This is a genomic window from Achromobacter dolens (genome assembly GCF_902859745.1).
In the GTDB taxonomy this organism is placed as follows: Bacteria; Pseudomonadota; Gammaproteobacteria; order Burkholderiales; family Burkholderiaceae_B; genus Achromobacter; species Achromobacter dolens.
In genome coordinates, this window is the sequence record NZ_CADIJW010000022.1 from 1 (window position 1) to 54917 (window position 54917).

Annotated in this window: 56 protein-coding genes (1 of these 56 running past the window's edge); 31 read left to right on the forward strand and 25 right to left on the reverse strand. The window is 67.4% G+C overall.

From position 1 onward, the window contains the following. Positions 1–1379, reverse strand: a 1379-nt coding sequence (argH, locus tag HV783_RS16350; protein WP_175189488.1) for an argininosuccinate lyase, incomplete at its 3' end; no start/stop codon positions are given. A gap of 129 nt (positions 1380–1508) precedes the next feature. Here argH and HV783_RS16355 point away from each other — a divergent pair. Beyond that, entirely contained in the window at positions 1509–2408 is a 900-nt protein-coding gene (locus HV783_RS16355) for a LysR substrate-binding domain-containing protein (protein WP_175166876.1), read from the forward strand. Between the two features lie 20 nt (positions 2409–2428). On the opposite strand, the gene HV783_RS16360 is transcribed toward HV783_RS16355, so the two are convergent. Then, the gene (locus HV783_RS16360) at positions 2429–3646 is read right to left on the reverse strand and encodes an MFS transporter (RefSeq protein WP_254603913.1); all 1218 of its coding nucleotides are present in this window, start codon (positions 3644–3646) and stop codon (positions 2429–2431) included. Between the two features lie 120 nt (positions 3647–3766). On the opposite strand from HV783_RS16360, the gene HV783_RS16365 reads away from it, so the two are divergent. Next, complete coding sequence (locus HV783_RS16365; RefSeq protein ID WP_054502345.1) at positions 3767–4711, forward strand: LysR family transcriptional regulator; 945 nt, start codon at positions 3767–3769, stop codon at positions 4709–4711. A gap of 26 nt (positions 4712–4737) precedes the next feature. Here the strand turns inward: HV783_RS16365 and HV783_RS16370 are convergent, their stop codons facing one another. The 3 genes from HV783_RS16370 to HV783_RS16380 form a co-directional block, all read right to left on the reverse strand. Then, positions 4738–5148, reverse strand: a complete 411-nt coding sequence (locus HV783_RS16370; RefSeq protein ID WP_054502344.1) for a MerR family DNA-binding protein — start codon at positions 5146–5148, stop codon at positions 4738–4740. 110 nt (positions 5149–5258) lie between these two features. After that, positions 5259–6020: a cobalt ABC transporter substrate-binding protein gene (locus HV783_RS16375; protein ID WP_054502343.1), complete on the reverse strand. Its 762-nt coding sequence runs from the start codon at positions 6018–6020 to the stop codon at positions 5259–5261. 413 nt (positions 6021–6433) lie between these two features. Then, positions 6434–7027: a TetR/AcrR family transcriptional regulator C-terminal domain-containing protein gene (locus HV783_RS16380; RefSeq protein WP_054502342.1), complete on the reverse strand. Its 594-nt coding sequence runs from the start codon at positions 7025–7027 to the stop codon at positions 6434–6436. Positions 7028–7093: 66 nt separating this feature from the next. Here HV783_RS16380 and HV783_RS16385 point away from each other — a divergent pair, with 66 nt between their 5' ends. Beyond that, positions 7094–8632 (forward strand): FAD-dependent monooxygenase, encoded by a 1539-nt coding sequence (locus HV783_RS16385; protein ID WP_175189489.1) that lies wholly within the window; start codon positions 7094–7096, stop codon positions 8630–8632. A gap of 12 nt (positions 8633–8644) precedes the next feature. On the opposite strand, the gene HV783_RS16390 is transcribed toward HV783_RS16385, so the two are convergent. Genes HV783_RS16390 through HV783_RS16400 form a run of 3 tightly spaced genes read right to left on the reverse strand, consistent with a single transcriptional unit; the run spans position 8645 to position 10880 of the window. Then, positions 8645–9391, reverse strand: a complete 747-nt coding sequence (locus tag HV783_RS16390; protein ID WP_175189490.1) for a BPL-N domain-containing protein — start codon at positions 9389–9391, stop codon at positions 8645–8647. A gap of 50 nt (positions 9392–9441) precedes the next feature. Next, a complete protein-coding gene (locus tag HV783_RS16395) occupies positions 9442–10158 on the reverse strand; it encodes a siderophore-interacting protein (RefSeq protein ID WP_054502339.1) in 717 nt (238 codons plus the stop codon). 17 nt (positions 10159–10175) lie between these two features. Then, entirely contained in the window at positions 10176–10880 is a 705-nt protein-coding gene (locus HV783_RS16400; RefSeq protein WP_175189491.1) for an O-methyltransferase, read from the reverse strand. A 134-nt stretch (positions 10881–11014) separates the two neighbouring features. On the opposite strand from HV783_RS16400, the gene HV783_RS16405 reads away from it, so the two are divergent. Continuing rightward, positions 11015–11848 carry an AraC family transcriptional regulator gene (locus tag HV783_RS16405; protein WP_144657769.1) on the forward strand — a complete coding sequence of 278 codons (834 nt, stop codon included), beginning with the start codon at positions 11015–11017 and terminating at the stop codon, positions 11846–11848. Positions 11849–11892: 44 nt separating this feature from the next. Here the strand turns inward: HV783_RS16405 and HV783_RS16410 are convergent, their stop codons facing one another. Then, complete coding sequence (locus HV783_RS16410; RefSeq protein WP_175189492.1) at positions 11893–12225, reverse strand: Rossmann-fold NAD(P)-binding domain-containing protein; 333 nt, start codon at positions 12223–12225, stop codon at positions 11893–11895. 77 nt (positions 12226–12302) lie between these two features. Here HV783_RS16410 and HV783_RS16415 point away from each other — a divergent pair, with 77 nt between their 5' ends. Further along, a complete protein-coding gene (locus tag HV783_RS16415; RefSeq protein WP_302477804.1) occupies positions 12303–12821 on the forward strand; it encodes a substrate binding domain-containing protein in 519 nt (172 codons plus the stop codon). Between the two features lie 42 nt (positions 12822–12863). Here the strand turns inward: HV783_RS16415 and HV783_RS16420 are convergent, their stop codons facing one another. After that, positions 12864–13838, reverse strand: a complete 975-nt coding sequence (locus HV783_RS16420) for an alpha/beta fold hydrolase (RefSeq protein WP_054502332.1) — start codon at positions 13836–13838, stop codon at positions 12864–12866. 87 nt (positions 13839–13925) lie between these two features. On the opposite strand from HV783_RS16420, the gene HV783_RS16425 reads away from it, so the two are divergent. Continuing rightward, on the forward strand, positions 13926–14363 hold the full coding sequence (locus HV783_RS16425) for an RrF2 family transcriptional regulator (protein ID WP_175189520.1): 438 nt from the start codon (positions 13926–13928) through the stop codon (positions 14361–14363). On the opposite strand, the gene HV783_RS16430 is transcribed toward HV783_RS16425, so the two are convergent. Beyond that, positions 14310–15329: an AraC family transcriptional regulator gene (locus tag HV783_RS16430; protein WP_175189493.1), complete on the reverse strand. Its 1020-nt coding sequence runs from the start codon at positions 15327–15329 to the stop codon at positions 14310–14312. The two genes, HV783_RS16425 and HV783_RS16430, sit on opposite strands and share 54 nt — an antisense overlap. Before the next feature lie 73 nt (positions 15330–15402). On the opposite strand from HV783_RS16430, the gene HV783_RS16435 reads away from it, so the two are divergent. Then, the gene (locus HV783_RS16435) at positions 15403–16239 is read left to right on the forward strand and encodes an SDR family oxidoreductase (RefSeq protein ID WP_175189494.1); all 837 of its coding nucleotides are present in this window, start codon (positions 15403–15405) and stop codon (positions 16237–16239) included. 20 nt (positions 16240–16259) lie between these two features. Here the strand turns inward: HV783_RS16435 and HV783_RS16440 are convergent, their stop codons facing one another. After that, positions 16260–17114 (reverse strand): SDR family oxidoreductase, encoded by an 855-nt coding sequence (locus HV783_RS16440; RefSeq protein ID WP_175189495.1) that lies wholly within the window; start codon positions 17112–17114, stop codon positions 16260–16262. Positions 17115–17283: 169 nt separating this feature from the next. Between HV783_RS16440 and HV783_RS16445 the strand changes: the two genes are divergently transcribed. Next, positions 17284–18222, forward strand: coding sequence for an AraC family transcriptional regulator (locus HV783_RS16445; RefSeq protein WP_054502328.1), 939 nt, complete (start codon positions 17284–17286; stop codon positions 18220–18222). A gap of 5 nt (positions 18223–18227) precedes the next feature. Here HV783_RS16445 and HV783_RS16450 read toward each other — a convergent pair whose 3' ends face one another. From HV783_RS16450 to HV783_RS16460, 3 genes are read right to left on the reverse strand one after another with little or no spacing between them, the layout of a single operon-like run. Continuing rightward, on the reverse strand, positions 18228–19436 hold the full coding sequence (locus tag HV783_RS16450; protein ID WP_175189496.1) for a hypothetical protein: 1209 nt from the start codon (positions 19434–19436) through the stop codon (positions 18228–18230). Between the two features lie 54 nt (positions 19437–19490). After that, a complete protein-coding gene (locus HV783_RS16455; RefSeq protein WP_144657792.1) occupies positions 19491–20504 on the reverse strand; it encodes a hypothetical protein in 1014 nt (337 codons plus the stop codon). A gap of 2 nt (positions 20505–20506) precedes the next feature. Further along, entirely contained in the window at positions 20507–21064 is a 558-nt protein-coding gene (locus HV783_RS16460; RefSeq protein ID WP_254603915.1) for a hypothetical protein, read from the reverse strand. A gap of 196 nt (positions 21065–21260) precedes the next feature. Here HV783_RS16460 and HV783_RS16465 point away from each other — a divergent pair, with 196 nt between their 5' ends. From HV783_RS16465 to HV783_RS16490, 6 genes are all read left to right on the forward strand, one after another. Further along, on the forward strand, positions 21261–21707 hold the full coding sequence (locus HV783_RS16465; RefSeq protein WP_064528830.1) for a MarR family winged helix-turn-helix transcriptional regulator: 447 nt from the start codon (positions 21261–21263) through the stop codon (positions 21705–21707). 85 nt (positions 21708–21792) lie between these two features. Continuing rightward, positions 21793–22332 carry a YybH family protein gene (locus tag HV783_RS16470; protein WP_254603916.1) on the forward strand — a complete coding sequence of 180 codons (540 nt, stop codon included), beginning with the start codon at positions 21793–21795 and terminating at the stop codon, positions 22330–22332. Positions 22333–22354: 22 nt separating this feature from the next. Beyond that, entirely contained in the window at positions 22355–23323 is a 969-nt protein-coding gene (locus tag HV783_RS16475) for a quinone oxidoreductase family protein (protein WP_175189498.1), read from the forward strand. Between the two features lie 13 nt (positions 23324–23336). After that, positions 23337–24224 (forward strand): SMP-30/gluconolactonase/LRE family protein, encoded by an 888-nt coding sequence (locus HV783_RS16480; RefSeq protein ID WP_175189499.1) that lies wholly within the window; start codon positions 23337–23339, stop codon positions 24222–24224. A 31-nt stretch (positions 24225–24255) separates the two neighbouring features. Further along, positions 24256–24558 carry an ArsR/SmtB family transcription factor gene (locus tag HV783_RS16485; protein ID WP_054415662.1) on the forward strand — a complete coding sequence of 101 codons (303 nt, stop codon included), beginning with the start codon at positions 24256–24258 and terminating at the stop codon, positions 24556–24558. Positions 24559–24637: 79 nt separating this feature from the next. Further along, entirely contained in the window at positions 24638–25612 is a 975-nt protein-coding gene (locus tag HV783_RS16490) for a zinc-dependent alcohol dehydrogenase family protein (RefSeq protein WP_144657798.1), read from the forward strand. A gap of 30 nt (positions 25613–25642) precedes the next feature. On the opposite strand, the gene HV783_RS16495 is transcribed toward HV783_RS16490, so the two are convergent. Continuing rightward, complete coding sequence (locus tag HV783_RS16495; RefSeq protein ID WP_254603917.1) at positions 25643–26779, reverse strand: hypothetical protein; 1137 nt, start codon at positions 26777–26779, stop codon at positions 25643–25645. A 233-nt stretch (positions 26780–27012) separates the two neighbouring features. Between HV783_RS16495 and HV783_RS16500 the strand changes: the two genes are divergently transcribed. From HV783_RS16500 to HV783_RS16520, 5 genes are all read left to right on the forward strand, one after another. Then, on the forward strand, positions 27013–27786 hold the full coding sequence (locus tag HV783_RS16500) for a hypothetical protein (protein ID WP_175189500.1): 774 nt from the start codon (positions 27013–27015) through the stop codon (positions 27784–27786). A gap of 327 nt (positions 27787–28113) precedes the next feature. After that, positions 28114–28953, forward strand: a complete 840-nt coding sequence (locus HV783_RS16505) for an AraC family transcriptional regulator (protein ID WP_116792446.1) — start codon at positions 28114–28116, stop codon at positions 28951–28953. A 111-nt stretch (positions 28954–29064) separates the two neighbouring features. Then, positions 29065–31368: a TonB-dependent siderophore receptor gene (locus HV783_RS16510; protein WP_254603918.1), complete on the forward strand. Its 2304-nt coding sequence runs from the start codon at positions 29065–29067 to the stop codon at positions 31366–31368. Positions 31369–31462: 94 nt separating this feature from the next. Beyond that, complete coding sequence (locus tag HV783_RS16515; RefSeq protein ID WP_254603919.1) at positions 31463–31876, forward strand: hypothetical protein; 414 nt, start codon at positions 31463–31465, stop codon at positions 31874–31876. Continuing rightward, positions 31863–32267 carry a hypothetical protein gene (locus HV783_RS16520; protein ID WP_175189502.1) on the forward strand — a complete coding sequence of 135 codons (405 nt, stop codon included), beginning with the start codon at positions 31863–31865 and terminating at the stop codon, positions 32265–32267. Before HV783_RS16515 ends, HV783_RS16520 begins: the two co-directional genes overlap by 14 nt. 341 nt (positions 32268–32608) lie before the next feature. On the opposite strand, the gene guaA is transcribed toward HV783_RS16520, so the two are convergent. Both guaA and guaB read right to left on the reverse strand, forming a co-directional pair. Beyond that, complete coding sequence (guaA, locus tag HV783_RS16525; protein WP_049073346.1) at positions 32609–34201, reverse strand: glutamine-hydrolyzing GMP synthase; 1593 nt, start codon at positions 34199–34201, stop codon at positions 32609–32611. Between the two features lie 120 nt (positions 34202–34321). Then, complete coding sequence (guaB, locus tag HV783_RS16530; protein ID WP_049073345.1) at positions 34322–35782, reverse strand: IMP dehydrogenase; 1461 nt, start codon at positions 35780–35782, stop codon at positions 34322–34324. 209 nt (positions 35783–35991) lie between these two features. Between guaB and HV783_RS16535 the strand changes: the two genes are divergently transcribed. From HV783_RS16535 to HV783_RS16550, 4 genes are all read left to right on the forward strand, one after another. After that, complete coding sequence (locus HV783_RS16535; protein WP_054502298.1) at positions 35992–36612, forward strand: DUF2239 family protein; 621 nt, start codon at positions 35992–35994, stop codon at positions 36610–36612. Between the two features lie 244 nt (positions 36613–36856). Continuing rightward, positions 36857–37246 (forward strand): DCC1-like thiol-disulfide oxidoreductase family protein, encoded by a 390-nt coding sequence (locus HV783_RS16540; protein ID WP_006387081.1) that lies wholly within the window; start codon positions 36857–36859, stop codon positions 37244–37246. Between the two features lie 314 nt (positions 37247–37560). Beyond that, positions 37561–38865: a YcxB family protein gene (locus HV783_RS16545; protein ID WP_175189503.1), complete on the forward strand. Its 1305-nt coding sequence runs from the start codon at positions 37561–37563 to the stop codon at positions 38863–38865. After that, on the forward strand, positions 38862–39446 hold the full coding sequence (locus tag HV783_RS16550) for a hypothetical protein (protein ID WP_169537958.1): 585 nt from the start codon (positions 38862–38864) through the stop codon (positions 39444–39446). Before HV783_RS16545 ends, HV783_RS16550 begins: the two co-directional genes overlap by 4 nt. A gap of 123 nt (positions 39447–39569) precedes the next feature. Here HV783_RS16550 and HV783_RS16555 read toward each other — a convergent pair whose 3' ends face one another. Further along, positions 39570–40460 carry a LysR family transcriptional regulator gene (locus HV783_RS16555; RefSeq protein ID WP_064523159.1) on the reverse strand — a complete coding sequence of 297 codons (891 nt, stop codon included), beginning with the start codon at positions 40458–40460 and terminating at the stop codon, positions 39570–39572. 174 nt (positions 40461–40634) lie between these two features. On the opposite strand from HV783_RS16555, the gene HV783_RS16560 reads away from it, so the two are divergent. Together HV783_RS16560 and HV783_RS16565 are read left to right on the forward strand one after the other, a co-directional pair. Continuing rightward, the gene (locus HV783_RS16560; protein ID WP_054502295.1) at positions 40635–41630 is read left to right on the forward strand and encodes a Bug family tripartite tricarboxylate transporter substrate binding protein; all 996 of its coding nucleotides are present in this window, start codon (positions 40635–40637) and stop codon (positions 41628–41630) included. Between the two features lie 186 nt (positions 41631–41816). Continuing rightward, entirely contained in the window at positions 41817–42782 is a 966-nt protein-coding gene (locus HV783_RS16565; RefSeq protein ID WP_175189504.1) for a 2-hydroxyacid dehydrogenase, read from the forward strand. A gap of 280 nt (positions 42783–43062) precedes the next feature. On the opposite strand, the gene HV783_RS16570 is transcribed toward HV783_RS16565, so the two are convergent. Beyond that, on the reverse strand, positions 43063–43305 hold the full coding sequence (locus HV783_RS16570; protein WP_054415695.1) for a hypothetical protein: 243 nt from the start codon (positions 43303–43305) through the stop codon (positions 43063–43065). A 61-nt stretch (positions 43306–43366) separates the two neighbouring features. Between HV783_RS16570 and HV783_RS16575 the strand changes: the two genes are divergently transcribed. Continuing rightward, a complete protein-coding gene (locus tag HV783_RS16575) occupies positions 43367–43786 on the forward strand; it encodes a GNAT family N-acetyltransferase (RefSeq protein WP_175142757.1) in 420 nt (139 codons plus the stop codon). Between the two features lie 66 nt (positions 43787–43852). Then, complete coding sequence (locus HV783_RS16580; RefSeq protein ID WP_240317360.1) at positions 43853–44170, forward strand: hypothetical protein; 318 nt, start codon at positions 43853–43855, stop codon at positions 44168–44170. A 58-nt stretch (positions 44171–44228) separates the two neighbouring features. Here HV783_RS16580 and HV783_RS16585 read toward each other — a convergent pair whose 3' ends face one another. After that, the gene (locus HV783_RS16585) at positions 44229–45188 is read right to left on the reverse strand and encodes a LysR family transcriptional regulator (RefSeq protein ID WP_116792463.1); all 960 of its coding nucleotides are present in this window, start codon (positions 45186–45188) and stop codon (positions 44229–44231) included. 123 nt (positions 45189–45311) lie between these two features. Here HV783_RS16585 and dsdA point away from each other — a divergent pair, with 123 nt between their 5' ends. From dsdA to HV783_RS16605, 4 genes are all read left to right on the forward strand, one after another. Beyond that, positions 45312–46700 carry a D-serine ammonia-lyase gene (dsdA, locus tag HV783_RS16590; RefSeq protein ID WP_054502291.1) on the forward strand — a complete coding sequence of 463 codons (1389 nt, stop codon included), beginning with the start codon at positions 45312–45314 and terminating at the stop codon, positions 46698–46700. Then, the gene (locus HV783_RS16595) at positions 46697–47683 is read left to right on the forward strand and encodes a Bug family tripartite tricarboxylate transporter substrate binding protein (RefSeq protein WP_054415700.1); all 987 of its coding nucleotides are present in this window, start codon (positions 46697–46699) and stop codon (positions 47681–47683) included. Before dsdA ends, HV783_RS16595 begins: the two co-directional genes overlap by 4 nt. Positions 47684–47694: 11 nt before the next feature. Then, positions 47695–49218 carry an amidase gene (locus HV783_RS16600; protein ID WP_175189505.1) on the forward strand — a complete coding sequence of 508 codons (1524 nt, stop codon included), beginning with the start codon at positions 47695–47697 and terminating at the stop codon, positions 49216–49218. 97 nt (positions 49219–49315) lie between these two features. Then, on the forward strand, positions 49316–49642 hold the full coding sequence (locus tag HV783_RS16605; RefSeq protein ID WP_175189506.1) for a 7(1) septoil knot domain-containing protein: 327 nt from the start codon (positions 49316–49318) through the stop codon (positions 49640–49642). 15 nt (positions 49643–49657) lie between these two features. On the opposite strand, the gene HV783_RS16610 is transcribed toward HV783_RS16605, so the two are convergent. From HV783_RS16610 to HV783_RS16625, 4 genes are all read right to left on the reverse strand, one after another. Next, entirely contained in the window at positions 49658–50353 is a 696-nt protein-coding gene (locus HV783_RS16610; RefSeq protein ID WP_175189507.1) for a hypothetical protein, read from the reverse strand. 162 nt (positions 50354–50515) lie between these two features. Beyond that, complete coding sequence (locus HV783_RS16615; RefSeq protein WP_175189508.1) at positions 50516–53224, reverse strand: autotransporter family protein; 2709 nt, start codon at positions 53222–53224, stop codon at positions 50516–50518. A gap of 71 nt (positions 53225–53295) precedes the next feature. After that, positions 53296–54531 (reverse strand): sensor domain-containing diguanylate cyclase, encoded by a 1236-nt coding sequence (locus HV783_RS16620; RefSeq protein ID WP_175189509.1) that lies wholly within the window; start codon positions 54529–54531, stop codon positions 53296–53298. A 106-nt stretch (positions 54532–54637) separates the two neighbouring features. Further along, positions 54638–54917 carry the end of a GlxA family transcriptional regulator gene (locus HV783_RS16625; RefSeq protein ID WP_175189510.1) on the reverse strand. 728 nt of this gene lie beyond the right edge of the window, so 280 of the gene's 1008 nt are visible here — the last part of the coding sequence; its start codon lies beyond the right edge, outside the window — the gene reads right to left on this strand; the stop codon is at positions 54638–54640.

The following is a 54917-nucleotide window of genomic DNA, read 5'->3' on the forward strand; positions in this document are numbered from 1 at the left end:
GCCCGCACCGACCGCGGCGCCGGGCCGCCCGGCGACAGGCGCGCGGCCACATTGCGCACCGGGTCGAGGCAGGCGGCGATATCGTCGGCCGCCAGCGCCACCGGCCGGCCAAGCTGTTCCTCGGCCGCCGCCACGATCATCGCCGGCGCAATCGCGCGCGCCGGCAGGCCCTGCTCCAGCGCCTGCCGCACCACCGCGCCGATGATGTGGTGCGCATCGCGAAACGACGCGTCGGCCTGGCGCACCAACAGGTCCGCCAGGTCGGTCACGGTCGAGAAATCATCCGCCGCGCGCGCCGCCATGCGCTCGCGGTTCGGCGCCACCTGCTCGACCAGCAGGTGGACCAATTCCAGCGCTTTCAGCGCCTCCTCGCAGGCCTCCCAACAGGTGCGGGTGCTTTCGCGGCTGCTGTCGCCCGAATGGGTGAAGTGGGTCGACTTGACCGTCGACAGCGCCGCGCCGGTCAGGCCGATCAGGTGGCCGGCCTTGCCGCGCAGGTATTCCAGCACCGCCGGGTTCTTCTTCTGCGGCATGATGCTGGAGGTGCTGGCAATGCTGTCCGGAAACGACAGATAGCCGAACTCCGGCGTCGACCAGATGTAGAAGTCCTGCACCATGCGGCTGCAGGTGATCATCATGATCGACAGCGTTGCGCTCAGTTCCAGCGCGAAATCGCGCGAGGCCACGCTGTCCAGCGCATTGGCCAGCGGGCCGCTGAAGCCCAGCATGGCGCTGGTGCTGTCGCGGTCGATCGGGAACGAGGTGCCCGCCAGTGCGCAGGCGCCCAGCGGCGAGGCGTCCGCCGTTTCCAGCACGTGCGCCAGCCGGCCGATATCGCGCGACCACGCATCCACCAACGCCGACAGGTAATAGCCATAGGTGATCGGCTGCGCCGCCTGCATGTGGGTGTAGCCCGGCATCACGCAATCGGCATGGCGCTCGGCCTGCGCCAGCGCGGCGCGCGAGACGCCGATCAGCGCGCTGCCGATGCGCGCCGTGAAATCCCGCGCCCGCATGCGGTCGATGGTCGCGCCGATGTCGTTGCGGCTGCGGGCGGTGTGCAGCCGGCCGCCCAGTTCCTGCCCCACGGCCTTGATCAGGTGCGCCTCGTAGTTGAAGTAGGCCTCTTCGCGCGCCGCGTCCAGCTCGACCGCGTGCGGGCCGTCGGCCTGCATTTGCAACAGCGCCCGCGCCAGCCGCCGCGCGGCGTCGTGAGCGACGATGCCGCGCTCGCGCAGCATCAGCAGGTGCGCCAGGTTGATCTGCGTGAGCATGTCGAAGTTGGCGAAGAACTCGCGGTTCAGGCGCGGCAGGAAGAGATGCTCGAGCACCTCCTTGGCCAGGGGTTGCTTGAGACGGGCGCTGACTTTGGATTCCATATCGGTCCGGAAGGAAACAAGGAAAGCCGTAGTCTCCCGCCGCGCCAATTCATACGTCAAATCAGATCTTTACGGCTTCTCATACAAAAATGATATGATTTGCCGGCTCGTCTCCGGACCGTCAAACGCATGAATTTCAAACAAGTCGAGGCCTTCCGCGCCGTCATGATGACGCGCTCCATGACCACCGCGGCCGGCCTGCTGCACACCTCGCAGCCCAACGTCAGCCGCTGGATCGCGTTGCTGGAAAAGACGCTGGGATTCGTGCTGTTCCAGCGCGTCGGCACCCGCATCATTCCGACGCCCGAGGCCGAGGCCTTCTACGCCGACGTCGAACGCGCCTTCATCGGCCTGGAATCGCTCAACGACAGCGCCAGCTCGATCCGCCGGCGCGGCACCGGCCTGCTGCGGGTCGGCGCGGTCGGCTCGATCACCCAATGCGTCCTGCCCGACGCAATCCGCCTGTTCCGCGAAAAGCATTCGGACATCCCGGTGGTGGTCAACACGGGCGGCTCCGACGCGGTCGCCAAATGGCTGGCCACCGGCGTCTGCGATATCGGCTTCTGCTCGCTGCACACCGACCTGCCGGGACTGCGTTACGAGCGCATCAACACCACACACGGCGCCGCCATCGTGCCGCGCGCGCATCCGCTGGCGGCGCGGGCCGTGCTGACGCCCGCCGACTTCCGCGACCAGGACTTCATCTCGCTGCCGGCCGGCAGCTTCAACCGCGCCGCCATCGACCGGCACTTTCCCGACGACACCCGCGTGCTGTCGATCGAAACGCCGTACGCCACCACCATCTGCAGCATGGTCGGCAAGGGGCTGGGCGTGTCCATCGTCAACCCGGTGGTCCCGCGCGCGCTCGGCATCGCCGAGCTAAGCGAAATCCCGTTCTCGGAAAAAGTGGAGTTCCACAGCTACGCCGTCACCTCCGAGCACCACCCGGTCAACTCGCTGGCGCGGCGCATGGCCGATTGCGTGCGCGAGACGTTCGCGGCGTTGGAACGACCGCTGCCGGCGCGCTAGCACGCCGGCAGTGCCGGCGCTCAACGCGCCGCCCGCCGCCGGCCGGGCTTGAAGCCGTGGCCCCTGGCGCTCCACGCCACCGCGATCGCCACCCCCAGCAGCGCCAGGATGCCACGCGGCAGCGCCTGCGCGCCTGCCGTTTCGAGCAACACCCCGCCCAGCGCCCCGCCCGCCGCAAAGGCCAGGTTGAACACCGTCACCAGCATCGATTGCGCCACCTCGGCGCCCTCGCCCGCGGTATCCGCCAGCGCCGTCTGCAGCAACGTCGGCGCGCCGCCAAAACTCATGCCCCACAGCGCGATCGCCACGAATACCGCCGGCCCCGTCGCCCACCCCAGGCCCAGCGCCAGGGCCACCAGCGCAAACACGCCCAGGCTGGCCAGCACCAGCGCCCGCAGGCCACGGTCCACCAGCAGGCCCGTCATCCAGATGCCGCACAGCGCCGCAACGCCAAAGACCAGCAGCGCCGCATCCACGCGCCCGGCCAGGCCGCGCGCCGCCATGAAAGGCGCGATATAGGTGTACAGGGTGTAGTGCGCGAGGATCCAGAACAGGATGACGGCCAGGACCGGCCGCACCCCCGGCGTCATCCAGACCTGCCGTAGCGGCAGGCGGCGGCGGGCAGCCTGCCCAGGGTAATCGGGCACCGAACGCAGCACCCATGCCGCCAGCGCCACGCTCAACCCGGACAACGCGCCGAACACCGCGCGCCATCCCGCCAGCTCGCCCAGCCACGCGCTCAGCGGCACGCCGAACGCCAGGGCCATGGGAATGCCGACCATCGCCACCGCCATCGCGCGTCCCTGCAACGGGCCCGGCACCATCCGCCGCGCATAGCCGGCCAGCAGGCTCCAGGCCAGTCCGGTGGCAATACCGGCCAACAGGCGCGCCGCCAGCGCCAGTTCGAAATACGGCGACAGCGCGGTCACCGCATTGCCGACGATGAATCCGGCCACCGACAACAGCAGCGCGAGGCGCCTCCGCCACGCGTGCAGCGCGATCGTCAACGGCATCGCCGCCAGCCCCGAGCCCAACGCGCAGGCCGTCACCCACTGCCCCGCCCAGCCCTGCGACACGCCGAAGCCGCGCGCAATCTGCGGCAGCAGGCCGGCGGCCACGGTTTCATTGGCGGTCGCGATGAAACTGCACATCGTCAGCGCCAGCAACGCCGCCATCGGCAGCCGCGGCGCAGCGGCCTGCCGCTCCGCGCTTGCCGCCGCCCCGGAAATTCCGTTCATGGTTCGCACTCCTTTGCCCCTCAGGGGCCACACCCCGATTGAAGAGGCGCCAGTGTGCTTCTTGCGGATTTATTTGATAATTGGCCCATTCATTGAATGACTTTCAAATCTGGATTTGAAATGGCGACAGACCGATTGGGCGATATGCGTTTATTCGTGGAAGCGGCGGCATTGGGCAGCCTGTCGGCGGCCGGGCGCAAGCTGGGGCTGTCGCCCGCCGCCGCCAGCGCGCGGCTGATCAAGCTGGAGGCCGCGCTGCGCACCCGGCTGTTCCATCGCAGCACGCGCCAACTGCAGTTGACCGACGAAGGCCGTCTCTACCTGTCGCACTGCGAGATCGCCCTGCGCGCCGTCGAGGACGCCGAGGCCGCGCTGCACGCGGGCCAGAACGCAGTGCGCGGCAAACTGCGGATCTCGGCCTCGGCCGATTTCGGCCGCCACCTGCTGAGCCAGTGGCTGGACGAATTCAGCGTCGCGCACCCGCAGTTGAAAATCGCGCTGACGCTGTCGGACTCGCTCTCGAACCTGTTGCAGGACGACATCGACCTCGCCATCCGTTTCGGTCGGCCGCAGGACGGCGCGCTGGTCGCCCGCCCGCTCGCCCCCAACTGGCGCGTGCTGTGCGCATCGCCCGAGTATCTGGCGCGGCACGGCATGCCGCGCGTGCCCGCCGATCTGGCGCATCACACATTCGTCGTGCTGGTCACCGCGGCCGGTCCGTTGAACACCTTTCACTTCGCGCGGGACGGCCGGCCCGAAACCTACACCGTACCGCTGGACCAGGCCTGGGAAACCAACGACGGCGCGCTGGCGCGCCGCTGGGCGCTGGCCGGTCGCGGCATCGCCCGCAAGACCATCTGGGACGCCGCCGACGACATTCGCGCCGGACGCCTGGTAGCCCTGTTGCCTGAATACCGCGTGGCTGAAGCCGGCGTGCACGCCGTGTTCCACGGCACCCGCTACCTGGCGCCGCGCGTGCGGCAATTGCTGGATTTCCTGGTGGAGCGCTTCGCCCGCGCCAGCGACGGCCTGCCGGCGCAGGCATCAACGCGAACCGCCCCGTGACCGGCGGCCGGCCCGCAATTGACGCGCTAGGCCGTCCTGCCCATCACCCGCGCCAGCACGCGCTGCGCGCAGAGCTCGCGGTCGGCGCCATCGGGGCGGGTCGCGGCATCGCGCATCAACGCCACCAGTTGCGCCTTGCTATGAGCCAGCCGCGCCTCCAGCGACTGGATCTTGTCCACTTTGCGCCGCAACGCCGCCAACAGCGCGGACGGATCCCAGCCATCGCGCCCGAGCGGCAACAGCGGCCGGATTTCGTCCAGGCCGAAGCCGGCCTGCTGCGCCGCCGTGATGAACGTCAGCGCCAGCATGGCCTCCGGCAGATAGGTTCGGTTGTCGGCGTGCGGGCGGGTCACCGTCTTGAGCAGACCGGCGCTCTCGTAGGAATGGATCCGCGATGGAGCCAATCCGGTGCGTTGCGCCAATTCCCCGATATTCATTCCTGACCTTGTAGAAAAACACTGGCGAAACGCCGGTAAATGCATGGCCGCGAGCCATGCGACGATCCGCCACGGCGCGCGGCCCGTGGCGAATCGCGGACTGCGCGGGCTTACTTGGCAGCGGCGGCAGGCGCGGCCTGCACCTTGTTGGGCGGACGCACCGGCACGGCGGGCAGCGGCGCGGCGCCATCCGGCTTGACGAAGGTCAGCGTGGCCACATAGCCGATGGCGTCGTAGTGCTCGGGTCCGCTTGCGCCCGGACGATCACCCGGCGTGCGGTCGATGTGCATGGTGCGCAGCACGTACTGCGTTTTCCACGGCAGGCTGAAATGGGCCTTGCCCTGCTCATCGGTGTAGGCGGTCTGTTCCCAGCCCGAGTCCACCATGGCGACGAGCTTGGTCTTGGGCAGCGGCTGACCCTTGAACACCACCTGGAACTGGCCGGCCTGCCCCGTGGGGACGATGTCCATGACCAGCTTGGGCGCCGTCGCGGCGGCCGCGTCGGGCACGTAGCGGGCATTCATCTGGAACCAGGTCTGCAGCGGTTCGCCGCCATGCTTGAACGTACGCAGCGTGTTCATGGGGCCGTCGACCACCACGCCGTCCTTGCCACCCACCTTCTGCGACAGCGTGAAGCCATCGGCGGCCTTGGTCGCCGTCAACGGCACCTCGCCCTTGGCGGTGAGCAAGGTCGCCGTCATCTTGTCAAAGCCGTCCAGGTATCCCGGCGAGGCTTCGCGCAGGTTCTCGGCGAATTCTCCGAAACGGATGATGGCGGGCTTGCCCGCGGGCTGTTCGATCCAGACCTGGTGGGCCTGCGCGGTGGCGGTCAGCGCCAACGCCGCGATCGCGAGTGACAGGGTTTTCTTCATTGCGTGCTCCGGAAAATGAAACGTGGGAGTGAACAGCCGGCGCGCCGGGCGCATGGCCACGCCTCGCTCCGTTCCGGGGGAATGGAAAACCGCGCCGCGGCGATCGACGGCGCTCGCTCGGTCCGAGCATTGAATCCTGGCATTCGAAGACAACCCAAAATCACAAAGGAGAATCAATCAATCACGATTATGTAAAACGACCTGGGCATGTCAAGGAAGCGACCCGCCGCCGAATGGCCCCCGCGCGGACCGCCGCCATGCACCGTCGGTCTCGTGCGCAGCGGCCTCGCGCGGCGCGCCGGACCCACGCGAAACCGCCTGGGACGGAGAATCAAAATCGGACTCTTCGTCGGCCGGCCCGGCCCCGGCAATGTCGGCGGCCTGGCGGTGGCACTCGCGCCGCCGTCGCGTCATCAGGCCGCCGCGCCCACCCGGCCGCGCAGGCCGTCGACGATCACGCCAAGTCCGAACTCGAACGCCGCCTCGGCATCCATGGCCCCGGCCAACTCGTTCCCGCCGACCGCCTCGTCCGCGCCCCCTTGCGTCATGGCCGCGCGCGCCTGTTCCTCGAGCACGCAGCCCAGCGTGTACTGCCCGGCGGCGAACAACGCCATGCCCGCCTGCTCCCGGGTGAAGCCGGCGCCGACCAGGTAGGCGACCTTGCGCGCGATGCCCGCCAGATCGCCCGGCCCCGGGGCCGTGCCTGCGTGCAGGCGCGCCCCGTCCCGATGGGCCAGCAAGGCGCGGCGGAAGCTGCGCATGTTGTCCGCGAACCAGGCGGGCCATTGCGCCGCGCTCGCCGGCACCGCGAGTGTGTGGTGCCGCGCCAGCACGGCCGACGCCATCTCGCCGAGCAGCACCGACTTGTCGCGGAAGTGCCAGTAGAGCGTCGCCGACTCGACGCCAAGCTGCTGCGCCAGTCGCCGGGTCGAGAGGCCATCCAGCCCCACCTCATCCAGCAGCTCGAGCGCCACGTCCACCACTTGTTCCCTGCGGATTTTTGCCATGGTTGATTTCTCTAACGGTGATAGATTAAATTATCAGTGATAGATTTTACCCAAGAAAGGTGTCACATGCCTGCATTTCCCTCGCGTACCGCCGTCCTGATCGTGGGCGGGGGCCTGGTCGGTCTGAGCGCCGGCCTCTTCCTGCAACGGCTCGGCGTTCCGTTCATCCTCGTCGAAAGGCAACAGGGCGTCTCGCCCCTGCCCCGCGCCCGCGGCATCCACACCCGCACCATGGAGCTGTTCCGCCAGGTCGGCGTGGAGCAAGCGGTGCGCGCGGCGGCCGACGGCGCCTGGAAGCAAGGCGCGTTTGGCGGCGCCCGCCGCGGCGCCACCCTGGTCGACGCGCAACCGATCATCAACATCCCGGCCATGCGCGCAAAAATGGCCGCGGCCGGCGCCTCGCCCACCGGCTTCGTGGCCTGCCCGCAGACCTGGATCGAACCGGTGCTGCGCCACGCCCTGCAAACGCGGGGCGGCGATGTGCGTTTCGGCCATGAAATGCTGGCGTTCGAGGACTCGGGCGCCTGCGTCAGCGCCCGGGTGCGCGGCCCGGACGATCACGAATCGGTCATCGAGGCGGATTGGCTGATCGGCGCCGACGGCGGTCGCGGCGCCATCCGCCGGCAACTGGGCATCGGCAGGACGGACACGGCCGCCCCTCAACACCTGGTCAACATCTTTTTCCAGGCCGACCTGGCCCGCGTCGTCGAAGGCCGCACCTTCAGTCAGTGCGAAATCGCCAACGACACGGTGCGCGGCCTGTTCCTGGCGATGAACAACACCGACAAGTGGTCGTTCCACCTGGAATACGATCCGGCCCTGGGGCCGCCCGCCGACGACGCCCTGCCGGGGCTGGTGCGGGCGGCGATCGGGCTGCGGGATCTCGAGGTCCGGATCCTGCAGCACGGCGCCTGGAACACCGGCGTATCCGTCGCCGATGCCTATCGGTCCGGCCGCGTTTTCCTGTGCGGCGACGCCGCCCACCTGATGCCGCCCTGGGGCGGCTTCAACGCCACCACCGGCATCGCCGACGCCCACAACCTGGCCTGGAAACTCGCCGCGGTCATGCGTGGCGAGGCAGTTCCGGATCTGCTGGACAGCTACGACGCCGAGCGGCGCCCGCTGGCGCTGCGCAATGGCCGCCAGGCGCTGCTGCGCACCGACTTCGACGCCCGCTTCGGCATCGAGACCGAGCGCAATCGCGACAGTTTCAGGGAACTGATCGACCCCGGCGCCCTGATCCTGCGGCACCGCTATCCGGCAGCCGGGGCGCCCACACACGCCGAGGCGCCGGCCGCCGTTGACGTCCTGCAGGCCCAGACCGGCACGCGCTTTCCGCACGCCTGGATCCAGCGCGGCGCCGAGCGGCTCTCGACGCTCGACCTGTTCGGTGACAGCTTCGTCCTGCTTGCCGGTCCGGCGGCATCGATCGCGGCATCGACCCGCGCCAGCCTCGATCCGGCCACGCCCCGCGTGCTTGCCGCGGGCCGCGACTTCGTCTTCAGCGACGGCGACTGGGGCAGCCTGACGGGCCTGGCGGACAGCGGCACGGTGCTGGTGCGGCCCGATGGCTTCGTGCTGCGTCGCTCGGATGACGGCGCATGACGACGGCCGGCCTCAAAGATCGAGCTGGTCCAGCAGGTCCTTGAACAGGTCGCGTTCGGGCATCTCGTCCAGCGCGATGTCCGCGTCCACGAACCACGATTTCCCGGCTTCGGGATGCGGGCCGCTCAGGACCACCAGGCCGCGCTCGAACGAATAGCGGGCCGCGGCCAGATCGCCATTCTCGTAGGTGGCGATCGCGTGAAAGCGCGCATCGCCGGGTTGCGACCGCAGGTAGGGGCCGTCCTGGAAGAAGACGCTGTCGTCCCTGCCCGCCCAACGGACAGCGACCGCCGCGTCCTCGATGGTCTTGATCGGGAAGCCGGGGCGGCCGACTTCCGAATCCAGGTCCTGCGCGATCAGGCCCAGGTTGGACGCGTCGGCGAGGTAGGCGCCCATGCACAGCCCAAGATAACGTCCGCCGCGCGCGACGAAACGGCGGATCGCGTCCACCCGCTCGTCGCCCAGGCTGCTCAGCGCGGCGGGAATATCCTGGCCGCCGCCCGGCTGCACGTACACGTCGTAGCGCGCCAGGGTGGCGTCGGAGATGTCGATCGGCTCGTCGGGGCCGACGAAGTCGACCTGATAACGCGCGTCCGTCTTTTCGATGGCGCGCCGGGCCGCGGCCGCGCAGGAGTCGCACGCGGCCGGCCCGCGATACACCGCGACGCGCACGGACCTGTCCGCGGTGCCGGCAAGCGCCGCGGCGGGCGCTGCCAACGATAGCGCCAAGGCCAGAAGCAGGAAACGCAGGAACGCCATATCGACCCGTCAAAAACCAAAGTATAGGCAAGTCCGATTACGCCCCCGCGTCAGTCCAGTCCCGTCTTGCCGGGCGCCCAGTATGCCTTGGCCATGATGCGTCCCGAGGCAACGCCCAGCGCTTTCAACGCCTGGCGCAGGCGCTGGATGGTCGACGCCCTGCCGGTCAGGATGAAGGCCGCGCCCGCGGCCGCCAGTGGCGGCAGGCGATGCTCGATCGCATCGAGATGCGCGTCGCCGGCCTGCCGGCCGAACAGTTCGACCGCGTCCAGCCCGAGCCGCGCCAGCGCATCGCGAACAGCGGCCGCCTCGTTGACCTCGAGCAGGCAGCGCGCCTCGCCCCCCATCGCGCGTTGCAGGGCGCAAGCGACGCCAATCGAGGTCTCGTCGCCCAACAGCACGCAGGCCCCCACGGGGCGGTCCAGATTGAGCGACGCGCGCGGACCGAACACATCGCACGCCTCTCCGGGCTCGACGCGTTCGGCCCAGGCGCTGCCGGGGCCGCCGCCATGCGAGTACGCCACGATGCGGGTGCGTCCGGTTGCGGCGTCCCAGTCCATCGGCGTGTAGGTCCGCGCGACGAAGGCCGACCCCATCGCGATCTGCACTTTCTGCCCCGGCACCCAGCGCGCTTCGCGGAACGCGGGACTCTGCAGCGTCAGCAGGCGCAAGCCGCCCGCCAGGCTTTCAGCCGCCATGATGCGCGTCGGCTTCATGAAAAGCCGGGTGAAAGCGCGGCTCATGCGGCCCTGCGAGGAATTCGTCATTTCTGCGCGCTCCCCGTTCATCGCGTCACGATGGTGAATTCGTTGCCGCGGCCCTCGGTGACCGGCAGCGGTTGCGACAGATAGCCGTTGGCGGGGTCGCGCACGTAGTCCAGGTAGTCGTTGCCTTGCGTCCAGGCGTTCTCCGCCAGAATCGGGGCTCCGCCGCGCAAGTGCGGCTCGAGCAGCTTGAGCACCGGCAGGTAGAGGCTGAAGGCGCCGTCGAGCAGCACCAGGTCGACTTCGCCGTCGACCTGCGCCAGCGTCTCGCGGGCGTCGCCGACACGGATCTCGACCAGGTCCGCCAGGCCGGCGGCCTCCAGGTTGGCGCGGGCGCGCACCGCCTTCGCCGGCTCCAGCTCGGTGCCGATCAACTGGCCGCCCCCCATGTCGCGCAAGGCCGCGGCCAGGTAGATGGTGGAAATTCCCATCGACGTGCCGAACTCGACGATGCGCGTGGCCCGCCGCGCCCGCGCGCATTGGTACAGGAACCGGCCGTACGCCGGGGCGACATTGAGGAAGTTGCCGGCGTAGCCGCGATACACGCCGCGCAGGTCGCGCCGTTCCTCGGCCACCATGTCAGCGATGATGTCGGCATGGGCCTGCTCGGACAGCGCGGCCATGCCGCCTTCGAACTGGTCCATCAGGCCCTTGTCTGCGATCTCCGCCTCGGCCAACAGGCGTTGCAGGGTGTGGGCGACGCGCCCGCTACTCAGTGAATCCATGATTGCTTCCTTTGGCAATGAACGGTGGCGGATCGCACCGCCGTGCCGCCATCGTAGGAAGCCCTGGATCTGGCAGCATTGGTAAACTGCGCCAACAAATTCCGAATTCCTGCCAATCCCGCGCAATCGCCGCCATGCCCGTCCTGACCAACCTCGACGACGCCCCGGAATGGACCGATCCCGACCTGGTGCCGCGCCCCGTCGTGACCATGGGCGCCGCCGGCATCGACGTGGCCAGCCTGGACCTGCACGGATTGGATCGGCTCGAAAAGGACTTCCATCGCCATCGCAAGGCGCAACTGATGCTGTTGCTGCGCGGCGTGCTCACGTGCGAGCTCGAAGGCGCCCTGTGGCTGGTCCCCCCGCAAAGCGCGCTGTGGGTGCCAGGCGATGTGCTGCACAAGATCACCGCCGCCGGCACCATTGAGGTCTACGTCGCCTTCGTCGAACCCGCGGTCGCCGCCGACCTGCCCGCCACCTGCTGCGCGGTGTCGACCACGGCGCTGCTGCGCGAACTGGTGATCCGCTCCGCGCAACTGCCGCTGCTGTACCCGGAAGATGGCCCCGCCATGCACCTGGTCTGCCTGCTGCTGCATGAATTGGCATGCGCCCCGCTGGGCACCCTGCACCTGCCGATGCCGTCCGATCCCCGCCTGCGCAAGATCGCGCAGCTCATCATGGAGCATCCCGCCGACCGCGGCACCATGCGGAGCTGGGCGCGGCGCGTGGGCCTGAGCGAGCGCACCCTGGCGCGGCTGCTCACGCAGCAGACCGGCATGAGCTTCGGCCGCTGGCGCCAGCAATTGCATCTGATGCTGGCGGTGAAATGGCTCGGCACCGGCGCGTCGGTGCAACAGGTGGCCGATGAACTGGGCTATGAAAGCGCCGGCGGCTTTGTCACGATGTTCCGCAAGGCGCTGGGGACGTCGCCCGCACGCTACATGGCGCAACGGCGCGCGGCGGGCTGAGCCCCGGCGTACGGATCGCGCGCGCCGCGCCAGCTAATGATGCTTCAAACCCGGACGGGGTCTGGCGGTGGCAACGCCACCCCCGACAAGGCAGCGCATTGCGCCAGAAGCTCGTCCTGCAACGCGAGATCCAGCGCCTGAGGATTCGCCGCCTTGCGTTTCAGATGGTAGAAGTACGCCCCGGTCACATCGGCCCGGCGGTCCTCCCCCGCGGCCAGCCAAGCCTGGGTGCGGTGCGCCTGGTCCAGATCATCCGGCGCGCCCGGACCTCCCATCCGGGTCGGCACCCACCCCGGCTCCAGGGCGTTGGCGTAGACCTGCGGCCAGCGCCGCGCCCAGCAATGCACATCCGGCGCCGAACGCGTACACGGCTGCATAGCCGAAATGGCGGGCGATGACGCCCGCCGCCGGCCCCGCCAGGCCATAGGCGATATCGAGAAAGGCCACGAACGCGGTGCAGGCGCCTGATATCGGCGACCTGGTGACTGAAGGCATTGACGTGGCGGTGCGCTTCGGCCCGCAACCGCCGTCCACCATGACCTCACGCCTGCTGCTGCAGACGCGCGTCCTGACGGTGGCGTCACCCGCGTACCTGGCGCGCCACGGCCGGCCCAAGCGACCCGAGAAACTGGCCGAGCACGATTGCATCCAATACATCGACCCGCGCCGCGGCCGACCTTTCGGCTGGGAGTTTCATCGCGGGCGGGAAGTGTTGCGGGTGGACACCCGGGGGCCGCTGACGACGACAGACGTGGACCTGATGGTGCAGGCGTGCCTGAACGGCGCCGGCGTGGCGCAGGTGCTGGCGCTGAACGTGCGCGAGCTGCTGGCCGACAGGAAGCTGGTCGAACTGTTTCCGGAATGGAACGGCGAGACGTATCCGCTGTATGTCACCCGGCCGTCGCGGCGCCTGGCGCCGGCGGCGGTGGAGGCATTCCTGGATTTCTGTTCAGAGATCTGCGCCGGTCTCTAAGCGGCAGGAGGGTCCAGCGGCAAGGCGTCTACCCACGACGCCTCACAGCCCGCGCAAAAACCCGATCAACGCCGCGTTGACGGCATCCGGCGCCTCTTGCGGCAACCAATGCCCGGCGCCGGCAATCACCTGGGAGCCGCGCAGATCGGGCACGAGCCGCGGCATCGCCTCGATGATCTGGCGCATGCCGGGAATGGCCAGTCCCGTGTCGTACTCGCCCGCCAGGTACAGCGCCGGCACCTCGATAAGCAGCCCCGCGAAAGCGGCCTGGTCCCGCCAGTTGCGGTCCAGATTCCGGTAGTAATTCAAGCCGCCGCGAAAGCCCGATTTGGCAAACGCCCGCGCGAACTGCGCCAGGTCTGCCGTGGAAAGCCACGCGGGCAGCGCGGCCGGGTCGGGCAACACATCCAGCAGCCCGCCGCCGCGCGGCACCATGCCGAAGGGATTGGGCGTCGTCGCATCGCGCGGTCCCAACGCGCCCGACGCGCAGACATAGATCTTGCGCAACGTGGCCTCGGCATCCCGCTCGAATGCCGTTTCGGCCAGGCCCGGTTCGGAAAAGTAATGCGTGTAGAACCACGCCTGCTCATTCTGCGGGAACAGAAGGCTCGGCGCCATCGGCGCGCGTCCCATCATCGGCACCCCGAGCGCCGCCACGGCCCGGAACCGATCCGGGCGCAACTGCGCCGCCTGCCAGGCAATCGACGCGCCCCAGTCGTTGCCGACCAGCACCGCCTGGCGCTGGCCCAGCGCGTCCGCCAGCCCGACCAGATCGCCGATCACATCGAGCGCCGAATAGTGCGCGATGTCCGGCGGACAGTCGCTGTCGCCATAGCCGCGCAGATCCGGCGCGACCGCGTGAAACCCCGCCTGTCCCAGCGCGTCGAGTTGATGGCGCCACGCATGCGACGTTTCCGGAAAGCCATGGCAGAGGATGACCAGCGGCCCCTCGCCCTGCTCCCTCACATGGAGGCGGATACCGTTGGTCTCGATGAAGCGTTGGCGGGCTGCGGGCATGTCGGCTCTGGATAAAGGCGTGAGATGGCACAAATGTTCGCCAAAAGAGTAACATTAAAAGTTGCACATTTCCACGACCCCGAATCCATGCAACGAGACACCCGCCTCGCCCGCCTGCTGCACGTCCTGGTCCACATGCACCTGCGCGGCGGCACGACCACGTCGCAGACCATCGCGCTGATGCTGCACACCAATCCCGTGGTCGTGCGCCGCACGATGGGCGCGCTGCGCGACGCGGGCTTCGTCACCTCCACCGGCGGCCCGGGCGGCGGGTGGACGCTGGCCCGCGATCTGGACACCCTGACGGTGCGGGACGTGTGCGAGGCCATCGCGCACACCACCCTGTTCGCGGTCGGCCCGGCGCAGGACAATGACGCCTGCCCGGTCGAGGCCGCGGTGAACCGACGGATCAATGCGGCGCTGGCGTCCGCGGAAACGGCGCTGATGGCGGCGTTCGGGGAGGTTCCGCTGTCAGAGATCGCGGGGGAAATCAGGGCGCCGGCGGCGCGCGGGCGGTCGCGGTGACACGGGTCGCGACGGTGGCGCGCCCTCGGGCGCATCCCTCCTTGCGAACACGCTTGGCGATAGCCCCACCGAGCGGCTGAACGCCGCGCTGAAGGCGCTCGCGGACTGGTAGCCGATTGCATGCGCGACCTCTCCCAGGGACAAGCCGTCATGGCGCAACATGTCCTTGGCCAGCGCCATGCGCCAGCGCAGCACATACTCCATTGGCGGAACGCCCAGGACTTGCATGAAACGGGCCGCGAACGCCGCGCGCGACATCCCGATCCGGCCCGCCAGTTCCTCGATGGTCCAACGGTGCGCGACATCGCCATGGATCAGGCGCAGCGCGGCCGCCATGCGCGGATGCGCCAGCCCGGCCAAGAGGCCGCCAGGAGGCACCGCGCCGTCCGCGCGCGACGGATGCCAGCGCAATGCCTCGATCAGCATGATTTCGGCCAGGCGGGTGAGGATCGCATCGCCGCCAGGCCGCGGGTTCACGCTTTCCTCGCCAATCACGCCGGCTATCCAGCGCAACCGCTCCGCGCCGCGATCGCCCGATTTGATATGCACCACCCTCGGCAACCGTTCCAACAGCAACGGCGCATTCGCGGCATCGAACATGAAGAAACCGCTCAACATCCTGACGGCAGCCTCGTCGCGCGGCTCGCCGTGACGCACCTCCGCCACGGGCTCGGTCGTGGCCACGCGTATCGTCGGCGTCTTCAACGCCTCCGGGTCACTGCCCATCCTGAAGCCCGGCGTGGAAGGCAACAGCAGGTAGTCTCCCGCCTCGAACAGGAATGGCTCGGCGCCGTCGACCTGGAGGCAGCACGCGCCGGTCAGCATCAAGCCGAAACTGGGATGCCCGAAGTCGGGATATTGCACTGCCCACCGCCCCGCGCCACTGACGAACTTGGACAGAACGGTTTGTGGACGCAGCAAGGCGACGACGGCGCCCAGCGGGTCTGAATCAAGACGATCTCGCATGGTTTAGAGATTATTCGCTATTTATCGTCTTGGTCAACCGATCTACGATGGCCCTATCGAACAAGGAGCGACTATGAAGACCGCACTGATCACCGGCTGCTCGTCGGGCTACGGCAAGGCCACCGCCGACTATTTCGCCGCGCACGGATGGAACGTCATCGCGACCATGCGCCGCCCGGATCCGGAGATGTTCCGTTCCTCTGGGCCAGGGGCCGTGCGCGTCGTGCGAATGGACGTCACCGACGCGGACAGCATCGACCAGGCCATCGCCCAGGGGCTGGAGGCATTCGGCCAGATCGACGTCCTGGTCAACAACGCCGGCATCGGTTTGCTCTCGCCGCTGGAATCCACGCCCCTGGCAACCATACGCGAGGTCTTCGAAACCAATACCTTCGGCGTCATGCGTACGAGCCAGGCCGTCATCCCGCTGATGCGCGAACGAGGCCAGGGCACGATCATCAACGTCACGTCCAGCGTCTGTTTCGCGGGCATGCCACTGGTGGCCCCGTACGCGGCCAGCAAGTGGGCAATCGAAGGCTTCACGGAGGCCCTGTACTACGAATTGCATGCCGTAGGAGTGCGCGTGCGCCTGGTCGAACCCGGCTATGGCCCCGGCACCGCGTTCACCGCGAACGGCATGCCGCGCATGAGCGGGCTGGTCACCGCCCCTTATGAGCCGTATGCGGCCCAACTGTTCGCGCAACTGGGCGCGCCCGGCGCTGCCGTAACGACGCCCGAACAGGTTGCCGCGGCCATCCACGCCGCGGCAACGGAAGAGAGCGAGCAACTGCGGTTTCCGGCCGGTCCCGACAGCGAGCATCTGGCGAACGCGCGCTGGCACAGCAGCGACGCCGAATTCCTGGCCGGCATGCAGGCAATGCTGCGCCTGCAACGCCAGCCCGCGCGCTGACATTGCCGGCGCGTCGCCGTTCAAGCAAAGTCCGTTCCCACCCCCGCCCGCTGGCGCCACGCATCGAAATCCCCCCGCACCGTCTCCAGCTTCTGCTCGGCCAGGTCATTGGCGATCTTGCCCACGAACAGATGCAGCGGCGGCGCGTCCAGGGCCGCGACCTCCTGGATCAGCAGGGCCAGCTTCTCGGGATCGCCGTCCTGCCGGCCGTTCATGCCTTCGCGGTGCAGGTCCAGCGAGGCCTGGGCCGCGGTGTAGTCGGCGATCTTGCGGCGCGCGATGACCAGGCTGTTGTCGTTCAGGAAGTCCGTGCGCACCGGGCCGGGGTACACCACGGTGGCCTTGACGCCAAATTCGGCGGTCTCCGCCGCCAGGGTCTCGGTCAGCCCGGCCAACGCGAACTTGGTCGCCACGTAGCAGCCCCAGCCCGCGTAGCCGCCGGCGAAGCCGGCGATCGAAGCGACGTTGAAGACGTGGCCGCTGCCCTGCCTGCGCAGGTGCGGCAGCGCATGGCGCAGCACGTGCAGCGGCGCGAACACGTTGACATCGAAGTTGCGGCGCACCTCGTCGTCGTCCAGCGCTTCCAGCGGGCCCTGCTGGCCGTAGCCCGCATTGTTGACCACGTAGTCGATGCGGCCAAAGGCGGCGATGGTCTTGTCGATGGCGGCCTGGACGCTGGCCTCGGACACCAGGTCCACCTCCAGCGCCAAGAGGCGCGGATGCTCTTCGCCCAGCGCCTGGTGCAGGCCGGCCAGCGTGCGCGAAGTGGCGGCCACGTAGTCGCCGCGCGCCAGCAACTGGCGGGCCAGCGACAGCCCGATGCCGCGCGCCGCGCCGGTGATGAACCAGATCTTGTTGGTTTGGATCGTCTGCATTTCCTGATCTCCTGAGGGGTTGGATTACAGGATCAAATGCTAGGCGCGGCGGCCCCGTCCGGATAGGCACAGGGCTATGGGATGATTGCCTATTCCTCTTTTCCGCTCTTTATTTATCGCGGATTCGGTGCAAAATGATGCCCAAGACTCTTAGCCAAGGCATTCCCCCATGACGGCACCGCATCCCGCCCGTGACACCATGTCCGCCCTGCTCGCCCAGCTCGCGCCGCACCAGGGCTACACCCGGTCCCAGCTCGACGGCGTGCGCTTCATGCGCGCCGACCACCCGCTGGGACGCACCCCGGTGCTGTACGAACCCTGCATCGTCATCGTCTGCCAGGGCAGCAAGCGCGGCTACCTGGGCGACAAGGTCTACCGCTACGACGCCCGTCATTACCTGGTGCTGTCGGTGCCGCTGCCGTTTTCCACCGAAACCGACGCCTCGCCCGAGGAACCGCTGCTGGCCATACAGATCCGGCTCGACCCGACCACGATCGCCGACCTGGTTCTCTCGCTGGACGGCCGCGAAGGCCAGACGCCGCCGGCGCCGGAAGGCATCACCTCCACGCCGCTGGACGATACGCTGGCGGACACCACGCTGCGGCTGCTGCGGGCGCTGGCCTCGCCGGTCGAAGCCCGCATCATCGGCCCGGGCATCGTGCGGGAATTGTGTTTTCGCGTGCTGGTCGGCGAACAAGGCGGCGCGATCCGCGCGGCGCTGGCCAGCCAGGGCAACTTCGGCCGCATCTCGCGGGTGCTGCAACGCATCCACGACGACTATGCGCAGCCCATGGAGGTCGCCACCCTGGCGCGCGAAGCGGGCCTGAGCGCCCCCGCCTTCCACGCCCATTTCAAGACCGTGGCGGGCACCTCGCCCATCCAGTACATCAAGTCCATCCGGCTGCACCAGGCCCGCCTGCTGATGATCCGCGACAACCTCACCGCCGCCGCGGCCGCCGGACGCGTCGGCTATGAAAGCGCGTCGCAGTTCAACCGCGAGTTCAAGCGCCTGTTCGGACGCAGCCCCGGCGAGGAAGCGCGCGAGATGAAGACCGTGTTTTCGCTATTGCCGGCCGCGCGGCTGGAGGGGCTGGCGGCCACGCATTGACGCCGTCAATAGTCCCGAACCGCATCGAACCAACGCAGCGCCTGCGCCTCCGTCACGCCCAGCTCGGCCAGCCGCGCGAGCTGGCTGAATTGCCACACGGCCTCGCCGATGTCTTCGCGCTCGGCGGTCTCGATGCCCTTCATCCCGTTGAAATGGCCGGCGAACGCCTGGATGGCCGACTGCGCCGCGTCGGCGTCACGGGCGCCCTGCAAGGCATCGAGGGCAATGTCATAGGCCGCGTTGGCCGACTTCGCCATGCGGCCGCTCCATCCTGAAAACGGCCGCCCATATTCGCTTTGCCACCACTGCGGCTTGCGCAGCTTGCAGACCGACGTATAGTCCGCCCACGCCCGGACCTTTTCCCGCGCCTTCAGTTGCGCCTTCAAGCGCTTGCCGGCGTCGTCATCGACGTTAAAGCCAATGAACCGTTCCAACAGCGGCCAGGTGTCCAGCGGCGGCAGGCCCGCCAGGTCCGGCGCGAAGCGGATCTCCAGGCTCTTCAGATGCGGCAGCCGGGCCAGCGCGTCCCAGTCGGCGAAGCCGCCCCACAACGACAGGCGCTCCAACCCGGCAAAGCGCTCGATCCCCTGCAGCGATATTGGCTGCGCCAACGGCTCGCCGTACAGCGCCAGCGTCGTCACCGACCGCAGCATGCCCAGGTCGGGCAACTCATACGGCGCCTGGCTGGCGCGCCGGCCCAACGCGGGATGCAGCGACAGCATGTCCGGCGTCGCCCCCGTGACGGCGATCCGGGAAAGATCGCCCAGCAGGCCCAGCCGCAACCCGCCTGGCACCGTGATGTCCAGATGCCCCGCCACCGCATCGAGCCGGATCTGCAGCGTCTGGATATCGGCCGCGCGGGCGTCGATGCGGCGCGTGTCGGCAAACGCCGGCGCCCAGGTGAACTGTTCGATCGGACGCCGCTCGGACCAGCGCAGGAAGCCGCTGTCATTGCCGTGGTAGTAGAGGTGGCGCGGCCACGGCGACCCGGCCGGGGTGGCGAACGGATCGAACGCCGGCCAGTGAATCACGTCATCGAGCGCCACGCGCAGATCGGCCTTCGGGTCCACGCCGGCCGGCCCGATGACCAGGTCCCCGCGCCCCGCCTCCCTGACCAGCACATGGCTGTCGGGCCCGGTCAGGCCCAGCCGGAAACGGCCATCACGGGTCACCGACCCCGCAGGTTCGCCGGACACATCGATGGGTTCGGACACACCACACTCCCTTTCGTCAGCAAGATTCAGCACGCCTGCCGGGCTGGCAAGCGGTCACAACGTCATGGGGGGCTGCTCTTCGATCCGGAAAGACAGCTCCCTTTGCCCCAGCGCGCCGGCGTCCACGTATTCGAATTCCACGCGCTGCCCCGGCTGGGCGGCGGGCCCGAGATGGTCGACCCGATACATCACGCCGCCCACGCGGTAATTGTGGGCCAGCGACACCGTGAGCGAGTTCGGCGTGCGCAGGCGATACGTCACGGCCTCTTCCACCACCCCGCGCACGCCCTGCTTGTGACGCGCGCGCTTCAGGCGCGGACTGCGCATGCCCAGCGCCAGCCCCATCAGCGCCAGGACCGCCGCCAGCAGGATCACCGGCGGCACGAACAGGCTGACCGCCAGCGGCGCCAGCGCCGCCAGCAGGAAGAACTTGCGCACGCCCCGCTCTTCGCGTCTAACGTTCTCGCGATCGGCGTCGCTGATCTCCTCGAGCGACGTCCAGGCCTGCCCGCTCATCGGGTAATCCACCCGCAGCAACAGGCCCGGCGCATCCGGCAGCAACGGCAGCACGTGCAGCCGCACCGGCAGATCCGTCAACGCCACGGCGTCGGCCGGCCGGGCGCCGCTGCGGGTATCGCTGGTGACCTCGTTCCAGAAAGGCAGCGCCACCTCCACCCGCTGTTCGCCAAACACGTAGCTGATGCCCGGCCGCTCGCCCGGCCCGAAGCCGGTCAGGTGTCCGGACACGATCTGCTTGGTCCCCCGCCCCTTGAGCGCGCGCGCGACGCTGCGCCAGGCGCGCGGCACCCGCAGCAACCGCCGCCCGAAGAACGCCACGCCCACGCCCGCGCCGACGGCCACCAGCAACACCATCACGCCATCGGCGCCGCGCAGCGAGCGCCATTCGGACACGGCCAAGACGCCGACCAGCAGGATCGTGCTGCCCAGCAGCAGGAACACGAGCAGGCAGGCTATCAGGGCCAGCGTCTTGCCGCGGGTGCATCGGCGCAGCAGCGCAATGTCGTCGCCCGTCAGCGGGGCCTCTTCGATCCGCAGGGCATCGCTCATGCTCAATACGTCGCGAACGGCACTTCCACCTTCAATGCCGCGCCACCCGAGGCCGGGCGCAGACTGTAGGTGGTGACGCCGCCATCGTCGTCGGCCAGCGAAGCATCTTTGCGCGTCACGGTGTAGCGCTGGTCGCCAATCTCCAGTGCATCCCGCGCCGCCGCGCGGGCATCGGCCGGCACCAGCAAGCCGCCCCGCGCATCCGCGCCGCCGCCGAATTCGTGCCCGGCCAGCGCCCCTTCGACGCGCAGCAACTGCACGCGCGGCAGGTACGGCGCGGCGTCGAGGTTCCAACCGTTGGTCAGGTCGGTGATCCACGGGCCGGGAATGTCGTAGGTGCTTTCCAGCTCGGCCTCGGTGACCGCTTCGCCCTGCACCACCAGGCAGCACACCACCTTGCCGGCCTTGGCGTCGAAGGCCGCCCACTTGCTCGCCACCGGCGCGGCGGCGGGCAGCATCGAAAAATGGAATTGCTTGTCGAGCCGGGAATCGGAGACCTTGCGCCATGCGCCGACCTGCGGCTGCTTTGCGTGGACGATCGTGGACGCCAGAAGGGTCATGGCGAAAACGCTTGCTCGGAACAATGAAGGTGTCATCTGGCGCGGTATGGATAGGGGAGCGGACGCATCGACCCGCAATGCAATGTTGCGATAGTCTAAGGCACGCCGGGCTGGCGGCAGTCTCGCTGCCGCATGGTCTTTACAAATACGCTTATATGCCCGTAATATTGCGCCATCATCTGACCCGATCCGACCCATGAGCCAACAAGACCTGCCTCCCGGGGTTTGCAATAGCACCGCCATCCGCAAGGCCGCCCGTCACCTGGGCCGGTTTTACGACCAGTGCCTGGCCCAGGCCGACCTGCGCAACACGCAATACGCGATCCTGAATCTGCTCGCCACGCGGGGGCCGCTCACGATCGCCGAATTGGCCGAGCACCTGGTCACCGATCGCGCAACGATGGGACATAACCTGCGCCCTCTCGAGCGCGACGGGCTCATCCGCATATCCATAGGCAGGCAGGACCGCCGGGAAAGGGAAATCACCCTGACCGACGCCGGCGTGAAGATGGAAGCCGCGGGCAGAAAGGCCTGGCAACGCGCCCAGCAACAGTTCGAGGCCGTATTCGGCAAAGAAGACGCGCTGGCGATGCGGCGCATCATGCACCGCATCACCACCCTGGACCTTTCGGTTCCAAGCTAATCCCCGTCCCGCCCCCTTCAGCCGCATTGCGTGACGCGCCCAGGTTCCGTCAATGCCTCCAAATATGGGCATATAAGGCTAAATCATGTTGAACCCCTCTCTCACGATGCCGCAGGCCGCCTTGCGGCTGCACAAAATGAAGACGGCATTCACAATGGCGCTGCTCGGCGGCATGGCCAGCGCCATGCCGCTCGCCGCCCACGCCGGCGCCGGCGCCGCATTCACGCTCGCCGATCGGCAACAGGTGCAAGCGGTCTTTGAACAACAGGCCCGGGCGGCGACAGCCCACGACCTCGACGCCTTCAGCGCTGTTTTCGCCCCGTCCGGCGCCGAGGGCGACCCGGTGACGTTCATCGCCCGGCCATACCAGTTCTGGGGCAAGGCCGAATTGATCGAACACTTCCGCGAGACGTTCAAGGGCATCTGGAAATTCGAGCCCGACCTGGCAAAGCTGCGCATCGTTCCCCTGACGCCGGATGTTGCCCAGCTCTACGCCCCGACCCGGATCACCTTGGGACGCACCGCCGCCGACGCGCGCACGGCCGCCTACCTGGTCTACGAAGTGGCGGTACGCACACCGGCGGGCTGGCGCATCGGCTCGATCGTTCCCATTTCCGCGCAATAGCGATCCAGGAAGGAGATTCACCATGAAAGCAGCGGTCTATTATGAAAACGGCTCGCCTGACGTGTTCCGCTACGAAACAGTCGACGAACCGGTCTGCGGTCCCGATGACGTGCTGATCGGCATCGAGGCGATCTCCGTGGAAGGCGGCGACCTCATCAATCGCGAGATCCGCCCGTTGGCGCGGATTCCCCACATCGTGGGATACCAATGCGCCGGCACCATCCTGGACGTGGGCGCGCAGGTGCGCGACCGAAAACCCGGCGATCGCGTCGTCGCGGTATTGGGCTGGGGTTCCCATGCGCAACGCGTCGCCGCGCCGGCCGCGGACACCTGGCTGATCCCCGCGACGCTGGACACGGTAACCGCCGCCGCGGTACACGTCGCCTGGGGAACCGCGCATGAATGCCTCTTTGCGGCAGGCGGCCTGGTCGCCGGCGAAACCGTATTGATACATGCCGGCGCCGGCGCGCTCGGATTGGCCGCCATTCAACTGGCGCATCGCGCCGGCGCGACGGTGTACGCCACGGCATCGGACGACGCGCGGCTGGCGCGGCTGAGCGCCTATGGCATGACGGCAGGCATCAACTATGCCAGCAGCGACTTTGTGGAGCAGATCTCCCGCCTCACGGCCGGGCGTGGCGTGGATGTCATCGTCGACAGCATCGCGGGCAGCACCCTGGCGCGCGGGGTCCGGGCGTTGGCCTACAAAGGCAGGCTGGTGACAGTGGGCGTGTCCGGGCGCGACCAGGAAAAACTCGATCCGGTAAGCCTCTGGCGCGGCAACCAGAGCCTGCACGGCGTTTTCTTCCCGACGCTCCTGGATCAAGAGCACGCGCGCGTGCACGCCAGCGTCCAGGCGCTGCTGCAGCGCGTGGACGCGGGGGAACTGCGCGTGGCGATCGACAAGACATTCCCCTTGAGCGATGCCCGCGCGGCGCATCGCCATGTGATGTCCCGGCAGGCCTTCGGCCGGGTCATCATGATCCCCTGACCGGAGCCCTTCCATGTCCAGACTTCTCACCAGCCTCTTGCTCGCCGCGACCCTGGCGAGCAACGCCTGCGCCGAATCCACGGCAATCAATGTCGTCGCCGACGGCCTGGGTTTTCCAGAAGGCACCATTCTCGTGAACCAGACGCTGTATTTCGTGGACTACCAGGCCTCGACGGTAAACAAGCTCGACGCCACGGGCCACAAGGTGGTTGCCGCCCTGCCCGGCTGCGGCGCCAATGGGCTGGCGGCCGCCAACGGCACGCTGTGGGTGGCCTGCTACGACGGCGGCGTGATCGAGAACATTTCCCTCGATGGCAAGCGACTGGGCGCTGTCCGCCAGGCGCGATCGGGCGAACGATTCAACCGCCCCAACGACCTGATCGCCAACCGGCGGGGCGACCTCTATTTCACCGCGTCCGGAGAGCGGCCGGGCGAAGGCAAGGTCTTTTTCCTGCCCAAAGCAAGCGACGTCGCCGAGGAAGTGGCCAGCGGCCTCGACAATGCGAACGGCATCGCGCTGGCCGCCGATGACCAAACCCTGTATGTCGGCGAGAGCGGCACGGACAGCATCCTGCAATACCAGACGGCCGGCGACGGCACCTTGACTCATCCCCGTGTGTTCGCACGGCTCGACGCCCTGGCCCCGCCCTCGTCCAAGGGGCGGCATACGCCGGATGGCGTTCGCATCGGACCGGATGGATTGATGTACGTCGCCCTGTACAACGGCGGCGGCTATTGGGTGCTGGACCGTACAGGAGCGTTGCTGCAGGTGCGGGACATCCCCGGCGAGCACCACTCGAATCTGGCCGTTGCGACGGAACCGCCAGACATCTACGTGACAGCCCTTTCAGGTTCGATCGGCCGCATCTACCGGCTGGCGCGCGGTGGCTCGCGATATTGACATATCGCGAAGTTCCGATATCATCCTTCCCATGGACCTGCTCGACGTCTTCAAAGCCCTCTCCAACCGCACGCGCCTTGAAATCCTGAAGGGTTTGAAGGACCCCGTGAACAGCTTCCCCCCGCAGGACGAGGGAGATGTGCATACGGTCGGCGTCTGCGTCAGCAGCATCCAGGAAGGCGTCGGGCTATCGCAGTCCACGGTGTCCGACTACCTCGCCACGCTGCAACGCGCCGGCCTGGTCGAAGCCACCCGCATCGGCTCCTGGACGTATTACAAGCGCAACGAAGCCGCCATCAGCGCCCTGGCCGAGATCATCGGGAAAGAGCTGTAGGGTTCCGGCTTTGCTTTTTTTTGACCCATCAAATCGACATTTTGCGATATCCCGTTTTACCGAAATAAGGATCCACTCCATGAAAGCCATCGTACTCACCGCCTTTGGCGGCCCCCACTCCTTGCAACTGCGCGACGTTCCCAAACCCGTTCCACAACCCGGCCAGGTCCTGGTACGCGTCCACGCCACCTCCATCAACCCGCTCGACTACCAGGTCCGCCGTGGCGATTACCCCGATCTGGTGCCCCTGCCCGCCATCACCGGCCACGACGTCTCCGGCGTGGTCGAAGCCGTCGGCCCGGGCGTGACGGCCTTCGCCCCCGGCGATGAAGTCTGGTACACCCCGCAGATCTTCGATGGCCCAGGCAGCTACGCCGAATACCACGTGGCCGCCGAGAACATCATCGGCAGGAAGCCCGCCTCGTTGAGCCACCTGGAAGCGGCCAGCCTGACGCTGGTCGGCGGCACCGCTTGGGAAGCCCTGGTGGTGCGCGCCGGGCTGCGCGTCGGCGAAAGCATCCTGATCCACGGCGGCGCCGGCGGCGTCGGCCATGTCGCGATCCAGCTCGCGAAAGCCATCGGCGCCAGGGTCTACACAACCGTGCGCGAAGGCAATGTCGAATTCGTGCGCGGCCTGGGCGCCGACGTCGTCATCGACTACGAGAAGGAAGATTATGTCGACGCGATCCAGCGCGAGACCGGCGGATGCGGCGTCGACGTCGTGTTCGACACCATCGGCGGCAACACGCTATCGCGCAGCCCCGACGCGCTGGCGCAACTGGGGCGCGTCATTTCGATTGTCGATATCGCCCAGCCGCAGAATCTGATCCAGGCCTGGGGCAGGAACGCCAGCTTCCACTTCGTGTTCACACGCCAGAATCGCGGCAAGCTGGATGAGCTGAGCGCGTTGGTCGAGCGTGGTCAACTGCGGCCGCACGTGGGCGCGGTGTATTCGCTTGCCGATATTCCGGCGGCGCATGCGCGGCTGGAGGGCACGAATAATGGGTTGCGGGGGAAGATTGCGATTGCGGTGGCGGACCGGGCCGCTGCGTAAACCGCACCAGCCCGCCCTCCGCGGCTACGCTCAGGGCGCCGTGCCGATCTGCAGCAAAGTGAACTCGCGGCGCATGTACCGATTCATCACCTCGGCCAGCACCGGATTGCCGGCATCATCCGCCTTGGGCGCGGTCGCCCTCACGACCGCGGCGCACAGCTTGCCGGCCTGCACCGTCGTGCCGGCCACCTTGGCATCCTGGGCGCCAGCCATGCTCTGCTTCCAGGCGGCGCGGATCCCATCGACGGCCTGCCTGGCCGTAGCGCAATCGGCGTAAGCCAGGGAAATCACGACCGCGGGCAGCTTATTGACCTGGGCATCGGCCAGGATCCCCGAGAAGTACGGCGGAATACCCTTGCGGTTCGCTTCGACGGCTGCCTTGAGATTCTGCTTGGCGATATCCGCATCGACACTCGTCGACAACAGCACCTTCGCGGGATCCACCGTGGCCAGGCCCATGATGGGAGAGATGACCGCGGCCTGCACGATCTGCCCCCGGTCCGCGGGCACGCCTTCCTTCAGCCCGGCAAGCGAGGCGGCCACGATTTCGCTATCGGCCACCGACGGCGTGGGTTGGGCCAGTATCTGCATCCCCTTTGCCGAAGACGCCTGGATCAGCGCCCGGTTCAACGGCAGGACAAAACTCGGCATGCCCATCATGCCGCGCCAGGGATCCTGCTGGTTGGCCTTTTGCAGATTCATCTTGCCTTCGCTGTCATTGGCGATGAGGCCCGGCGCATCGCCCTCCACCGCGGCAAAATCGATGCGCTTGAGGCTGGCGACCAGCTTCCCGACGGCCTCCTTGTTCTTCAAGCCCCAATAGCTGATGTTGGCGGGCGCGCGGCCAAATCCGGCGAAGAAGGCCACCTCATCGAACGGCACCTTCGCGTTCTCTGACCAGGACTGCAAGCCAGACCCGATGGATTCGAGCGGCCGGATCTGTCGCGCAATGCTCAGCCGCCGCATGCCGTCCGCCGAGGGCCCAGCCGGCTCCAGGCCGCGCCAGGCCTGCACATCCAGGAAAACGATCTGCATCGCGTCGGTACTGGACAGCACCACCTGCGGCATCTGCTTCAAGGCCTGCCGCAGTGTCAGGGTGCTGTCCTGGGCCGCGGCCGTGGCGGCGAACCCTGTCATCAAACACAGTGCAAGGGCCTTCATGCGCATTCGGGTTTCTCCGTTTTCTTGATCTGTTGGGGGACGCTGCGGGAGCGAAGATCGTACCGCAGGGATGGGTCGTTCTTACCCGTGACTCTTGCGATCTGTGCCGAGCCATTAGCTGATGTAAATGCCGCAGCGCATCCCCAATCTTGGAGATGCGCGCGTCGGCGGGTTTCGAATATTGTCCCCCCCGTCCACGTTCCCCATCCCGATACCGCACAACGCGCAGGACCGCCGCCATGAAAATTGCCAGTCGAATCATTGCCCTCGTCATCTGCAGCCTGGCCTCCCCATATGCCCTGGCGGCATGTGAGGCTGAACAGATTCAAATGTATGGCCCGGCCAATGCAAATCAGCTCAACGAAGATCTGCAACGGTATCAGCGGAGCTTTCAGGACAGTAAAAGCACTTCTTCGATAGACCGCGACATCGACATTACAAGGGATGAATTGGGCCGCATTCCCCCGGGCATTTATAAAACCTGGCGGACGTGCCAGCTCGGCGCCCTTCAGAAAGCCAGGGATGAGATGCTGAAACAGGCGGCCGCCAGTTCGAGTCCGAATGCCAAGAAGACCGCATCGGCCGGCGCCGCCGCCAATGCCTCCGCCAAGCCGAAGCCGGCAAGCCAGACGCTGGTTTACGGCCCCAACCAGAGCGAATGTCTCAAGCAAGGGCGGACGGCCGACGGCTATATCACCTACACCAACACCTGCAAGGCATCAGTGGCTGTCGGCTACTGCAATGTGTACGCCGCCAAGGGGCAGAAGGACGGCACAGTCTGCGCCTCGCACAACAGCGAGTTCTCCCGCACGAAACGGACCTACGTCACCCAGGACCTGGGGCTCGCGCCCGGCGCCACGCACCGCCTGGCATATCGCTACGACACGCAAGCCACGTTCATCGTCGCCTGCGTCGGCGGGCAGCCCCTGATCGAGTCGTTCGACACGAATCAGATCAGCGTCGGCAGCAAGGCGCGCACGGCCTGCTGGCGCTTTGCGTCCAGCAAGCCGTAGGCTGCCGCACCGACATCCGTATGTGACGCCGCGCGCCCTGACGCGGCAAACGCGAGCAATGAAAAAAGGCGCCAAGGCGCCTTTTTCAATTACCGTTCGCAATGCGACACCACCTCCTCACTTATGACCGGCGTCCCGGACATCGTGGCTGGCGAGTACCCTGCCCGAGCAACCGACGGCTCCCGCCGCAGCCCGTACAGCACGACCGGGCAGCACGGTGAATCGCACCTTGGTTTTGGCGCCACTGGACGCAATTGAGCAAGATGACCATAATATTTTTCGTTCAGGCCAAAGCCTCATTTTCCAGTCGAGCCGCTACGAGACACCATGTCGCGCGTCGCAATCACCGATCTAACCGTGCCAAGGGATGTCGATAGCGTCTCGCGCCCCGTTGTCGCCTTGAGTGCCACATCGGTAAGAAAGGACTGGGAGAACGCGAGGCACCAGCATCGCAAGGCGCAACTGATCTACTCCGTGCGAGGCATCCTCAACTGCGAAATTGAAGACGGCGTCTGGATCGTGCCGCCACAGTGCGCCATCTGGATACCGGGAGATTTACCCCATGCGGCGCGCGGGGCCGGTGAAACGGAATGCTATTGCCTGTTTGTCGAGCCGGACGCCACACCGGATCTTCCCAAAGACTGTTGCACGATTTCGGTATCGCCACTTCTGCGCGAATTGCTGCTGCGGGCGGCCGGTTTTCCTGAGCTATACCCCCTGGGGGGACGGGAAGACCGGTTGATTGCCGCGTTGCTCGACGAGCTGGTGGAAGCGCCCGTCGAAGACCTGCATCTGCCCATGCCGCGCGACGCGCGCTTGCGCCGCTTGGCGCAAATGATGCTGGCCGATCCCACGGACAAGACCTCGAAAGCCGACTGGGCTATTCGCATCGGCATGAGCGAGCGAAGCATGAGCCGTCTTCTGCTGCACGAAATTGGCATGAGCTTCGGACGCTGGCGTCGGCAACTGCATGTGATCCTTGCCCTGCAACGCATGACCAAGGGCGAAAGCGTGCAAACGGTGGCTTTGGAGCTCGGGTACGAAAACGCGAGCGGGTTCGTAACGATGTTCCGCAAGGCAATGGGCAAGCCGCCGGCACGATACCTCTCGGATCGCCTGAACGGCGAAGCGCTGACTGGCGTTCCCGGCATCACGCTTCCCGATTGAATGCCCTGACGGGATCTGGCCTAACTGAATAACAATCTGGCCCAGTTTCGCCATGTGGCCGCCCCATGCGCAGTGTTTAATTTGGCATCCAAATGCAAATGAGTCTTGTTGATGCCTACTCTCACCCCCGCTGGGAAGCCCCGTTGGCCGATGAATATGCCGAACGAACGCTTCGTCCGTTCTCGTCCGGATGGTCACTCCATGAGGGCTGCGCCCCGTAGCGCGCTCGGCTCGGCCGCCGCGGCCGTATTTTTCATTAGCGCACAGGGCGTATTTGCCGCGGAACCCGCGCCGGCCCAAGCCGAGGCGCGGGAAGCATCTCAAGGGGAAATCGCTTTGCCGGCCATAACCGTAACCGGCCGCACGGATACGGCGACCACCGAAGGTACGGGCTCTTATACGACGGGCGAGACAACGGCCGCCACCCGCCTGCCGCTGTCGCTGCGGGAAACGCCGCAGGCGGTCACGGTGATCACGCGTCAGCGCATGGACGACCAGCAGTTGAATTCGGTGCAGAGCGTGCTGGATAACACGACGGGCATCACCTCCTACCAGTCCGACAGCGAACGAACGAGTTTCTATTCGCGTGGTTTCCTGATCAACAACGTTCAGTACGACGGCATCCCCACCGTCGTCGGCAACACCGTCAACGGGAGCGGAATCGGTTCCATCGATACCGCATTCTATGATCGCGTCGAGGTCGTGCGCGGCGGGTCCGGCTTGTTGACCGGCACCGGCAACCCGTCGGCCGCCATCAATCTGGTGCGCAAGCGACCGACCCGTGATTTCTCGGCCGCCGCTTCGCTTGGCGCGGGGAGCTGGGACACCTACCGGGGCATGGGCGACATCTCGACGCCGCTGACCGAGGACGGCCGCATCCGCGCCCGCCTCGTCGGCACTTACCAAGATGGGCACTCGTACCTTGACGGCTACAGACCGGAAAGGAAGTCGTTCTACGGCATCATCGAGGCAGACCTGACCCCGGACACGACGGTGAGCCTGGGCTATGACTACCAGGACATCACGCCGAAGGGCGCCACCTGGGGTGGATTGCCACTATGGTTCAGCGACGGCACGCAGGCGGAATATTCACGCTCCAGGACTTACGCGCAGGACTGGAGCCATTGGGACAACACCCTCAAGACGGCGTTTGCCGAGGTCGAGCACCGCTTTGACAACGGCTGGAAACTGCGTGCCATCGCCAACCAGTACCGCACCGAATCCGACGCCAAACTGGCCGGCCTGGTCGGCCGCCCCGATCGCGCCACGGGACTGGGATTCTTTCCCTCCGGGGCCTATCCGGTAGCACTGGCGTCCGAAGCCCGCAGCCGTCAAAACACCTTCGACGTGATGGCGAGCGGCCCCTTCAAACTGCTCGGCCGCCAGCATGACCTGGTGGTCGGGGCGACGAGTTCGCGCCGCACGGCCAGCCAGGAGGACATCGCGCCGTTCTATCCGGGCTTTACACCGGTCAACATCTATGACTTGACTCCGGCCTTGCCCCGCCCCGACTTCGAAGCCATGCCCTGGATACCGACCCGCACCCGAATCAAGCAGAGCGGTGTCTACAGCGCGGCCCGCTTCTCGCTGGCCGCGCCCCTGAAACTCATCGTGGGTGGCCGCTTCAGCAACTACGAAATCGACGATACCGCCGACGGCAGCTCGCTGCACTACAAGAAGCGCAACGAATTCACGCCGTATGCCGGCCTGATCTACGACATCGACAACACCTATTCGGCCTACGTCAGCTATACGGGCATCTTCAACCCGCAGACCGACTATCGCGACAGCAATGGCAACGTGCTCACGCCGTCAAAGGGAAAGACCAAGGAAATCGGCCTCAAGGGCGCTTACCTGGACGGGCGCCTGAATGCGTCGGTGGCCTTGTTCGAGACCCGGCTCGACAACGCGGCGCAGATCGTCGCCGGCTCCTATACGCCAGCCGGCGGCCAGGCCTACAAAGGCGCGGACGGGACGAAATCCCGAGGGATCGAGCTGGACTTGCAGGGCGAGCTGGCGCGTGGCTGGAACATCTATGCGGGTATCGCTCATTTCACGGCGCAAGACGGCGATGGCGTTCGCTTGAATTCGCAACTGCCGCGCACCACCGCGCAGCTTTTCACCACGTACCAGTTGCCGGGGGATTGGAGCAAGTTGACGCTGGGCGGAGGCATCAAATGGCAAAGCCGCTTCTACCAGGCGCCCAATACCGGCACCAGTTCGCTGGGCGGGGAACAGGGCTCCTATGCGCTGGTATCGCTGATGGGCCGTTACGACGTCACGAAGCAGACCAACGTCACCGTCAACGTCAACAACGTTCTGGACAAGAAATACGCGCTGCAAAAAGGCGATTTCGACACCGTGGGTTATGGCGCGCCACGCAATGTGATGGTCACGCTGAACTATCGGTATTGATTTGAACCCAGGCGAACGCTTCCGCAGTCGCAAACCCATCGAGAAAGCCCTTATGCCCCTCAAGCCTCCCCTGCCCCCCGCGCAAACCCTGGCCGTGAACAAACCCGACAAGGTCGCCTTGTTCTGGTTGACGACAGCCGCTGGCGCCGTGCTGTTCGTCACCTTCCAGTTGTTCTTTTACGTCAATGACTTCGTGAGAGCGCAAGGAGCAACACCGGCGATCACGTTTGAGCCCGACATACTGTGGATGTTTCCCGCGTTCTATGGTTGCTGGATCGTCGCGGTGCTCTTCGCGCTGATCGGAACCCGTAAGACCCAGTGGGTTGCGCTGGTCCTGGGCAGCCTGCTTGTCGTTCTGAATACCCTCGGGGGAATCGCCGACGGGTTGCGCGACGGTTGGCACGTGGCCTTTTCGGCTGTGTTCTTCATTACGCTGCCCGGCGTGTTCGCTATCGCGGCCACCTGGCGTCGCATCAAAAACAAGGAAAACGGCCATGCCGATGAATAGCTCTGACTTCCCCTTGGTCTGGATGAATCTTGCGCAGGAACCCGGACACGATCACCAGAAGGACTTCGACGCGTTCGAAGCCAATTTGCAGCGCGACGAGCCGTTCGTCATCTTGAGCGATACCGCGCCGCCCGCGGAGGAACACCAGCACTCGCCGGAAGAGAAGAAACGCCTCGCGCTCTGGATGAAAAAGCACAAGGCCCAATTGCGAAAGCAGGTTCTGGCCATGATTCAGATCGAACCCAACCAGGCCAAACGCCTGGGTTACAAGGCATTCGCGGCCCTTTTCGCCAAGTTCTGGGGCTACCCGCTGCTTCTGGCGGCTTCGCGTGAGGAGGCTGTGGAGATGGCTAGAGCATTGCTCTCGAAGGATGGGGGGTCACCCGGTTGATGGCCTACGCAGTGTCCGAGCGCTGATGCAACCGTATCGCTGCGCATTGTCGCGGCGCGATGCGGGCCTGACTGTTGATGGGCTGTGATCAATAAACGCTTTATCGCCAGAAAGGCGCGTCTTTTGCCAGTGCGAAAGATGGAGTAGCGACGCTTTCGAGCGCATTGCCATCCGGCTCCAATCTCACATTGTCTAGCCAGGAGCCGAAGCCCCCCCACTACGCCACACCCACTTCGATCAAGCGCTCGACAGTGACTCCGCCTGCTTCAGCAGCAGTCCCCAACCAATGAAAAAGGCGCCGAAGCGCCTTTTTCATTTACCGTTCGCGAAGCGAAGCGGAATCACTCCCACTCAATCGTCGCAGGCGGCTTGCTCGACACGTCATACACCACCCGATTGATCCCCCGCACTTCATTGATAATCCGCGAGGAAATCCGAGCCAGCAACGGATGCGGCAACGGCGCCCAATCAGCCGTCATGAAGTCAAACGTCTGCACCGCGCGCAGCGCGACCACGTACTCATACGTCCGACCGTCCCCCATCACCCCCACCGACTTCACCGGCAGGAACACGGCGAACGCCTGCGAGGTCAGTTCATACCAGGTCAGGCCACTGGCCTCGTCCTTGGTATTGCGCAGCTCTTCGATGAAGATCGCATCGGCGCGACGCAGCAGCTCGGCGTATTCATGCTTGACTTCGCCCAGAATGCGCACGCCCAGGCCCGGGCCCGGGAACGGATGGCGGTAGACCATCTGCGGCGGCAGGCCCAGGGCCACGCCCAGTTCGCGGACTTCGTCCTTGAACAGTTCGCGCAGGGGTTCCAGCAGCTTCAGGTTCAGCGTATCCGGCAGGCCGCCGACGTTGTGGTGCGACTTGATCGAGGTAGCCTTGCCGGTCTTGGCGCCGGCCGATTCGATGACGTCGGGGTAGATGGTGCCCTGGGCCAGCCACTTGGCGCTCTTCTGCTTGCCGGCTTGCTCCTGGAACACTTCCACGAACTCGCGGCCGATGATCTTGCGCTTGGCTTCGGGGTCGGCCACGCCGGACAGCTTGCCCATGAACTGGGCGGTGGCGTCGACGTGGATGATCTTGACGCCCATGTTCTCGGCGAAGGTCTGCATGACCTGCTTGCCTTCGTCCAGGCGCAACAGGCCGTGGTCGACGAAGACGCAGGTCAGTTGGTCGCCGATGGCCTTGTGGATCAGGGCCGCGGCCACCGACGAATCGACGCCGCCGGACAGGCCGAGGATGACTTCGTCTTCGCCAACCTGCTCGCGGATGCGGGCGACGGCTTCGGCGACGTAGTCGGGCATGTTCCAGTCGCCCTGGCATTCGCAGATCTCGTTGACGAAGCGGGCCAGCATGGCCTTGCCTTGCACGGTGTGCGTGACTTCGGGGTGGAACTGCACGGCGTAGAAGCGGCGATCTTCGTCGGCCATGCCGGCGATGGGGCAGGACGGCGTGGAGGCCATCAGCTTGAAGCCCGGCGGCAGCTCGGTGACCTTGTCACCGTGGCTCATCCAGACCTTGAGCATGCCGTGCCCTTCGTCCGTGGTGAAGTCTTCCAGGCCTTCCAGCAGCTTGGTGTGGCCGTGGGCGCGGACTTCGGCGTAGCCGAATTCGCGGTGGTCGGAGAAGCTGACCACGCCGCCCAGTTGTTGCGCCATGGACTGCATGCCATAACAGATGCCCAGCACGGGCACGCCCAGCTCGAACACGGCGTGCGGCACGCGCATGGAGCCTTCTTCGTAGGCCGATGCGTGGCTGCCCGACAGGATGATGCCCTTCAGGCCCTGCGCCATCTGGTCGCGGATGAAGGCATCGTCGACGTCGCCCGGGTGCACTTCGGAGTAGACGCCGGCTTCGCGCACGCGGCGGGCGATCAGTTGGGTGACTTGCGAACCGTAGTCGAGAATGAGGATGCGCTGGTGCATGGAGACTCTACCGGTAAGGAATGAAATCGCTGTAAATAAAACCGCACCGGCAGACCCGCTGACTGATTTTGCGGTTCTGCCGGTGCGTGATGCATGACATTGTAGTTGACTGTACGGGGATCAGTCGGCGCGGTAGTTGGGCGCTTCCTTGGTGATCTGTACGTCGTGCACGTGGGATTCGCGGACACCGGCGGAGGTGATTTCCACGAATTCGGCCTTGGTGCGCATGTCGTCGATGGTGGCGGCGCCGCAGTAGCCCATGGAGGCGCGGATGCCGCCGACCAGTTGGTAGATGATGGCCAGCACGCTGCCCTTGTAGGGGACGCGGCCTTCGATGCCTTCGGGGACCAGCTTGTCGGCGTTGTTGGCCGGGTCCTGGAAGTAGCGGTCGGCCGAGCCTTCCGTCATGGCGCCCAGGCTGCCCATGCCGCGGTACGACTTGTACGAACGGCCCTGGAACAGCACCACTTCGCCCGGCGCTTCTTCGGTGCCGGCGAACATGCCGCCCATCATGCAGGAGAACGCGCCGGCGGCCAGGGCCTTGGCGACGTCGCCCGAGTAGCGGATGCCGCCGTCGGCGATCAGCGGCACGCCCGTGCCTTCCAGCGCCTTGGCGACTTCGGAGATCGCGTGGATCTGCGGCACGCCGACGCCGGCGACGATACGGGTGGTGCAGATCGAGCCGGGGCCGATGCCGACCTTGACGCCGTCGGCGCCATATTCAACCAGCGCGCGCGCGGCGGCGGCGGTGGCGATGTTGCCGCCGATGACTTCGACCTTGGGGTAGTTCTGCTTGACCCAGCGCACGCCTTCCAGCACGCCCTTGGAGTGGCCGTGGGCGGTATCGACGATCAGCACGTCGACGCCGGCGGCGACCAGCTTTTCAACGCGCTCTTCGGTGTTGCCACCAACGCCGACCGCGGCGCCGACGCGCAACTGGCCCTGGGCGTCCTTGCTGGCCAGCGGGTGCTCGGTGTTCTTGACGATGTCCTTGACGGTGGCCAGGCCGCGCAGCTCGAAACCGTCGTTGACGATGAGCACGCGTTCCAGGCGATGCTTGTGCATCAGGGCCTGTGCTTCGTCCAGCGTGGCGCCCTCCTTCATGGTGACCAGGCGTTCCTGCGGCGTCATGATGTTGCGCAGGGGCTGGTCCAGGTTCTCTTCGAAGCGCAGGTCGCGGTTGGTGACGATACCGACCAGCTTGCGCCCTTCCACCACCGGCAGGCCCGAGATGCCATGCTGGCGCTGCAACGCAATGGCGTCGCGCACTTTCATCTGGGGGGTGACGGTGACCGGATCGATCACGATGCCGAATTCGTGGCGCTTGACGCGGGCGACTTCACGGGCCTGGGCGTCGGCGGACAGATTCTTGTGGATGATCCCGATGCCACCTTCCTGGGCCATGGCGATCGCCAGGCGGGATTCGGTGACCGTGTCCATGGCGGCGGACACAAGGGGGATGTTCAGGGAGATGTTGCGGGTGAGGCGCGTGGCCAGGGAGGTGTCGCGCGGCAACACCTCGGAATACGCAGGCACCAACAACACATCGTCGAAGGTGAGCGCTTTTTGAACGAGACGCATGGGTAACTCCGGGCGCAAAGCAAGATTATACGCCGCTGACGTGTTTTGACTAGGTGTTGACCCTAGGTCGGGACGGAATTTTTGCGACTTTTTTCAATAGGCGTTGCGACCTTGCACTATTTTTACCCGGGTTATATTGACAAGCACGTTGGCAAGCCGCACAATGCCAGACATTAAATTTATCCGGGTAAATAAAACCCCTGTACGCCATGACCCAACCTCTCCTTCCCCATACCGCTTTCGAAGGCCACCGCCTGTTGGCGCGTGGCGCGCTCGCCGAGGTCGCCCTGGCCGTCAAGCAGGCCCAGGACGGTCACGCCAACCGTCATGGCGACGGCGCGATTCTGGTGTTCGACGACCACACCGGCAAGCAGGTCGACCTGGACCTGCGCGGCGCTGACGCCGACATCCGCGCGCGCTATCAGGCGCCGGCCGATGCCGCCCCCGCGCCCGCCGAGGAAGCGGACCACGCCGACGCCGCCCCGCGCGGGCGCGGACGGCCCAAGCTGGGCGTGGTGCCGCGCGAGGTGACGCTGCTGCCGCGCCACTGGGACTGGCTGGCGGCGCAGCCGGGCGGCGCGTCGGTGGCGCTGCGCAAACTGGTGGAACAGGCGCGCCGCGACAACGAGGCGCGCGACCAGCAGCGCCAGCGGCAGGAAGCGGCGTACCACTTCATGTCGAGCATGGGCGGCAACCTGCCGGGCTTCGAGGAGGCCACGCGGGCGCTGTATGCCGATGATCGCGCGGGTTTCACGCGGCAGGTGGCCGCATGGCCGGCGGACGTGCGCGATTACGCCATGGCGCTGGCGTGGGCGGATGAGCAGGCCTGAGCGGCAGACCGCGTATCGCTGGGCGCGGTCCCTGTCCCTGCGCCCTATCCCTACGCGCATGCCTGCGCCCCACACCTGCGCCCCCTACCTGCCCCCACCATGACTGCGGGCCGCCACTGCGCCCCATCGCTGCGCGCGCCGCTGGCGCGGGGCGGCGCGAGTGTCATGCGCCGCTTCCAATCGTGCGTCGGCAGCATCCCGGCGCCCCAAGCAAGCGACGCCCGCCGCTGGTAAGCTGTACGTCATGGATACGGATACCGCGCCCCGCAACTTCCTGCTGTACGACGGCGACTGCCCGTTCTGCACCAACTACGTGCGGATGGTGCAGTTGCGCAAGGCCGTCGGCCCGGTCGAATTGCTCGACATGCGCCAACATCCCGAACTGGTGGCGTATTTCCGCGACCGTGGCTATGACCTGAACGACGGCATGCTGCTGCGGCTGGAGGGGCACATCTACTGGGGCGCCGATTGCATCAACCGGCTGGCTCTGCTCAGTTCCGACAGCGACCTGTTCAACCAGATCAATGCGGCCATCTTCCGCCGCCCGTGCCTGTCGGCGGCGCTGTATCCCTTCATGAGCCGTGGCCGCGCGCTGACGCTGGCGCTGCTGGGCAAGAAGAAGATGCCGGCCTGACAGCGGCGGCGCGCGCTTGGTCGCGCGCCTTGCCTCGCCTTGCCTCGCCTTGCCTCGCGTTGCCTCGCCTTGCCTCGCGTTGCCTCGCCTCGCGTTGCCTTGCCTGGCCTCGCCTTGCCTCGCCTCGCGTTGCCTCGCCCCGCCTCGCCTCACCGCGCCCTGCCTCGTCGCGACCTGCCTCGTCGCGACCTGCCTCATCGCGCCCTGCCTCTCCCCACCGCGCCTCTCCCCGTCCCGCCTAGCCTAGTTCCGTCCCGTCTCGTCTCGCCCCGCAGCAATGCTAAATTGCGGATCACCCCCCTGACGGAGACCCCATGCCCGAGCCGAGCACCGCTGCCGACGGCACGCTGACGCCGCCCGTTGCGCCCCCGAACGACGCGCCCGGCGCGATGCCGGCCGACGGTTTCTCGCTGACCGCGCCGATCACGCTGCAGGACCGCATCGCGGCCGCGCTGTTCAGCTACGCGGACATGTTCGGGGCCGCCCGGCGGCGCGCGCTGTACTTCCTGGCGTGGGTGGTGCTGACGCTGTTGGGAATGCTGGGGTTCTCTTCCTGGCGGGATAGCGGCGAGCGGGGCTTCGGCCCGTTCCTCTCGCGCTTCTTTCACGACCTGTTCGGCCTGGACGGCGTACCCATCCTGGTCGTGGCCATCCCGGTGCTGATCTACTACTTCCGCCATCCGGCGATCGTGCGCGGGCGCCTGGCGCGCTGGTGCCGCGACGAAGGGCTCGACCAGACCATCCACCCGCTCTATTACTTTCAGCCGGGCGGGCTTACCGTCACCCTGCCGGGACGCAAGACGGCCATGGCGTGCTCGCGCATCCAGGGGCTTGCCGAAACCTCCGAACACCTGTTCATCCAGTTGCGCAACATCGAGGACGTGTACGCCCTGCCGCGACAGGCGCTATCCGACGAGCAGGTGGCGCGCATCAAGGCGTGGGCCGCATCCTGCCACGCCGGCGCCCCCGACGCGACGCAGCACCCGCCGCAAGCGCGGCAGGCGCCCGAGGCCGCGCCGCCGCTGCTGACGACGCGCTTCCTGCTGAACCAGGAAGACCGGGCCGCCGCGATCTCGTGGCAGATCGAACGTCCCGGCATGCGGCGGCGCCGCCGGCGCGGTTTCCTGCTGGCCTTCGCGCTGACCGCCCTGCTAGTGCCGCTGATATTCGTGCTGCTGTGGCTGCTGGACCCCGAGCGGGTGCCGCTGCGCTATGCCTGGCCGCTGTTCGGCGAGATGTTCACGGACAGTTTCTGGAAGATCACGCTGGGGTTCTGGGCCATCCTGGCCGTCATCATCCTGCTGCATCCCTGGTCCCGGCGCCGCCACGCGTACAAGCTGGCCGGGCAGATGCACCGGCGCATGCCGGCCGAGGAACACGAGGCGCGGCTGTATGACGATCGGCTCGAAGTCCGGCAGGACGGTTGGGTCAACAGCTTCGCGACGGCCGGCTTCGACCGGGTCGAGCGGCAAGGCGAACACCTGATCCTGATGCGGCGGGAGGGCGAACCGCTGATCCTGCCCCGACGCGCGCTGGACGCGGAGCAGTCGGCGCTGTTCGAACGCACCCTCACGGGCGGCGCGGGCGGCGATCATCGCCAGCGCGGGGGTACGCCATGAGCGGGCCGGCCTTGATCCGCCTGGCGGCCCTGTGCGCGGCGCTTGGCGCGCTGGCGCCCGCCGCGTCCGCCGAAACCCTCGATCTGCCGCATGGCCTGTCGGTGCAGTTGCCAGAGGGCTGGGTGGTGGACGGCTCGCCACAAGGCGAAGTCTCGCGCAGCGGCATGCGGCGCGTGCAACTGGTCTGCGAAAGCGAGGCCTGCGAACAGACGCAGGAAACCTGCACCCTGCTGATGCAGGCCAAGCCGCTCGAAGGCGACGACGATGACGCCCGCTTGCAAGCGCTTTATGCGTCGCCGCTCAAGCGCTATTTCCGCCTGCGGGCGGTGCTGCGCGCGACCAGTCCCGACGCCGATATCCGCCAGCCGCTGGAGCGGGTGCGCATCGGCGATCGGGATTGGTACCGGGTCGAGACCGATGCGCGGCACCAGTACCGGTCGGGCGTGTTCGCCGAGACGGTGGTCGACGGCCTGTACGTCGGCGCGATCTGCAAGTCGTGCGAGACCGGCGAACAGCGCCACCGGGACGGACTGCGGATCATCGAGAGCCTGAAGTCGGATGCGAACGCCGTGTCGCGTTGAACGCCGCGAACGCCATGCAATGCCCTGGCCGGTTGCGTTGAACGCCACGGACGCCTGCGCAATGCCCTGCCCATCGCGTTGAACGGCGACGACACGCCGGGCGCGCCCCCGGCTGTGGCCCCTTCAGGGCGCGGGGGGCAGCACCTCGGCCACCTGCCGCAGGAACGCGGCCAGCGCCGGGTTGTCGTGCTGCGCATGCCAGGCCAGGTACATATCGGCATACAGGTCGCGCTGGCCCAGCGACCGGAACTCCACCCCCTCCAGGCGCAGCTCGCGCGCCGAATCGGGCACGATGCCCACGCCCAGTCCGGCCCGCACCAGCGCCAGCAAGGTATGCGTCTGGCTGGCGCGCTGCACGTAGTCGGGCTGCACGTCGGCCAGGCCGAATGCGCCGACGATGCGGTCATAGAAGTATTTGCCTTCGCGCGGCGAATACAGCACGAAGGGCTGGCCCTGCAGCAGCCGCAGCGGCACCACGTCCTGTTCGCACAGCGGTGAATCCGCCGGCAGCGCCAGCACCAGCGGCTCGCGCTCGATCAGGCGGGCCTCGATGCCGGCCTGCTGCGGCACGCTGCGCGCCAGGATCGCGTCCAGTTCCCGCGCCAGCAGCAGGCGCGACAGGTCGGTGCTGACGGTTTCACGCAACTGGATCTCCACGCCCGGCAGCCGCTTGCGGGCCCGCATGATGAGCGATGGCATCAGGCGGTACGAGGCCACCGCCGTGAAGCCCAGCGTGATGTGGCCGGCGTCGCCGCCGGCGGTGCGGCGGGCGCTGGCGGTGGCGCGAGCCGAGTATTCCAGCAGGTGGCGCGCGTCGCGCAGGAAGCGGCGGCCGGCGGCGCTCAGCTCGACCTGGCGGCTGCTGCGCTCGAACAGCGTCACACCCAGATCCTGCTCCAGCAACTGGATCTGGCGCGACAGCGGCGGCTGCGTCATGCACAGGCGCTGGGCGGCGCGGCCGAAGTGCAGCTCCTCGGCCACGGCGATGAAGCATTCGAGCTGGCGGAATTCCATCGATTCAATCCTTGAATTGATCAATGCTATTTATAGCTCGAATAGTCATCCATCGGCCGGCGTTCCTATACTCGGCCGCAGCACCGGGGCGCGTTTTTCCGCCCCGCGAAAGGAGTGCCATCGCAGCATCGACTTTCCGCGGCCCGCGCCGCTTACTACTACAAAGAGAAGACCATGGAGACACGCAATTCCGCACGCCCGCGCCGCCGCTTCCTTGCCGCGGCCCTGGCCCTGGCCGCCTGTGGCGCCCTGCCCGCCGCGGCGCAGGCCGCGCCGTTCCCGGACCGCCCGATCAACCTGATCGTGCCGTTCTCGCCGGGCGGCGGCACCGACATTTCGGCGCGCCTACTGGCGGCGGCGCTGGGCGACAAGCTGGCGGCCTCGGTGGTGGTGGACAACCGCCCCGGCGCCGGCGGGCAGATCGCCGCCGATCTGGTGGCGCGCGCCAACCCCGACGGCTACACGCTGCTGTTCGCCAATTCGGGCATGCTGGCGATCAATCCGTGGATCTACAAGCTGCATTCCGATCCGGCCACCGCGTTCGCACCGGTATCGCTGTTCTCGGACCTGCCGTTCGTGCTGGTGGTGCCCACCACCCTGCCCGCCAAGAACGTGAAGGACCTGGTGACGCTGGCGCGCGCGCAACCCGGCAAGCACACCTTCGCCAGTTCCGGCACCGGCGGCGCGCCGCACCTGTCGGGCGAGATCTTCCAGCAGGCCACCGGCACCGACCTGATGCACGTGCCCTACAAGGGCGGCGGCCCGGCCATGACCGACCTGATGGCGGGCCGCGTCGACATGCTGTTCGCATCGGTGCTGGAGACCATTCCGTACGTCAATTCCGGCAAGCTGCGCGCGCTGGCGGTGACCGGCGCGACGCGTTCGCCCGCCCTCCCCGACGTGCCGACCATCGACGAGGCCGGCGTCAAGAACGCGCAGACCGGCTCATGGACGGCGGTGCTGGCGCCGGCGGGCACGCCGCAGGCGGTGATCGACAAGCTGTCGGCCGCGATCCGCGAGGTGGCCAGCGACCCGGCGATGCAGGCCAAGCTCGAATCGCAGGGCGCGCTGGCGCACGGTTCGACGCCGCAGGAACTGCAGGCGCTGGCGGCCAGCGAACGCGCGCGCTACGGGGAGATCATCAAGACACGGCATATCCAGACCCAATGATCGGGCGGGGGCAGCGACCGCCCACGATGCGATGACGCGCCCCGAGGGCGCTGCATTGCGCACCGCCCTTTTTTTGTCCCCTGTCCGTCCCGGCGCGGACGGCTTTCCTCTTCGGTCGTCCCGCCGCCGCCCCTTTTCTTGCGAATCCCGCGCCCGCGGGTCGCTGCAACAACCATGACACCCGACATGACCACGACTGCTTCCCAGCCCCTCGCCGACCTGCTGATGGTGGGCCCCTTGCTGCCCGAACTGACCGCCGAACTGGAATCGCGCTACCGCGTGCACCGCTGGTGGCAAAGCCCCGACCAGACGGCGCTGCTGCGCGACCACGGCGCGGCGATCCGCGGCATCGCCACCAGCGGCCGCTTCGGCGCATCGCGCGAACTGATCGACGCGCTGCCGGCGCTGGAAGGCGTATTCAGTTTCGGCGTGGGCTACGACACCATCGACCTGGCGGCGGCGCAGGCGCGCGACGTGCGGGTCACCAACACGCCGGGCGTGCTCGATGCCTGCGTGGCGGACACCGCGCTGGCATTGATGCTGGCGGCGTCGCGCCGCATCGCCGAGGCCGACCGCTTCGTGCGCGCCGGCCGCTGGCCGCAGGAAGGCTTCGGCCTGGGCACGCGCATGAGCGGCAAGCGCTGCGGCATCGTCGGGCTGGGCAATATCGGCCTGCAGATCGCGCGGCGCGCCGAAGCATTTGATATGCCCATCCTGTACACCAACCGCAAGCCGCGCGCGGACGCGCCGGCGCACTACCGTTATTGCCCGGACATCACGACGCTGGCGGCCGAGTGCGATTTCCTGGTGCTGGCAGTGCCGGGCGGCGGCGCCACGCGCCACCTGGTCAATGGCGAGGTGTTGCGGGCGCTGGGTCCGCGCGGCTGGCTGATCAATATTGCGCGCGGCACGGTGGTCGACGAAGCCGCGCTGGTCCAGGCGCTGCAAAGCGGCGCCATCGCCGGCGCGGGTCTGGACGTGTTCGAGCATGAACCGGCCACGCCGGCCGCCTTGAACGCGATGGACAACGTGGTGATGCTGCCGCACATCGCCAGCGGCACGCACGAAACCCGCCGCGCCATGGCCGACCTGATGCTGGCCAACCTGGACGGCTGGTTCCGCGACGGCAAGACGGTAACGCGGGTGGTTTGAGAGGGATGGCCGCAGCAAGCGTCCATTTAATGGACACTACATCTTGTAATTTATCTCATACATGATAAATTTCTCACCGCACTGGCTCGTGCCGGCGAGCCGTTGTGCTTGTTGTTGTAAGTTTTTTCCGGCCTTCGGGCCGGATTTTTTTGCATTGGCGCCTGGCGGCGAGTCGGGACGCCAGCAATCTCCGCCCAGGCGTATTGGCATTTTTCCGCGATTGCGGCGCCATCGCCCGCCATCGCCCGCCATCGCCCCACATTCGACGCGATTGCCCGCGTCACGCATCGATCGTGATGGATAGCCCATCGGCGCGCGCCGCGATCGACCGCACCCGGATCGTCCAGCCGGCGTTGATGGCCTCTTCCTGATCGTCGAACACGCCATATTCGGTCACCGCCACCGCGCCATGCAGGATGCGGCCGTCGGGCGCCGGCCCCCGCGCCTCGATGACCGGCACGTAGCCGTCCTGGACCTGCAACGCGCCACGCGTGATCTGAAATCCGTTCAATGCTTCTTCCATGGCCGCTCCTCTTTTTGGGGCCGGACCATGGTAGCCTGCCGCCAAACGATCCGGAGACATCATGGTGATCTGCAGCAGAATCGAGCCGTCCGCCTGGGCCCAGGCCTTTCCCCTGATCAGCCAATTGCGCGCCGCCCTCGATGAAGCCGAATTCCTGCAGCGCGTGCGGCGGCAATCGCATGGCGGCTACGAACTGGTCGGCGCCTACCGCGACGGCAGGCTGATCGGCGTGATGGGCATGCGGCCCGTGCACACGCTGGCGCGCGGTCCGCATCTGCATGTGGACGATCTGGTGGTCGACGAGGCCGTGCGTGGCAGCGGCGCCGGCCGCGCGCTGATGGCCTACGCCGAGGCGGACGCCCGCGCTCGCGGCATGGGGGCGGTGTTCCTGGATGCCCGGCCCGACGCGATTCCATTCTATGAACGCGAGCAATACACGCTGCATGCGGCGCCGTCGATGAAAAAAGTCATCAGCCAGTAGAGGGCCGGGACACGGCGCCGGCGCAGGAGTATCGTGAAAACCGGTACTTCGCGCCTGGAGCACGCCATGTCCGACGACACCCCCGCCATCGAGGCCAGCGCCTCGCAATTGGGCAACCTGACGCAGTTCCTGATCTGGGTTGCCGAGCGCCCCCGCACCTATGCCGACATCATGGAGGCGTGGCGCACTTCGTGTCCGCGCCTGTCGGCCTGGGAAGACGCCACCAGCAACGGCCTGGTGGATCTGGCGCGCCGATCTGCCGGCGACGCCGGGACCGCCGTGGCCACGCTGACGCCCAAGGGCCGCGCCTGGCTGGCCGCGCGCCAGGCCGCCATGATCGCGATGCCGCGACAAGGCGCTGGCGTCGCGCCGCTTTCGCACTAAATGCGCGGGCGTCGCAACGCTCTCCCAATAAAGGCGCGGACGCCGCGCCCCGCTCCCGCTAAGGCGCGGGCGCCGCGCCGCTCTCCCGCCAACGCGCCAGCACCGCGCCGCCGTCCGCTTGCAGTTGCGCGCGCAGGCTGGCGATGAAGGCCTTGGCCGCCTCGGGCAGCACGCGTCCAGCCAGCGTCTGCACCTCGAAGTGGCGTTCGTTCATTTCGCGGTCGCGCAGCGGCAGGGCCACCACCTGCCCGGCGCGCAGGCGATAACGGATCGCCAGTTCGCCGCAGAACGCCACGCCGCCGCCCGCGCCCGCGAACGCCACCAGCGCGTCGACGCTGCGGCTGGAGAACATCGGTTCGCATGACAACTGCTGGCGGCTGCAACTGATGTCGATCAGTTGCCGCAGCGTCGAATCGGCATCGGGCAAGGCCAGCGGATAGGCCATCAACTGGGCCAGCGATACCTCGGACCGGCCCGCCAGCGGATGGTCGGGCGCCACCACCGCGCGCACCGGCGCCGGCATGCGCAGCTCGACCCGTACGTCATGGTGCGAGGTCAGGCTGAGCGTGACGCCGATATCGGCCGTGCCGTCCCGCACCCGGACGGGCACCTCGCGCTGCGAGCACACGTCCAGCGAAAAACGGATGCCGGCGTATTGCCGGCGGAAAACGGCGATGGCGGCCGGCAGGAAGTCATGCGCGAAGCCTTCGGTGCAGACCACCCGCACCAGCCCCTGACGCAAGCCACGCAGGCCCATGATCTCGCCGGCAACGCGCTCCACGTCCTGGTGCGCGCGCTTGGCGTGGGCGGCCAGCAGTTCGCCGGCGGCGTTGAGCGCCATGCCGCGCGAGCGGCGCTCGAACAGCAGGGTGCCCAATTCGCGTTCGAGCCGGGCGATCTGGCGGCTGACCGCCGACGGCGCCACGTCCAGCCGCTCCGCCGCGACGCTGACGGAGCCGCAGCGCGCCACTTCCAGGAAGTAGCGCACGGCCATTTCCTGCAGGATTTGCGGGTTCATCGGGTTTGCCCTTGGTTTGCGTAAAACGCAATGAATGATTCTAGCAATTCATATTGCCGCAATACGGAGCCCGCGCCTAGGATGTGACCGTTGCATGACGCTCCCTCTATGGAACACGCAGGCATGACCCCGTCCCAGGCTTCCGTTCCCGCTTTTTCATTGCAGGCGTTGCGCGCGGCGCAACCGCTGCTGTGGACCCGCCCCGATGGCGGCGCGGCCGACACCGGCGTCCCCTTCGGCCTGGCCGACGTGCAGGCGGCCCACGACCGCTTCACGCGCTTCGCGCCGTTGCTGGCGCAGTTGTTCCCCGAACTGGAAGCCTCGGCCGGCGTGATCGAGTCGCCGCTGCGCCAGGCCGCCGCCATGCAGCAGGCGCTGGGCCTGGCGCCGGATGGCGGACGCCTGTGGATCAAGGCCGACCACGCTTTGCCGGTGGCCGGTTCGATCAAGGCGCGTGGCGGCATTCATGAGGTGCTGGAGTTCGCCGAGAAGCTGGCGTGGGCGCAAGGCCTGATCGCGCCCGGCGATGATTACCGCAAGCTCGCCGCGCCCACCGCCCGCGCGTGTTTCGCGCAATACCAGGTGGCCGTCGGATCGACCGGCAACCTGGGCCTGTCCATCGGCGTGATCGCTTCGGCGCTGGGCTTTCGCGCCGCCGTGCACATGTCGGCCGACGCCAAGGAATGGAAGAAGGCGCGCCTGCGCGCCCGGGGCGTCGAGGTGGTGGAACACCCCGGCGATTACGAAAAGGCCGTGGCCGCCGGCCGCCGCCAGGTCCAGGCCGATGCGCGCGGCTACTTCGTCGACGACGAGCGCTCGCCCTCGCTGTTCCTGGGCTACGCGGCGGCGGCGCTGCGGCTGCGCGACCAGATCGCGCAGGCCGGCATCGTGGTCGATGCCGAGCATCCGCTGTTCGTCTACCTGCCCTGCGGCGTGGGGGGCGCGCCCGGCGGCATCGCCTTCGGCCTGTCGCTGCTGTACGGCGCGCACGCGCACTGCTTCTTTGCCGAACCGGTGCAGTCGCCCTGCTTTCTGCTGCGCATGATGGCCGGCCATGGCCAGTTGCCCGGCGTGCCGGTGCCGCCGTCGGTCTACGACATCGGCCTGACCAACCAGACCGAGGCCGACGGCCTGGCGGTGCCGCGCGCCTCCGACCTGGCGTATGCCGCCGTCGGCCGGTCGCTGGCCGGCGTCTACACCGTCGCCGACGACACCCTGTACGGCGATCTGGCGCGGCTGCACGACAGCGAAGGCCTGCGCATCGAGCCGTCGGCGGCGGCCGGGTTTTCCGGGCCGCGCCACTTGCTGCACAGCCCGGCCGGGCAGCAGTGGCTGCGCCAGCGCGGCCTGCTGCCGCATCTGACGCGCGCCACGCATCTGGCCTGGACCACCGGCGGGCTGTATGTGCCGGCCGAAGAGTACGACCGATTCCTGAGCCGCGGGCAACGACTCGCGGCCGCCCCCCAGGCGCCGACCGACGCGCCGTCCTTCCACCTCTCTCGTCGAGCATGACCATGAAGACTGCCTTGATTGCCCTTGGTGTCACCCTGGCTGGCGCCCTTGCCGCCCCCGCCCCAGCCAGCGCCCAGACCGGCTATCCGACCCGCCCCATCACGCTGGTGGTGCCATTTCCGCCCGGCGGCGCGACCGACGTGCTCGGCCGCGTCATCGCGCAGAAGCTCGGCCAGGAACTGGGCCAGACCGTAGTGGTGGAGAACCGCGCGGGCGCCGGCACCGCGATCGGCGCCGGCTACGTCGCCAAGGCCGCGCCCGATGGCTACACGCTGCTGGTCAGCTCGGGCACCACCTTCACGGTCAACCCCGCGATCCAGGCCAAGCTGCCGTATGACCCGGTCAAGAGCTTCGAGCCGCTCGGCATCGTGGGCCGCACCGGGCTGGCGCTGCTGGCCAATCCGCAGGTGCCGGTCAAGGACTTGAAGGAACTGGTCGCCTACGCCAAGGCGCGCGAGAAAGAGCCGCCGGCCTACGGCTCGTTCGGCGCCGGCACCACCGCGCATTTCGTCGGCGAGGCGTTCCTGGCCGCGGCCGGCATCAAGATGATCCACGTCCCCTACAAGGGCAGCGCGCCGGCCATGACTGACCTGATCGGCGGCCAGATTCCGTTCTCGGTCGACACCGTGGCGGCCGCGCTGCCGCAGAGCAAGCTGGGCAAGGTGCGCGTGCTGGCGGTGTCGGCCCCGACCCGCTCGGCCTTCCTGCCCGACGTGCCGACCTTCGCCGAACAGGGCTATCCGTCGGTGGCCATGGACACCTGGCTGATGTTCACCGCGCCGCGCGGCCTGCCGGCGGACGTCAAGGCCAAACTGGAAACCGCGCTGCGCGCCACGGTCGAATCGCCCGACGTGCGCAAGAGCCTGGAAGCCCAAGGCTTCGAGGCGGCCTTCTCCAGCGCCGCCGAGGGCGAAGCGCTGATCCAGAAGGAACTGCCGCAGATGCGCGACGTCGCGCAGCGCGCCAACATCAAGATCGATTGAAGGAAGCACTCATGACCCTGGACGATTCGCTCGTCTCGTTATCCGCGGTGGAACTGCGGCGCCTGATCGGCGCGCGCCAGTTGTCGCCGGTGGAACTGCTGGAGGCGTGCATTGCACGCATCGAGGCGGTCAACCCGTACATCAACGCCGTCACCGCCACGGCCTTCGAGCGCGCCCGCATCGAGGCGCGCGCGGCCGAGCAGGCGGTGATGGCCGGCGACACGCTGGGCCTGCTGCACGGCCTGCCGCTGGGCGTGAAGGACCTGGAGCCCACCGCCGGCCTGCTCACCACCTTCGGTTCGCCGATCTACCGCGACCACGTGCCGACCGAGGACGTCACGCTGGTGGCGCGCCTGCGCCACGCCGGCGCCATCGTGGCCGCCAAGACCAACGTGCCCGAGATGGGCGCGGGCGCCAATTCGCGCAACACCGTGTGGGGCGCGACGGGCAATCCCTTCAACCCGAACCTGAATGCCGGCGGCTCCTCGGGCGGCTCGGCCGCGGCGCTGGCCAGCGACCTGTTCCCGCTGTGCACCGGGTCGGACACTGGCGGCTCGCTGCGCATCCCCGCCGCCAAGTGCGGCGTGGTCGGCTTCCGGCCGTCGCCGGGGGTGGTGCCGAGCGTGCGCAAGCCGCTGGGCTGGACGCCGATCTCGGTGGTCGGCCCAATGGGCCGCACCGTGGCCGACGCCTGCCTGCAGATGGCCGCCAGCGCCGGCCCGGACGCCGGCGACCCGCTCAGCTATCCGCTCGATCCGCTGCAGTTCCTGGCGCCAGGCAACGCCGACCTGGGCCGCCTGCGCGTCGCCTACAGCGAAGACTTCGGGCTGTGCGACGTGGACGACGGCATCCGCGCCACCTTCCGCGCCAAGATCGCCGCCATGCGCCACCTGTTCGCGGCCTGCGATCCCATCGAGATCGACTTCGGCGAGGCCCACCGCTGCTTCGACGTGCTGCGCGCCGAAGCCTTCGTGGCCGGCATGCGCGAGGCCTACGAGAAAGACCCTGCCAGCCTCGGCCCCAACCCCCGCGCCAATTTCGAGATGGGCGCGGCCATGAGCCTGAAGGACTGCGCGTGGGCGCAGGCCGAGCAGACCCGCCTGATCAAGCGCTTCCAGCGCGCCTTCGACGACTACGACCTGATCCTGTCGCCCACCACGCCGGTGTCGCCGTTTCCGTGGACGCGGCTGTATGCCGAGGCCATCAACGGCAAGCGGCAGGAGAACTATTACCGCTGGCTGGCGCTGACGTACGTGATCACGCTGACCACGCATCCGGCGCTGACGCTGCCTTGCGGGCGGGATCACAAGGGGATGCCGTTCGGCTTGCAGATCGTGGGCAGGTTCCGCGGGGATCGCGAGGTGCTGGCGGCGGCGCAGGGGATGGAGTCCGCGTTCGCGGGCAATGAGGAACTGCGGCGGCCGCGGCCGGATCTGGCGGGGTTGAAGGCGGCGGAGCCGGCATTGACGTCGATCGTGACGGCGCCGCCGGGGGTGGCACGGGGACCGTCGGCGGCGGAAGTTTCGGCGGTATAGCAAGACCGTACCCCTGCAGACGCGCATGGCACGGCGGCGGACTCGGGCATAATCCCCCCGCCCGCCGGCCTGGCCCGGCTTTGAAAAGACACCGCTCATGCGCGCTCTGCCCCACGCCCTTCTCGCCTGCGCCCTGCTGGGCGCCGCTTTCACCGCCCAGGCCGGTGATGTCGACAAAAGTAGCTGCACCTACAAAGGCATTCCGCTGCGCGGCAAGGTCAAGATCGTCAGCGCGTTTCCCGACATCCGCGTCGAGGTGGTGGACGCCTTCGCCGATATCCGGGTGAAGAAAGTCAGCGCCTTCGCCGACCGCTGCGGCGAATGGAAGATCGTCGATGCCTTCCCGGACTTCAAGATCCAGTTCGTGGACGCGTTCCCCGACGTGACGGTCAAGTGGGTGGATGCGTTTCCGGGCACCCACTGACGCAGGGCCGCGGCGTCAGCGCTGGCCGGCAGCCCGGGGCGGCGCGCAGCAATGGGCGGTGTCGATCACGCGGCCGCGGCAGGCCGCCAGCAGGGGGGGATTCCTGCACAACAGCGCGCTGGCCGGCAACGTGAACTGGAAGCCCCCGTCGAGCATGCACAACTGCGCGGCGGCGATATCGTTGAGCAGCATGTCGTCGCCCGGCTCGATGACCGAGGCGTAGCCGCACGCCCGCATGGCTTGCTGCACGCGCTGGGCGTCGGCCTCCGGCCGGGTCCATTGTTCATAGGCGGGCGGACGTTGCCGTGCCCCCGCCGCCGCGACGCCGTCGGTTGCCGGACAGGCCGCCAGATGGGGATGGGTGTCGCAGTAGGTGTGGCGCTCCTGGTAGGCGAAGCCCTTGCCGAGCATGCACTGCTCACCCCGTGCATAGTCGTTGTTGGTGATGGTCGTGCCGTCGACATGGCTGGCGCTGGGATAGCCGCAGTCGAGCAGCGCGTCACGCACGCCTTGCCGGTCCACCCCGGGCTTGGCCCACAGGGGGTACAGCGGTGGCGGCGGCTGCATCGGCCGGACATTGATGCAGGCGCTCAAGCCCAGGCACAGCAATGCCGCAAGCGGACGCAACAGGCGCGCGCGGTCACTCGCGACGCGGCGCCGGCCGGCGGCCAACGGCGTGGCGCGCGCCGCTCCCCACATCCGTCTTTGCATCGGTTCTCCCCAGGGTTGACGAATCGGGACGCGCATCTGCCGCCCGACCGGATTTCGGACCCCATTCTATATAGCGTCGCCAGGCAATGCGAAACCAGGCCATCAATGGCAAGCGCCAGGAGAAGAATTGCCACTGGCTGGCGTTCAAAGTCGGCCCTGCCGCTAAAACGACATCCTGAACCCTGCGGTGGCAGTGACGACATAGCTGCCGGAGAAATCCGCATCGGCGTCGACCTGACCGTAGATGGCATAGCGCCCGCCCCAACCGTAATTGGCGCCGACGCCCAGGTTGCCCCAGGTGCGCGCCATTCGGCTGCTGAACGGCACATCGGCAACCCGCAGGCGGGTCCCGTCCAGGAACTCGTGCTTGAGGTTGACGACACCGTAGATGCTCGCTTCACCGTTGCGCCCGCCGGCCTGAGAATCGCGCTTGTAGTCCAGCGCCACACCGAAGCGACCCATAAGGCTGTTGCCCTTGTCGCCGTCGACGCGAGCGCCAAACCTGTCATTGAAACTGCCCCAGTGCGTCGATGCGTACGCAAGCTGGGCCTGCGGGATCAGGGCCAGGCGATCGTTCAAGGAGAAGGCCTTGCCCGCTTCGATACCGAGGCCAAGACTGCGCGCGTGCTGGCCATCCTTGAGCTTGCCCGCGAGCCGGGACTTCAGGTCGCTGTCGAACCAGGTTGCCTGCGCCTGCGTATCAACATAGAGGCCGTCCTTGCCGTACCAGGTCAGCGTCGGCATCAGGCCGTAGGCCGCCGTGTCGATCGTGCCATTGCCATACACTGACGACACTCGGGTGTCGGCCTTGCCATAGTGCAAGGCCAGACCGCCCACGAGGCGCGAGCCGCCCGGCTCGCCCGACAGGATGCGATCCACGCCGAATTGCGCTTTCCAACTGTCGATATTCTGGTGCTGGCCCGTGGTGGACACCGAGGGCTCAAGCCTGGCCGTGGATCCCTCGACCCGGCTCCATACGCCGTTGCGGCCGCTGTCCGCAGGATCATAAAGGCGATTGCCCACGCGCTGACGCAGCGTCGGCAGACGGCTCAATTGAAGCAGCGTGTTGGCGTAGGCTTCATAGACGGGCGCGCCGGGCTGGTACAACGGGCGTTGTGCGGCCGGCGAACCGCTGCCGACCTGGGGCGCGCCGAGGTCGGCCAGGGACGAGCGCAGATACCAACCGCCGTCGGCCGGATCCTGCTGCAGCACATAGCCATAGGCGCCCGCCACGAGGGCCGGGCGCCCGCCGATGACGTAGTCGCCGTTGGCAAGGTTGAATTGGCCCGCGGAGACGCCGTTGACCTGCACGACCTGGATGCCGCGTTGTGTCTGCGCGCCGGCGCCGCCGATGTTCTTCACGGTGACCGGCGTGGCGCCCGCGGTGGCGCCGGTGATCACCAGCTTGTCGGTCGGCGAGTCATCGCCGCCCAGTCGGGTGCGGACTTCCAGGTTGCCGCCCTGCGCGGCGTAGTCGCCGGCGATCGTCAAGGTGCCGAAGCCCGTGCGCGGGCCCGGCGCGATGGTGCCTTTGTTGCTCGTCGCGCCGACGCGTCCGGTCCCGGTCAGCCGCGCGCCGGTCAGCACATCCACCGGGCCGCCCAGGACGCCGTCGACCTGCAGCGTACCGGCCTGCACCTCGGTGTTGCCGGTGAAGGCCGCGCTGTTGCCCGACAACGTCAGCGTTCCAGCGCCCAGCTTGTTGAGGCTGGATGTGCCGGAGAAAGCGGTGCGCACGCCGACATCATGGCCGTTTGTGTCGAACCAGGCGCCGCCGGCGCCCACCGCCTGCGTCGCAAAGCCCCTCAGGAAATTGGCCTCGTCCCGGTTGGCGCGCAGGACGCCGCCATTCAGGTTGACGGTGACATTGCCCGCGCCCTTGATGACCGAACCCGTCTCCAGCACGCCACGACCGCTGGCGTCGCCGGTCAGGTTCAGCGTGCCGGTGGCCGTGCCGTCGGTGGCAACCCATGTATCAACGGCCGCGATGGCCAGGCCGCCCTTCGCGACCGTGAACGTTCCCGTGCCCGCCGAGCCGACTTCGATGCGGTCCGTGGACGAGAGGGTCGAGATGTCGCCCGTCGTGCTCGAGACGGTCACCGTGCCGATGCCGCCCACGCCCCTGCCGATGTAGATCGATGCCGCGCCCCCGGGGCGGGTCGACGCCTCGGTGTGCACGGTGGCGCCATCCTGCACCAGCAGCTCCCCGGTGCCGTCGAAACCGACGTAGATGTTGTTCAGCGGGTCCCAGACCGATGCGCGCCCCGATACCGTAACGTGCCCTTCGCTGCCGGCGTTCCAGCCGATCATCCCCTGGCCGCTATGCACGGCGCCGCCATTGTCGATTTGCAGCGTGCCCTTGCCGTCCGAACCGATCAGGAAGGCGCTGACCGTGTTGAGATTCCAGGTGGATCGCGCACCGGATACGACAACCGTGCCGACGCTGCCGGCACTGCCGCCAAGGGTGCCCGACTGGCTTTGCGCCACGCCGCCGTCCAGGATGCGCAGCGTGCCGGTACTGCCCGGGTCGGTGCCGATATACACGGCGCCGAGGCTGGTCCAACTGGACGCCTTGCCGCTGCCGTCGATACCCGTCACGGTCAGGGTGCCCACGCCGCCGTTGAGATTGCCGATGAAGGCCCAATCGTTGCGCACCGACCCGCCATTGCTGATGGTCAGCGTGCCGGTGGCGGAATCGCCGACGATGAGGTCGCCGCCGACGTCCCAGTCCGGCGATACCACCGGCCCGGGCTGCACGTCGCCGGTACTGGAGACCGTTTGCCCGCCAGCGGGATTCGAGAGGCTGGCGGCGGAAGCGGCCAGGATTATCCAACTTGACCACCCGGCACGATTACGCTTTTCGTCGACCACGATATTCCTCCCAAGTAGATGCGAGCCACACGCGAGCACTACGGCACGCGGCGCCGTGTTTTTATAGGTGTTTACCCATGCTGGACGGCGCCTTCGACGCCATGTCGCCGCGCCGGACCTGTTCCCGAGGCGCCAAAGGCGCGCCGGCCAGGTCCCGTGTCGGCTGGCGCCGGACCCGCGACCGTGCAGTTCCGTCCTCGCCGCTTGGCCGTGTAGAGCAGGTCATCCACGCGCTTGAGCGCGCTGGCGAAGGGCTCTCCCGCCTGCATCAGCGTCACGCCCATGCTGGCCGTGAAGCGTGAATCGGGCGCATGCTGCGCCCAGCGCTGCGCCGCGAAATCCGCACGGATCTCCTCGGCGATCGCGGCGGCGCTCTCCAGATCCGCAGCGGGCAGCAACAGCAGGAACTCTTCTCCTCCCAGGCGCGCGGCATGGGCGCGCGCCTGCGCATGCGGCCGGAGCAAGGCGCCAAATCGCGCCAGCACCATATCGCCAAACGGGTGGCCGTACCGATCGTTGATGCGCTTGAAGTTGTCGATGTCGGCCATGATCAGGGCCGTCGGCGTCTCGCCTTCGGTAAAAGGGCGTCCCGAAACGGTGGCGAGCAGGCTGTCGAGTCCTTGCCGGTTCAACAGGCCCGTGAGGGCGTCGGTATGAGCGTGACGCCGGTATTTCTCTATCGCGTCGTAGCTCGTCGCGATGAAGACCGCCAGCGTCAGCACAATGCTGCCAAGCAGGCCGGTGTACTGGATCAGGATCCCCCACACGGACGCTCGCCATTCTCCCGTTGCGAGCATGGGCGCAGGAGCAGCGATGTACAGGACGCATTGCCCCGTCAATACCAGCGCGATGAAGAGAAAGGTGGCGGCAAGCACCCTGTCCGACGTGGTCGCGGCCTGTTTGGCGAAGGACAGCGTGGTCCGCCAGGTGACCAGCGCGCAACAGGCCAGGACGAAGAAGGTCTCCAGCTTCGCGCTCGCGAACAGCGCCACCGAGACAACCACCATCGCCGTCGAGGCAAGCAGGACCGCAACATCGAAGTGGAGCGGAATCTGGCGGCCGCGCCGGCTCAGCAATGCGCGACAGGCGAGGATGACGCCGCCCAGGATGAAAGCATCCTCGACGACCTGCTTGTACGGGGCAAGGTTGCTCGCCTGTACGAGCATGACGGCGTAGCCCGCGCCCAGGCAGCCCAGGGCGCCGCCCCACCGTAGCGTGTGGAAGCCGGCAAAGCGCGCGGCGCAGAGGCCTGCGGCGCAAATCAGGATCGCCGCCGGCACGGACCACTCAAGGAGGGTGACGGGCATAGTCAGGGGACGCTTGGAATGACACCCAGTCCGGCCTTTGCCCGACTGACACAATGTGTGCCGAAAAGATTACAGTGTGTCGTAATGTATCGCCAGGACTCAACAGTCAAGGATTGTCAAGCGCAGGGGATCCGTGGCGGCTGCCGCCGCTTGCGCCGCGGCCGAGATACTGCGAAGGCGCGAGTCCGAAGCGTCTTTGAAATGCCTTGGAAAGCTGCGCCTCCGAACGGAACCCCGTGGCCCTGGCCAACATCTTGAGCGATTGATCCGCCTCCAGCCCGGTTCGCACCGCCTCCAGGCGCAGCGCTTCCAGGAAGTCGCGTGGCGTGAATCCGGTGGCGCGCGTGAATCCGCGGTGGAAGGTGCGCGGCGCCTGCCCCGCGACT

Excerpts from the sequence above, each read along its gene's own strand:
- HV783_RS16470 (WP_254603916.1), top strand. The coding sequence starts at position 21,793 with ATGTTGAACCCCTCTCTCACGATGCCGCAGGCCGCCTTGCGGCTGCAC.
- HV783_RS16600 (WP_175189505.1), top strand. The coding sequence starts at position 47,695 with ATGACCCTGGACGATTCGCTCGTCTCGTTATCCGCGGTGGAACTGCGG.
- HV783_RS16395 (WP_054502339.1), bottom strand. The coding sequence starts at position 10,158 with ATGACGAATTCCTCGCAGGGCCGCATGAGCCGCGCTTTCACCCGGCTT.
- HV783_RS16425 (WP_175189520.1), top strand. The coding sequence starts at position 13,926 with ATGCAACGAGACACCCGCCTCGCCCGCCTGCTGCACGTCCTGGTCCAC.
- HV783_RS16575 (WP_175142757.1), top strand. The coding sequence starts at position 43,367 with ATGGTGATCTGCAGCAGAATCGAGCCGTCCGCCTGGGCCCAGGCCTTT.
- HV783_RS16500 (WP_175189500.1), top strand. The coding sequence starts at position 27,013 with ATGAAAATTGCCAGTCGAATCATTGCCCTCGTCATCTGCAGCCTGGCC.
- guaA (WP_049073346.1), bottom strand. The coding sequence starts at position 34,201 with ATGCACCAGCGCATCCTCATTCTCGACTACGGTTCGCAAGTCACCCAA.
- HV783_RS16410 (WP_175189492.1), bottom strand. The coding sequence starts at position 12,225 with ATGCAGCCGTGTACGCGTTCGGCGCCGGATGTGCATTGCTGGGCGCGG.
- HV783_RS16595 (WP_054415700.1), top strand. The coding sequence starts at position 46,697 with ATGACCATGAAGACTGCCTTGATTGCCCTTGGTGTCACCCTGGCTGGC.
- HV783_RS16555 (WP_064523159.1), bottom strand. The coding sequence starts at position 40,460 with ATGGAATTCCGCCAGCTCGAATGCTTCATCGCCGTGGCCGAGGAGCTG.
- HV783_RS16505 (WP_116792446.1), top strand. The coding sequence starts at position 28,114 with ATGTCGCGCGTCGCAATCACCGATCTAACCGTGCCAAGGGATGTCGAT.
- HV783_RS16475 (WP_175189498.1), top strand. The coding sequence starts at position 22,355 with ATGAAAGCAGCGGTCTATTATGAAAACGGCTCGCCTGACGTGTTCCGC.
- HV783_RS16570 (WP_054415695.1), bottom strand. The coding sequence starts at position 43,305 with ATGGAAGAAGCATTGAACGGATTTCAGATCACGCGTGGCGCGTTGCAG.
- HV783_RS16580 (WP_240317360.1), top strand. The coding sequence starts at position 43,853 with ATGTCCGACGACACCCCCGCCATCGAGGCCAGCGCCTCGCAATTGGGC.
- HV783_RS16455 (WP_144657792.1), bottom strand. The coding sequence starts at position 20,504 with ATGAGCGATGCCCTGCGGATCGAAGAGGCCCCGCTGACGGGCGACGAC.
- HV783_RS16540 (WP_006387081.1), top strand. The coding sequence starts at position 36,857 with ATGGATACGGATACCGCGCCCCGCAACTTCCTGCTGTACGACGGCGAC.
- HV783_RS16390 (WP_175189490.1), bottom strand. The coding sequence starts at position 9,391 with ATGGCGTTCCTGCGTTTCCTGCTTCTGGCCTTGGCGCTATCGTTGGCA.
- HV783_RS16460 (WP_254603915.1), bottom strand. The coding sequence starts at position 21,064 with ATGACCCTTCTGGCGTCCACGATCGTCCACGCAAAGCAGCCGCAGGTC.
- HV783_RS16610 (WP_175189507.1), bottom strand. The coding sequence starts at position 50,353 with ATGCAAAGACGGATGTGGGGAGCGGCGCGCGCCACGCCGTTGGCCGCC.
- HV783_RS16465 (WP_064528830.1), top strand. The coding sequence starts at position 21,261 with ATGAGCCAACAAGACCTGCCTCCCGGGGTTTGCAATAGCACCGCCATC.
- HV783_RS16435 (WP_175189494.1), top strand. The coding sequence starts at position 15,403 with ATGAAGACCGCACTGATCACCGGCTGCTCGTCGGGCTACGGCAAGGCC.
- HV783_RS16480 (WP_175189499.1), top strand. The coding sequence starts at position 23,337 with ATGTCCAGACTTCTCACCAGCCTCTTGCTCGCCGCGACCCTGGCGAGC.
- HV783_RS16585 (WP_116792463.1), bottom strand. The coding sequence starts at position 45,188 with ATGAACCCGCAAATCCTGCAGGAAATGGCCGTGCGCTACTTCCTGGAA.
- HV783_RS16550 (WP_169537958.1), top strand. The coding sequence starts at position 38,862 with ATGAGCGGGCCGGCCTTGATCCGCCTGGCGGCCCTGTGCGCGGCGCTT.
- HV783_RS16520 (WP_175189502.1), top strand. The coding sequence starts at position 31,863 with ATGCCGATGAATAGCTCTGACTTCCCCTTGGTCTGGATGAATCTTGCG.
- HV783_RS16440 (WP_175189495.1), bottom strand. The coding sequence starts at position 17,114 with ATGCAGACGATCCAAACCAACAAGATCTGGTTCATCACCGGCGCGGCG.
- HV783_RS16620 (WP_175189509.1), bottom strand. The coding sequence starts at position 54,531 with ATGCCCGTCACCCTCCTTGAGTGGTCCGTGCCGGCGGCGATCCTGATT.
- HV783_RS16605 (WP_175189506.1), top strand. The coding sequence starts at position 49,316 with ATGCGCGCTCTGCCCCACGCCCTTCTCGCCTGCGCCCTGCTGGGCGCC.
- HV783_RS16445 (WP_054502328.1), top strand. The coding sequence starts at position 17,284 with ATGACGGCACCGCATCCCGCCCGTGACACCATGTCCGCCCTGCTCGCC.
- guaB (WP_049073345.1), bottom strand. The coding sequence starts at position 35,782 with ATGCGTCTCGTTCAAAAAGCGCTCACCTTCGACGATGTGTTGTTGGTG.
- HV783_RS16545 (WP_175189503.1), top strand. The coding sequence starts at position 37,561 with ATGCCCGAGCCGAGCACCGCTGCCGACGGCACGCTGACGCCGCCCGTT.
- HV783_RS16400 (WP_175189491.1), bottom strand. The coding sequence starts at position 10,880 with ATGGATTCACTGAGTAGCGGGCGCGTCGCCCACACCCTGCAACGCCTG.
- HV783_RS16365 (WP_054502345.1), top strand. The coding sequence starts at position 3,767 with ATGGCGACAGACCGATTGGGCGATATGCGTTTATTCGTGGAAGCGGCG.
- HV783_RS16355 (WP_175166876.1), top strand. The coding sequence starts at position 1,509 with ATGAATTTCAAACAAGTCGAGGCCTTCCGCGCCGTCATGATGACGCGC.
- HV783_RS16535 (WP_054502298.1), top strand. The coding sequence starts at position 35,992 with ATGACCCAACCTCTCCTTCCCCATACCGCTTTCGAAGGCCACCGCCTG.
- HV783_RS16360 (WP_254603913.1), bottom strand. The coding sequence starts at position 3,646 with ATGAACGGAATTTCCGGGGCGGCGGCAAGCGCGGAGCGGCAGGCCGCT.
- HV783_RS16375 (WP_054502343.1), bottom strand. The coding sequence starts at position 6,020 with ATGAAGAAAACCCTGTCACTCGCGATCGCGGCGTTGGCGCTGACCGCC.
- HV783_RS16565 (WP_175189504.1), top strand. The coding sequence starts at position 41,817 with ATGACCACGACTGCTTCCCAGCCCCTCGCCGACCTGCTGATGGTGGGC.
- HV783_RS16385 (WP_175189489.1), top strand. The coding sequence starts at position 7,094 with ATGCCTGCATTTCCCTCGCGTACCGCCGTCCTGATCGTGGGCGGGGGC.
- HV783_RS16510 (WP_254603918.1), top strand. The coding sequence starts at position 29,065 with ATGCCTACTCTCACCCCCGCTGGGAAGCCCCGTTGGCCGATGAATATG.
- HV783_RS16380 (WP_054502342.1), bottom strand. The coding sequence starts at position 7,027 with ATGGCAAAAATCCGCAGGGAACAAGTGGTGGACGTGGCGCTCGAGCTG.
- HV783_RS16560 (WP_054502295.1), top strand. The coding sequence starts at position 40,635 with ATGGAGACACGCAATTCCGCACGCCCGCGCCGCCGCTTCCTTGCCGCG.
- HV783_RS16420 (WP_054502332.1), bottom strand. The coding sequence starts at position 13,838 with ATGCCCGCAGCCCGCCAACGCTTCATCGAGACCAACGGTATCCGCCTC.
- dsdA (WP_054502291.1), top strand. The coding sequence starts at position 45,312 with ATGACCCCGTCCCAGGCTTCCGTTCCCGCTTTTTCATTGCAGGCGTTG.
- HV783_RS16485 (WP_054415662.1), top strand. The coding sequence starts at position 24,256 with ATGGACCTGCTCGACGTCTTCAAAGCCCTCTCCAACCGCACGCGCCTT.
- HV783_RS16370 (WP_054502344.1), bottom strand. The coding sequence starts at position 5,148 with ATGAATATCGGGGAATTGGCGCAACGCACCGGATTGGCTCCATCGCGG.
- HV783_RS16430 (WP_175189493.1), bottom strand. The coding sequence starts at position 15,329 with ATGCGAGATCGTCTTGATTCAGACCCGCTGGGCGCCGTCGTCGCCTTG.
- HV783_RS16495 (WP_254603917.1), bottom strand. The coding sequence starts at position 26,779 with ATGCGCATGAAGGCCCTTGCACTGTGTTTGATGACAGGGTTCGCCGCC.
- HV783_RS16490 (WP_144657798.1), top strand. The coding sequence starts at position 24,638 with ATGAAAGCCATCGTACTCACCGCCTTTGGCGGCCCCCACTCCTTGCAA.
- HV783_RS16405 (WP_144657769.1), top strand. The coding sequence starts at position 11,015 with ATGCCCGTCCTGACCAACCTCGACGACGCCCCGGAATGGACCGATCCC.